The sequence below is a fragment of the Mesocryomonas lacus genome (genome assembly GCF_055730105.2).
Genome location: NZ_JBUZWF020000002.1, coordinates 953,605 through 1,009,109, shown reverse-complemented (window position 1 = coordinate 1,009,109; position 55,505 = coordinate 953,605). Strand labels below are relative to the sequence as shown.

Genomic DNA, 55,505 nt, shown 5'->3' with positions numbered 1-55,505 from the left:
AAGGTGCGGCAGCTCCTTGTCCACCGACGTCGCTGGCGCAATCGGCTTCGAGCACCGTCATGGCGCGACCGGCGATGATCATGCCCGGCACCAACGCCCGGATCCGCGGGGGAAGGAACTGGATCGTCAGCCCCATCGCATCCATGACGTCGCCGACGACGGCGGTATAGAGGCTGCTGCGGATCGACTCGAACAGATCGGGCTGCGAACCGCCCGCGTCCTGTGTTGCTTCCGAATTCATTCGGTCTCTCTCCCTGTTCTGACAGCCCGCTCGAAGCGGTTGATGGCGGAGGCGAAGTGCGCAGTCATGCCGGCCTTCGCGAGTTCAGGATCACCGCGGATGATCGCCTCGGCGGTCCTCGTGTGGACGTCGAGGATTTCATCCCACTCGGTATCGTTCCGTGCGAGGCCAAGACCGGAGCGTGTGGATTGGCTGGCGACGTTGGAGATGCCGGCAAGCATCAGCTGGAGAAGGTGATTGCCGGAAGCGGACGCGATGGCGTCGTGGAACCGGATGTCCACACGCCAGAACTCGTCGCACTGTCCGCGGGTGCTGCGCAGGTCGTCGGTCAGCCGCTCGATCGTCGCCGCCTGTTCCGACGTCCTGTTCAAGGCCGCCAGCTGTGCCGTGGTCTCCTCCAGCCCGCGCCTGGCGTACATCACGTCCAGCATGCCGACCTGCCCGATAGCCAGTCCGTGGTCGAGCAGTCCGGCGAAGAATGCCGGTGCCATCGCCGACACGGTCGGGCTTCGTCCGCTCGATACCGAAATGATCCCGCGTCCGACCAATGCGTTCGTTGCCTCCCGGACGGCCGGGCGCCCGACCTCGAAGCGACGAGCCAGCTCGGACTCGCTCGGAAGCACGTCTCCCGGAGAGAGACCTTCGTCCCTGATCAGCCTGACGATGTAGTCCGATACTTGATCAGATATCCGCACTTGCCGCACTTCGATCCCAACCCAACCGCGATCCGGAAGCTGTCATCCTGTATTACAGGTTTCGGAATGCTGGAATTTTTGGTGGTTGTCAACATTCCCTACATTGGAAGTCGAGAGCTGCAGGCCGCCCTCACCCGCGCCGGGAACCAATTCTAACACCGGTTCGAGAAACGATATTAGCGGAGGTTTTGGCCTGTAGCCTCCAGGCAACCACCTACAGGTATTTTCCCGCTCATCAGCATCCAGCTGGGCTGCGGAGCTAGACGGCGCTTCGGCTACGATATGAGATGAATGATTTGCGGGTATCATAGTTGCGACGGTGACAGGGTCCAGCAGCGAAGTTCTAGCGGCGATGGACATCTTCGACGATGTCGCGTTCGGCAACATCGCCTCGTGCCACGAGGCGATGTTCAGGCATTCGATGCATTACCAGGCGCGGCGAAGCGCAATGGCGTCGGACAACGTGTCTGGTAGCTTCCGCTTGGACTTCAGAACGCTCGTGATTCCAGCTCCACGCGTTTGACCTCGCGGATATATAGCGCATCCGCGTTCCACAGGCATTCCAAGCGTCGGTATCGCGATAGTGGTGGCTGTCGCCATGCCGGTCGGAGGAAACCGTCGCCCAGCTCACCAGCGCACCCGTGCAATAGCAAGGTCCTCTCGGCTCTTCAGATACAAACTTCAAGCGCCGATTATGTTCGGAGCATGTTTGTTCAAGACGGCCGAGTGTTCCGAGGCAATCCTCAAATACAGCGGACCGGTGCTTAATATTGACCCGGGTTGACTGAAATTGGACCGGTCGCCCAGAGAGAGGATCAAGTCGATGGCAAAAGTTCTAATTTTGTACTATTCGAGCTACGGTCATATTGAGACCATGGCAAAGGCGGTTGCCGAGGGCGCAATAAGCGCTGGCGCGACTGTCGATATCAAGCGCGTGCCCGAAACTGCACCGCCTGAAGTGGTTGCGGCGGCCCATTTCAAGACTGACTACGAGCACCCGGAAGCCCAGCCCGCGGAGCTCGCGGCCTACGATGCGATCATCGTCGGCGCACCGACCCGCTTCGGCAACATGTCCTCGCAGATGGGGTCGTTCTGGGACCGTACCGGCGGATTGTGGTTTACCGGCGCATTGATCGGGAAAGTTGGCGGTGCGTTCACCTCCAGCGCCAGCCAGCATGGCGGCAACGAGTCCACGCTCCTATCGGTGCAGAAGACCTTGCTGCACCACGGCCTCGTCATTGTTGGCCTTCCGTATTCGTTCCAGGGTCAGACCAGCAATGCCGATATTACCGGCGGATCGCCCTATGGTGCCACCACCATCGCCAACGGCGACGGTTCGCGCCAGCCGAGCGGCAACGAACTCGACGGAGCCCGTTTCCAAGGGAAGCATATTGCGGAAATCGCTGCCAGGCTTTTCGCCCAATAGGATGGGAACGATCTGCCGTTCGGATTCACGGATGAATAACATTCCTGGTACTCGTAGACAGGGTCTTTCCGACCCCCATCGGGGATACAATCGCACTCGTGGTCCCTGCGGCATCGATTCGATGAAACCGATTGGATCAACGGCGATCTCTTCGCCGTAGCCGAAGACGAGCTCGACTTTACGCTGCCGTTGTGCTCCAGACGCGGTTGGACGGCCCTTCCTCAAATAGTCGTGAAGGTAGGGATCCAGCAGCGGCGTAGAGAAATCCAGAGTGGATCAAGGCCCGCGGCGAGCCGATTTGAGCCCTAGATGCCAAGGTGGAATTCATCGACATAGGCCTCGATGACACGGACCGGGTCGACCCCGGTCTCACAGCTATCCAATGAATTCGGAATAAGCCACGACTCGTGCCGATTGTCCTTCGATGCACCGACCCATGCTCCATCAGTGGAGCCCACAGTCTGGACAGAGGTTTTCGAAGAGGCGTTGCTTCTTTTCGGAGTTTAAGTTTGGTCCGCGACTGGGTCTTGTCGGCGGAAAGCGGCTGTCCGTTTCCTTGTGCCCTCGTAGAGAGCTGCCGTTCAGAAAACGGCCTTTCATGGCCACCCTCAGCCTTGACCACAAATTCAGGATCCATGCCCCGAGGCGCTTGAGAGATACTACGTTCTCCCGACCTTATGTTCCGCGGCCATATCCGCTACCGCCGGCTTCCAGACCCGATTCCGAGACCGCGATGCACCCGACCCAGACATTCGAACTGGTTTTTATCCTTCTTCTCGCGATCCTCGCATTGCACTGGATGGCCGCCCGCGCCCGCCTCCCGCCTTCGGTCGCGCTCATCGTCGGCGGCGGCGCCCTCGCCTTCCTTCCCGGACTGCCGATGATCGAGCTCGATCCCGAACTGGTGCTCGTGCTCTTCCTGCCCCCTCTCCTGATGGACGGCGCCTTCTACACCGCGCTTGCCGCATTCCGCCGCCACAGCGCCGGCATCCTGTCGCTGGCGGTCGGCGCGGTCGTCTTCACGACCCTGGTGGTCGGTGTCGTCGTCCACTGGCTGGTGCCGGAAATGCCCTGGGCAGCATGCTTCGCCCTAGGTGCCATCGTCTCGCCTCCGGACGCCGTCTCGGCACGCGCGGTACTTCAGCGCGTGAAGCTTCCGCGACGGCTGACCACGCTGCTCGAGGGCGAGAGTCTGCTGAACGACGCCAGCGGCCTGGTCCTCTTCCGCTTCGCCGTCGCAGCCGCGCTGACGGGGAGCTTCGATGCCGTCGACGCGAGTATGGAGTTCGGATTCCTGACAATCGGCGGTGTCGTGGTCGGGGCCATCGTGGGCGGGGTCTGGACACTTCTTCTCCGCCGCCTCGGCGACGAGACCCTGATGATCCTCGCCTCCCTTATCCTGGGCTGGGCCGCCTATCTCGCCGGCGAAGCGGTCCACGTTTCCGGCGTCATATCCACGGTCACCGCGGGACTGGTGTTCGGCTGGTACCAGCATGTGGTTTTCACCGCGAGCGTTCGCATCCGCGCTGGCGCCTTCTGGCACGTCATGGTGTTCCTGCTGGAGGCGATGATCTTCATCCTCATAGGACTGTCCCTCCGGGGCGTGCTGGAGCGTGTCGGCGGCTTCGAGACCGTCCTCTCGACGATGACTGTGCCGATCATCGGAGTGATCGCCGCAATGACGGTGGCACGTTTCATATGGATCTTCGGCTGCGACGCCGTCCTCACGCTGCTTGACCGAATCGGCGTCGCCACCGACGACCCGCTGGGTCCGAGGGCCGCGACGGTGATGAGCTGGGCAGGAATGCGAGGGGTCGTGACCCTTGCCGTTGCTCTCACCGTGCCGGAAACGATGCAGGGACGCGACCTGATGCTCGTCGCCGCCTTCTCCGCCATTCTCGTGACCGTCCTCCTGCAGGGAACGACGCTCGGCCTGGTGATCCGAGCCGCAAAACTGACCGACCGGGAGATGCGCCCTCCTTTGGTTCTTGCCGAGGCGGAGGCGGCCGTCGCGGCCGCGCAGCTTTCCGCCATCCGATCGCGAGCCTATGACGACGAGGGAGCGCTGATACATCCGCGGCTGCTCGAGAGCTTCCAGCTTCGTGCCGACCAGACGTCCAAGAATGCGGAGAAGGCAGACATGTTCGTCGGGGAGATCACCACCCACTACGACATCGTCCTAGAAGCGGTGATGGCTGGTCGCGCCGAACTCGTTCGCCTTCACCGAATGCACCAGATCACCGACGAAACGCTGCATGACCTGGAGAGGGACTTGGACCTCGAGGAGTTGTCGGCGACGGCAGCGAAGGCATTCTAGGACGATGCATCAGAAGCGTCAGCCCGCCCCGTCTGCGAAGGCCCTTCCAAGTGGTAGGGTGCTGCTTCCATGCCGCCGGACGCCCGTGCGTTCCATCGCTCGCTTATGGTCGTCGACTTCGTGCGGGAGAGGATGCGTTTGGTCATCCCGGTCCGCGGCAGCTTCCAAAGGGATACCGCCTCTCGGTCGGGAGGCGACAGCATGGCTCGTTTAAGATCTGAAACGTGGGTTGCAAGAGCGGCCGCAATCCGTCTGGTCGCGACCATTCTGATGCTGACAACGTTCAGCACGGCACATGCGCAGGAGGCAGCGACCTCCCTTCCACCCATGGTCGTCGAGCTGGTTCCTGGACAGGATGCTGCTTCGGTGGAAGCCGCAGTGAGAGCTGCGTCCGCAACCGGTCGTGCGGTCACCATTCGCTGGGTCGATGCCGGCGGCCGATACTCCGTCGATCCCCCGCCTATGTCGCCCACCCCGTCGGAGGAATTACGTGCTGGACTGCCCGAGAGCATCTCCAACGGGATCGCCCTTGGCCTGTCTGGGATCGCCGAAATTCCGGGTGCCGCCCGCAAGACGCTCGACTGGTTGGCTCCAGACTATGCCGAAACGGGCAGGTCGGCGGGGAAGATCATCGTTGCCACGTTGATCGCGGCCTTTCTTGCGCTGATGGTGCGAAAGTGGCTGCCGACTTCGAGTGTGTTCGGACACTGTGCCGACCTTCGGGCACGGACCCGCTCCGCTTCGCGTTCGGCTTTGGCCCATCTGGCGGCACTCGGCATCTTCGTCCTCCTCGCGCTGGGCGCCCAACGCGGGCTCCTGTCCCTCAGCGCCCCGGCGGAAGAGGCCTCCGCGGCGCTGCTGCGCATAATTGCGGTCATCGGTCTTCATCTCGTCGCCGGCGATTGGCTCCTGTCCCCCCGCCGCAGCGAGCGGCGGCTCTTGAAGATCGAGAGACCGGCTTGGCACTTCGGAATGCTCGTCGCCTACGGAGCCGCCAGCTCAATCCTCCTGGCCATGGTCATTCTCTTCGACCGGGCGGGCGGGAGCCCCGCAGCCATACGCAGCGTGTCATTCCTCGGAGCATCGTCCGTCCTAGCGTTGAAGGTCGTCTGGTTCGGCGTCGGTCGGCACGATATCGCCAACGCGTTTGCTGGGCAGTCGCCGGGGCCAATCAGATGGGGCGCGTCGCACGCCTATCCGTGGTTCCTGATCATCTTGGCGATCCTCCTCTGGCTCTTGGGCTGCCTTGCCATTGCCGGGTCGCCGGTGGACGATTGGAACTCCACCGCCCGCACGACGCAGGTGCTGGCATTCGTGGTTCCCCTGGCAGCGATGGGCTTTCACGCCTTGGCTGCCTCATTCCTGCATCGTCATGAAGCGGACGGTCGTCCCGTCGTCGCTGCGGCCTTCGTAGCTGGTATTACGTTGGCCACCGGGATGATCTGGCTCGGCGGAATCTTCATCGTCGCTCGGCTTTGGGGCAACGCCCTCGCCGGGACCGGGGCCGAGGGCCTGTCCGTCCGGCTGGACGATGCCCTGCACCTCGGGCTCGGCGTCGTGGCAGGCTGGTCGCTCTGGACCTTCGCATCGGCGTTCTTTCGGATCCACCTGCCACCCGGCGGGGCCACGGCGCCGGGGTCCGGCGACGAGGAAGCGCAGGTTGTCCCGGCGACCCGCCTATCGACGGTTCTGCCGCTGATCAGAGACGTCGCGCTGGGACTCGTGGTCGCCGTCACCGCCCTCTTGGTTCTCTCCGCTCTCGGGCTCGACATCTCGCCGCTCCTGGCAGGCTTCGGGGTCTTCGGCCTCGCCATCTCCTTCGGCTCGCAGGCTCTGGTGAAGGACATCGTGTCAGGCATCTTCTTCATCGCGGAGGACGCCTTCCGCGTCGGCGAGTACATCGACACTGGCAGGCTGAAGGGGACCGTCGAGCATATATCGCTGCGCTCGGTGCGGTTGCGGCATCAGAACGGCCAGTTCCACACCATGCCGTTCGGCCAGATCCAGTCGATCACCAACTACAGCCGGGACTGGTCCGTGGTGAAGTTCGAGCTGAAGTTCGATCTCAGCGTCGATGTCGAGAAGCTGCGCAAGACCGTCAAGCGCGTTGGGCTGAAAATCATGGAGGATCCGGAACTTGCTGCGCAGATACTCCAACCGCTGAAGATGCAGGGAATCCAGGACGTCACGGAAACGGCGTTGGTCGTTCGGTTCAAGTTCACTGCCCGACCAGGCAATCCCTCGCTCGTGCAGCGTGAAGCGATCAAGCGACTACTTGTGGCGTTCAGAGAAGATGGCCTCGATCTAGCCTCTGCCATCGGCCCTGGGCGACCACCGCCGCAGGAGGCAGTGGCCTAGCGTCCGTTTCCGTGATGGCCACGGCGCTATCGAAAGAGTTGAAAGCTGCTTCCCGGACGCTGTCCTTCCGATCCTAGACGTGATCGCATGGAGTGGCCCGATCGGTGAAATCGACTTGCATGAAATAGTGGAGCAGAAGGGCCGTACGACAAACCCGCCAGTACGCGGCCGTATGACATTGATCACGAAGAGCCGGAGCCGCTTCTGCACCGACGGCGCGGTCGGATCGGATCCAAATTCCTGAGCGGAGACTGAACGATGAAGGAAAGCAGACACATGAATGCAGCCGAGAAGTCGGCCGAGTTCACGAGGCGAATGCTCGCGAACCAGACTCCGCAGCGGCGCTCGATGAACGAGACGATGGGAAAGGTACTCTCGACGTACCTCGATACGGCCTACGACGTGGATCTCAACAAACAGGTCGACTGGCTGATGAACAGCATCCTCCTCGAGACTGGCGGACAGCCCGGAACTCCCATCCCCGAAGGCTCCGTCCGGGGCGGCCGCGTTATCCTCGTCGTCGGCGGCGCCGGAGCGGGAAAGTCACTGCTGATCTCACATACACTCCGCAACCGTCCCGAGTTCGAAGGCTTCGGCAAACCTGGCGAGTGGTCCCCCGTTCTCTCGGTCGTCGCTCCCTCGCCCTTCACGCTGGCCGCTCTCGGCAACGAGATCGTGCGGAAGATCGGATACAACGGAAGAAGGGAGATCTCGCAGTCGAAGGTCTGGCCTTTGGTGCGTGAGCTTTTGGAAGATGCCAGCATCCGCATCCTCCACATCGACGAAGCTCAGCACGGTGACGAGATCGTCAGTAGTGCGATGAGCGAGCTGGTCGAGAACACTCTCAAGCGCCTGATGCAGGACGAGTGGAAGGTCTGGCTGATCCTGAGCGGACTTCCGACTTTGGCGCGGTTCTGCCAGGGCGACGAGTCGATGAACCGCCGTGTCCGTGTGGTGAATCTTGAGCCCCTCGCCTTTCCCGAGCACGTTCCGACCGCTCGCGACATCCTCACGAAGATCGCCTCGGCATGTCCTTCGATAGATTTCTCGTCCCTAATGTCGGACGACTTCGCGCATCGTCTGCTTCACGCGTCCATGTACCAGTTCGGCATCCTCGTGGAATACGTTCAGGACGCGCTCGGCGAATGTCTGATGGGCAAAGATCAAAGCCTCACCCTGGGACATTTCGCGGACGTCTATCAGCTCCGAACCGGCGTTCTCGACGATTCCTTGAATTGCTTCGTGGCACAGAATTGGATGAAGATCAGGGTCGAGAACGCTTTGTACGAGGAGCCGCTCGACGAAAATGGAAAACCAGTCGGGCCGCCTAAGGTGAAGTCGCGCAGAACGAAGGGGCTAAGCTGATGAAGCTCTCCTTCAGCCTGACGCCGGGTGTAAGTGAGATCCCCTCCGATTTCGCATCGCGTCTCTCGGCACGCGCATGCAGAAATGATCTGTGGGATTTCTGCGTCGATTTCGCCCTGGACACCCAGGGCATCATCGACGGAGACCCTTCGGCAGTGAAGGATCTGGCGGATCTGGCCGACGTCGACGCACGCTCCCTTCTCGACGAGGCATTCGTCCGCATCGGCCGCAATCATCACTTCGATCACAAGGGCCAGCGGCTCAAGCGGCAGAACCTGATGCGGGACCGGGTCCGGATCTGTCCGGCTTGCGTTTCGCAGGATCTGCAGCATCAGGATTTCCGTCTCGTCGCCAGACCATACAGGAGAAGTGAGTGGGTCATCGAGGCGCTCGGAACCTGTCGTCATCACGACATGGCGCTTGTCGATGTTGCCGCCGATGTCGTGCTTGGGCGATCGCACGATACCTCCCGATCGATCTCGGACATCCTGCACCGGATCCCGAAGATGCTGGAGTCCGCGACGATGCGGGCGCCTTCCGATCTCGAGAACTACGTCCGTAATCGGATCTCGGGCGCGACGGCTTCTCCATGGCTCGACACGTTCCCTCTGTACGCGGCGATCAATATGACGCGGATCGTGGGCGCCGTCGAAAGACATGGTGCCGAAGTGACACTCGAAGAGCTGGATAATGTCGAGATTTGGAGATGCCACTCGACCGGATTCCATGTTCTGGACCAGGGCGAGGCGGGCATCCGTCGCATGCTGGACCAGCAGCAGCGGACCTACTTCGACAAGCGCAGCGACTGCGGGCCGAAGGCGCTCTTCGGGCGGCTGTACGAATGGCTCGCGCATGAGACGGGCGACATAGCGTACGAGCCGATGCGGCTGGTGATGATGGACAGCATGGCGCAGGGGCTGCCCGTGGGACCCACCGACGAAATGTTCAACAGGAAGTACGATCGTCGCCGCGTGCATTCCGTATACTCCGCTTCTTCGGAGTACCGCTTCCATCCGAAACGCCTGCGCAAAGTCTTGCTCGAAAAGGGACTGATCGCCGCCGCTTCGAACGGTACCAGCGATGATCGCGTCCTTTTCGATGCCGAGCGGGGAGCGCAGTTCCTAGACAAGCTCGATCGGACGCTCTCGTTGAAGGACGCTGCCGCTTATCTCAACATTCCGCGACCGCTCGAACAGAAGCTGCTCCAGCATGGATTTCTCGAACCGATGATCCGCGGCGGTACGGAAATGTTCAAGGACCATGCCTTTCTGAAAGCCGACCTCGACGCCTTCCTAGAAGTCATCAGCCGGAAAGCGTCGAGCTCCCTTCCTCACGAGATGGCACTCGCAGACATTCCCGGCGCTGCGACTCGCGCGTGTTGCGACTCCATCCGGATCGTGCAGCTGCTGGTCGACGGCACGCTGGATCGCGTGGGACTCGATCCGAACGAGAGGGGCCTTCTGGCGATCCTGGTCGACGTAGCCGAAGTCCGATCCCACGTGAACGGCGCGGAACACCACGGCCTCACGCTTCGGGAGGTGGAAAGGCAACTGCAGACAAGCTCGCGGGTCGTCACGGCTCTCATATCGGAAGGCCATCTGACGGTGGAAATGGTGCCGAACCCGGTGATGAAGAGGATTCAGTCGGTAGTGCGGCACGAAGTCCTGGCAGACTTTCTTCGAAAGTACGTGATGCTCGGCACCCTCGCCACCGAACGAGGTCTCCATTTCCGCACTGCCAAGAAGCAACTTGTCGCCGCTGGGGTGAGACCGGTTGACGATCCCGCCAAGCTTTTCGTCACGTTGTATCGACGATCTGAAATCCCTTGAACCAGCTGATCTAGGATTGGGCGCCCTCGTCTTATGACGGGGGCTTTTTTTTGCCCGCTGGCCATCGGAGAAGCACGTTATCCAATGCTAATTGTGAGCGAACTTACTGCGCACAATCGGTGAGCGGCTGTGACGCGTATTTCATAAGTATATGATTTCATTATCGATTTTTTCATTTGTGAGCGAGATACCGTGACGCGTCAGGATGGATGCCCCTGAGTTATGTTCTTAACAGCCTGAGTTCCGAACCAGGGTCCTCAACGACAGCAACTTAGCAAGAGCGAGGCGGACAGCCGTTTTGGCCATCCGCCTCTTTTTGTTTACTCTCCTGTATGCCCTCACCGAAGTCCTGGCGCCTCACAGTCATCCATCTCGGCATCGGCTCCCTCCTCCAGATGTCGGATCAGCTCCTCGGCATCGGCCATCCTTTGCGCGAGCAAAGGACCCAGCGCCGTCGATCTTTCTCGGTTCGCTTCCAAGTCGGCATCAGTGACTCGCACCAGATGTCGAGCGTCCAAAGGGAAGGAGTACATCGCGTCCTTCTCAAACGCGGATCCCTCTGGCGCCCAACCGAGCTTCAGCGACGTCGTCACGAAGTCGCCTGTCCGCTTATGCGATATTGCTCCAGAGTCACGTAGATGGACCTCTGCGAAACCGAAAGGCGAAGCCCGTGCGTGCGATCGCTCGGTCGCACCAGTTCTTTCGCGACCCGACGAGCTCTTGCTAGATCACCCGTTACCTGGACCGAGTACCAGTGACTTCCAGTCATGGCTGCTAGTTCGTAAAGTGCCCAGCCATGCGTCGATTTGCTGAACTCGGTCGGGCGACAGAGCACGACTTCAAACCGATCCCGGCGAACTGTCTCCTCAGCCCACTCGAGATTCGGCGGGGTCCGCGAGACCATGGGTCGCGGCCACGTTCGTGCCGGTTCGGTCTCAACAAAGATTTCGTCCAAGCCAGTCGAATGCTTTGCCATCTTCGATCTCCCTCCGATGGAGGGTGGCTTGGCGACCTGAAAGGCACCAAGTCGGCGGGCATCCGTTCAGCCTCACGCTTCCATGCTGACGTACTTCATGCCGGCCGCTGCCTTAGCAACAGGGCGAGCCACTAGCCTAGGTTCAGCCCGCCACCCGTCGGTCAATTTCAACCGTTCTAGAGCCGTGGTGCCGAGCGCTCAGTGCGGCAAACCGCGAAGTCGGGTGAAGTCGTCGTCCGAGTTCGCCGCAGAGCTCGAAGCCTCCTGGTTTGAGGCACTTTCTCTTGGGTACCGGGTCGAGTGGCGTTTGCGAACGATGTCGTCCGCCTGGCGACGAGCACTGCGAACGACGGCGCTCAGAGGATCCAGATCAGAAGCTGGATAACACCGACGGGTACACCCACAACAGCGGCGACAGACGCAGTGACTCTTGCCTTCCTGGAGTCGAGCAGCTACTGACGAAACCTGCCATTCAAGAGGTCGGGCGGGTACGGCAGGTTTTAGGATCGCGCGGGATCGATCTGCACGGCTAAGATGGGCGCTTAGCGGGAATCATTTCCGGCGTCGGATACGGGCCGAAGGCGGTCCTTCCGCTTCCGAGGCCATCTCGCGAATAGCTGCCATTCCGCGTTCAACCCTTTAAAGACGTTGCCAGGGTCGAAGCCCGTTGAGTCTTCCGCTTACGCCCCCTCTCGGGAAGCCGAACGGCTCGACGCGCAACGAGAAGCAGACGTTCTCGAAGGCGCTTGGGGTTGCACCCTACCGAAGGTCGTGCAGATCCGTCCCAAGATGGTTCGTCAGCGTCCAGTCTGAGAAGTGGACCGCCAAACCCGCTCGCTCCGGCGTGCAGCACATCGGACCGACCCGGTAGCTGACGCCTTCCGGGAACGGACAGAGCCGCACCAAAGGCCAGATTCTCCCGTCGCTCGAGGCCTGCACGCGCAGGACACCGTCGGCCAGGGACACGCGCATCCAGAAATCCATTGGGTCGCCGTCAAAACGTCCCGTTGCCCAGTCGGACCGCTCCTGCGTCAGGACGCTGCCAAGGAGGGCATGTCCATCCGAAAACTCGAGCCCGGCCTTGATCCAGTGCCGCTCGTCGATCCGGACCATGATGCCGGCCTGATCGTAGAGGCTCTCGAACTTCGCCCGGATGCGCAACTGCGCGGTGAAGCCGTCTCCGGTCTCCAATCCCAGAAAGTGGCCGCTGTCGCGCGTGAAGCCGTAATGCGTCTCACGCCAGAAGTCGGTCCGCTCGTCGGTCATCATCTGGAGGCTGTCGGGGCCAAGCTCAGCCTGCCTTGGTTCGTTCAGCCAGACACCTGTCCTGAGATCCGTCATCGACCCTCGTCCTTCGATTGTCTCACAGCGCTGGCGCACCAACCCGGCGGCCTCTGGCTCAGTCTTGATGGCTGAACCGGGTCGACGTACCGGAGCACGGTCCATCGGGTGCTGCAACGCAGGCCCGGCAGTTCACGCTAGCTTTACCCCCAAAAGTTGACCGACCGCTTTCCACCCGTAAAGTCTTTGGGGGCAGGAACTCGGGTGATCGGATGCGGCCAAGCAAGCTTCGAAGGGATTATTGCACTTGCTGCGTCGATTTCCGACAGGAACTTTGCTTCGCGTCGATGAGAAGGGTGCGCGCCTGCAGCAGACGGATTTGCTTCTGGAACTGAAGTGGGCTCGTCGCGGTAGCCGACGTGACAAGCCGGACAGCGTGGTCCGGCATGGCGAATTTCGCACCAGGCCGCCATGCTGCCCTTGCAGTAAGCCAGGAAGTCCGTACCAAGCAGTATCTTTCCACCACGGTGAGCTACGTCACCCGAAAGCAGAAGCCTTCACATAATCTCGCGACTTTCGGCCCGGTAATGGCTTCACACCGTTGATCCGCCATGCCGCTAAGCCGAAATAGCCCACGCCTTGGCGCTAGCCCGAACGGCCACAGCTTCGTCCGCAGCGGATGCCTGTGACGGCGGCAGCGATGCCGATGGCGAGGACCGGGAGCACGACGTGCAGGACAGCTGCACTGAGGGCATCGCCGTCGATGCTGCCTCGGTCGCTGGCCAGTCCGATCAGCAACGGTCCGAAGCCGAGGCCGCAAAGTGTGGTCGCCGCGAGCATCAAGCCCGAGACGGTGCCCTTCGCTGGGGTAGCGGTGACGCTCTGGAGGAGGGTCAAGCCGGTCGGGGTCGCCGCGCCCATGGCACCGGCGAAGAGAGATAGGCCTGCGAGCGACAGCGTGAGGTCGGCCGCCTGCGCAAACAGGAGGAGGCCGGGGCACGCCAGGAGAAGCGCGATGGCGGCGATGCTAAAACCGCCCCGCAGTCGAAAAACGCGCATTGCCCGATCGGTCACCCATCCGCCGACGGCGTGTCCGGCAACGCCCGCGAGGACCGTCACTGTGCCGGCGGCCAGCGCCGCCATGGCGGGCTCGAGCGCGAAGCGGCGGTAGAGAAGCGTCGGCGTCCAGGCCGCCACCCCCTGGATCGCCAGAACCGTCGCCGACATCACGAGCAGAAGCGGCAGATAGGTCTGCCAACCCGCCGACAGCCAGGCGAGAGCCTGGCCGAGCATGGCCGTCCGAGACGGCTGCGGCGTGCTCTCTTTCGCGGCCCCACCATCGCGGACGGTGAAGAGGGCCAGGAGCGCTGCGAGGTTCAGAACGAGAGAGGCAAGGACGACGGCGCGCCAAGGCTCCGCGGGCAGGTCGGCAAGGCCAGTCAGGCGACCGAGCAGCCAGCCGCCGCCGATCAGCGCGGCCGCCCGGCCAGCGAGGCCGGCGGACGTGAAGACGGCGGTGGCCCGGGCGCGCCGGGGTGCGCTGACCCGCTCCGCGATCAGCGACAGCACGCAAGGCAAAAGCACCGACTGACCAAGGCCAACCATGAGAGAGGCCGCGAACAGCCACGGAAAGCTCGGTGCGATCGCGTAGCCGAGGATGCCGCCGCTCGAGACGGTCAGGCCGCACAGGAGCAGGCGTCGCCGGTTGGTCCGATCAGCCAGCAGGCCTGCCGGAATGATGGCGAGCGCGTAGAGGAGCGCAAAGCCTGTCCCTTGGAGAAGGCCAAGCTGCGTGTCGGTGAGGCCGAGGCTCGTCTTGATGGGCGTCAGCAGCACGGCCAGGAGACCTCGGTCCATCAACGCCGTGAACTGCACAAGCGCCAGCGCCGCCACGAGGCCGGAGGCGGAGCGGCGGACGGGACGGCGGGCATCAGGATCGGCGGCGATGCTGTCAGTCGGCGGGCTCAACTCAGCGCCCGCAGCCAGTCGTCGAAGAGCGGGCGACCGTTCGCCTCGTCCACCACTGCCTCGCCGTTGCTGTTGCCGTTCACTGCGCGGAAGCGTCCGGGTGTCGTGCCATAAGCCTCTGCAAAGGATCGGTTGGCGTGGCTGTCGGACAAGAAACCGGCCTGAAGCGCGAGCTGTCCCACGCTGACCGACACGAGGTCGGGGCGCTGCATCAGCGAGTGCAGGCGCATGACACGCCGCTTGACGATATAGCGTGAGATCCCGCCGAAAGGCTTGAAGAGCTCGTAGAGAACGGTGCGCGAAACCCCGGCCAGCGTCGAGATCATGATCGGCGACAGGTCACGGCGCGACAGGTTCGCCTCTACGACGAGGCGGATCCGGTCGAGAACCGCCGCGGCACAGCGGTCGCGCAGGAGCGCGGTATCCTCGGAGCGCAGCGCCAGCGCCAGCGCGCTCTCCAGGATGCCCACCACCGGCGCTGACTCGGTGTTCGCCGCGCTAAGCTGCCGCGTGACGATTGAGGTCATGACGTCAGCCAGAAGCCCCGACTGCGGGTTGGACAGGATGCGCGCGTGCAGTCCCGCCACCTGGACGCTCGACCTCTCCACCAGGTCACGCGGAACCGAAAAGGTCAGAAGGCGCACGTCGAAAGCCGTGGTGCGCTGCGGGCGGGTCAGGTCGAAGAGGGCGATGCTGCCGGGCCCCGCTTCCTCGGCCTGGTTGTCGTGCTCGACCACCATGCGGCCGGAAACGACGAGCTGGAGCGTGAAGTGCGAGAAGCCGTCGCCGCGCACGCGGGCGGCGGTGCGCTCGTGCGCGACGTCGTTGAGCTGTCTGTCGAACAGGACAAGGGGTCCCAGGCGGCAAGCCTCGAGGCGCGCGTGGAAGCCGGGCCCGGTCTGGTGAACATCCGTGCCCCCGGCATAGAGCGCGCGGTATCGCCCGAAGGCATCGCCGTCCTCGACCGCGACGCTGTCGAACTCGTAGTACACCGGCGGCGATCGGGTCATGCGGGGCAAAGCATCCTGGCGGCGTGCGGGTCGGTGAGGCAGCCCTTCCAGCTGGATCGAAGAAAGGCCGGGCTGCGGTCTCTTTCCGCACGGCCTGACTATGGCGCGCGAGACACAGTTCGCATGTCGAACGATCCTATAGGGACTTCCGGACGCTCAGGCAACGAATGGCGGACGCTGGTGCAACGCCGCTCCGCCCCGTTCCGTAGCTCACCGCGAAGCCGGCCCCTAACTATCAGTCATCGCAGGAGGCGGCGCCAGGCCGGGCCGTCTCGCGCAGCGGCACGGCAAGCAGGGCGCGCAGCCGCCTGTCCCGCGTCGCAGTTCCGGCCCCTGAGCAGAGACCCGTTCATGCCGATCCGACGCCGCTCCGCCCCTGCGCTTCTGCTCCAAACCGCCCGTCCGATCTGCGGCGTCCGTGGCGAGGCCATGGCGTGAGCGCCGCTTCGATGATCGCCCCGGCCAGCCCCGGCGGCAGCGAGGACCTCGTCGTCACCTCCTCGCGGGGCTTCCCCGACTGGCTGGCCGCGCTAGGGGCCAGCCTCCTCTTCACCACAGACCAGGCGGACAGGCTTTTCCGGATCGGCACGCACGGCGGACGTCTCTCGGTCGTAGAGCGCAGCTTCCCCCGCCCGATGGGCCTCGACGTGTCGTCGGATGGGCGATCGGTGCTGATGGCCACGCGCAACCAGATCATCCGCTTCGACAACGTCGTGCCGGCCGGTGAGAAGGCGGGGGCCAGCGGCGACAAGGGCTATGACGCACTGTTATCGCCGCAGGCTACCTGGAACACCGGCGACCTCGACGTCCACGACGTCGCTTTCGGGCCCGATGGTCGGCTGGTCTTTGCCAACACCTTGTTCTCGTGCCTCGCCACGGTCTCGGACGGCGGTTCTTTCCGCCCGCTCTGGCGGCCCCCGTTTATCTCGAAGCTGGCCCCCGAAGACCGCTGCCACCTCAACGGCATGGCGACTGACGAGACCGGAACCCCGCAATTCGTCACCGCCGCGTCGCGCTCGGATGTCGCGGACGGCTGGCGCGACTGGCGCGCGGACGGCGGGCTCTTGATCGACGTCACGTCCGGCGAGACCGTCGCTTCCGGCCTGTCCATGCCGCACTCGCCGCGCCTTCAGGACGGCTGGCTGTGGATCCTGAATTCCGGCACCGGAGAACTCGGTCTCGTCGACGCCGGCTCGGGGCGCTTCGAGCCGGTGGCGTTCTGCCCTGGCTATGCGCGGGGCCTCGCCTTCGTCGGCCGCTTCGCAATCGTTGGGCTCTCCCTGCCGCGCGGCGGAAGGAGATTTTCCGGGCTGCCGCTCGATGCGGCGCTGGCAGTGCGGGATGCCGATGCGCGCTGCGGGCTGCTCGTCATCGACACGCACACGGGCGACACGGTGGAGTGGCTGCGCCTGGAGGGCGCCGTGCGCGAACTGTTCGACGTGGCCGTCCTGCCGGGTGCGCGCCGCTTGGCCTCGATCGGCTTCCATTCCAAATAGATCGACCGCGTCCGGTCGGTCGGGGGCGTGAACCGGGCTGCTGACCCCCACACGCAAATAGCTAATTTTCGGCTCGGCGCTGTCTCCGCCGTCCCGCTCCCTTGCGCCGACCCGCGCTCCCTTACCCTGCCAAGCTCCTGACGATCGAAGAGGTAGCCTTCGTGTAGGGCACAAACGATGTGTTTGGCTGAAAGCTTGAACGTCTGGCAGAGCCGCGTGAGCGTTGCTCCTTATCATCTCGGACAGCCTCCTCTTAGGTGGCTGCCGGAACTCGCGAACGACCGTCAGTGGTCTGCCGCATGCTCTTCGGCGTCGGCGCCCCGCGAGGAGCGCCCACGCCAGACCGCCGTTCGGCGCCCGTCGCATCGAACGATCAGTACATCGGCAGGCCGCCGGTGACCGGGATGACGGCGCCGGACATGTAGCTGCCCTCGCGCGAGGCCAGGAGAACGTAGGCGGGGGCAAGTTCCGCCGGCTGGCCGGCGCGGGCGAGCGGCGTGTTATGGCCAAGTTTCTCCAGCTCGTCGGGCTCCTTGGCGATGACCTGGATGGGCGTCCAGACCGGGCCGGGCGCGACAGCGTTGACGCGAATGCCCTTCGGCGCAAGGAGGTTGGACAGACCGATGGTGAGGCTCGAAATCGCGCCCTTCGTCGCGGCATAGACGATCATGTTTTCGGTGGCGACCTTGGCCTGGATGCTCGTCGAGTTGACGATCGCCGAGCCCGGCTTCATGTGCGGCGCCGCGGCCTTCGCCAGGCGCAGCATCGCAAAGACGTTGACGGCGAAGGCATCCTGCATCTCGTCGTCATCGATGCTGGCGAGATCCTCGTTTGTCGTCTGCGCGGCGGCGTTGTTCACGAGAATGTCGAGACCGCCGAGCTCCGAAACCGTCCGTGCCACGAGGTCGGCGCAGAGATCGCGGTCGCGGAGGTCGCCCGGCACGAGGACGCAGCGGCGTCCGGACTTCTCGACCCAGGCCTTGGTGTCCTCGGCATCGGCCTGCTCGGTCGGGAGATAGGAGATCGCGACGTCCGCGCCCTCGCGGGCATAGGCGATCGCAACCGCCTTGCCGATGCCCGAATCGCCGCCGGTGATCAGCGCGACGCGGCCCTCCAGGAGGCCCTTGCCGACATAGCTCTCCTCGCCATGGTCGGGCCGCGTGTGCATCTTCTCCTCAAAGCCGGGAAGCTGCTGCATCGTCTCTCCGGGAAACTGTGTGGGCTGGCTGGTGCGGGGATCGTCGGTCATCTCTGTTCCTGTCGTTTGAAGGTCAGGGCAGCAACGATCCGTCACGGATATCGCTCCCGCACCAAGGCCGATCCCCGTGCCGGAATGCGTTCGAAGGCCGACAGCTCCCCGCTCGACCCTTCGCCGCGCGAGCGCCTGCCGCCCTCAATCTTGATGCGGCAGGGCCAAAATCCCTCTCGAAACCTTATGCGCGAAGACCGATCGTCGCAGCGGAGCGCATCGGCCTATCCCCGGATGGTGCCATGGCGCCGTGTCGAACGGGCTCTCGGGCCGGGAAGAGTTCATGCTGCCTCACCTTCGCAATGCCGTCGTCCTCACCGGACTGCTCGCAGCCGCCACGCTCCTCGCTCAGCCGGTCGCGACGCTCGGTCTCGCCCATGCCATGCTGTCCGCCCCTACCCTCGCTTTGGCAGCGGCCGCCGAACCGGAGCGATCCTGAATGCGCGTCCGGCTGATAGCGTCGGACGTCGGCGGGCCGGGCCGCCGTCCCGCGTCGCCTCCGCCAGCCTGTCGCGGGCGACGCCGCGTGCTGGCGGTCGCCGCCGCGGTCGCGATCATGGCAGCGATGGTTGGCCATCCGGATCCGGCCTCGTCCGAGCGGCGGCACACGACTTCGCCGGACGAGCGCGAGACGGTTGGCTCGGCGGCCACCGCTGCCGACACCTGGCGGATCCGGGTGTCGAGGCTCGTTGGTTCGGTGGTTTGCGGGCCGCATGGACAGCGCGTTGGCACCGTCGATGACGTGCTGGTCGACGCCAGCGGCCGCGTGGTGGCGGTGACGCTCGATGTCGGGGCGTTTCTCGGGGTGGCGACGCGAACCGTTGCGGTGCCGATGGCTTTGCTACGCCTCGTGCCGGCGGCAGAAGCGGCCCGGCGAGCGCCGCCGCCAGAGCCGACCGTCCCGGCCAGCGAGAGCGCCGCAGGCCTTCTCGAGGACCTGATGACGCGCACGCCGACCCGCTGGCAGGCGAGTCCCGCCGACCACGTCGAGGTCAGCCTCAGCCGGCAGGACCTCGCTGGCATGCCGGCCTATGCCGGCGACTGAAAGGACGCCGGACGAAGCCTGTCCTTGCCGAAACACTACGGAGACGGCCCCTCTTCCGTATCGAAAACTTACGCGGAAAGGCGGATTCAAGGGGTATCTGCAACAGCGAAGGTCTTCCTCGCATGCCCACCATGAACCCCTCGTCGATCGCCCGGCATCCCTTTCCCGGGACGCCGATGTCCGGCTTCGCGCTGAAACAGGACGGCGGCGGCCGCTGGGTCGTCAGCGGAACCGGCGACCAATGGGGCGGCATCTTGGTCAGCCGCGACGCCGCCTTGCGGTTCGCCTGGACGGAACTCGACCAAGCGGCCCCGGTATCGGCCCGTTCGGCCGTGGAGCGCCTGGCTTGAGCGCGCAGGCCGCCGTCGCGGCGCTGCTTCTCGTCACCGTCTCCGCTGCCATGATGGCGATGGGCGGCCTCTACGCCCTGACCCTCAGCTGATGTCAGGACGGCATCGGTCCGTCGCAGCCCCTCACCCTCTCCGTGAATATCGAGGCCATCCCATGAACACGCCCGGTGTCGTCACCTCGCTCGTGACGCCCTTCTCCTCGCCTGCCGATGGCGCCAGCGGAACCAGTCCTTTCATCGACGAGACGTCCTGGCGGCGCAGCATCGCGTTCCAGCGCGACAGTGGGATTCCCGCCGTCGCTGTCGCGGGATGGATCGGCGAAGGCGCCACTTTGTCGCGAAAGGAGCGGCAGCGGCTGGTGTCGCTGGCTGCGGAGGTCGCCGGCCCGATGCGGGTCTACGCCGACGTCAGCAGCAACGACACGGCAAGGGCCGAGACCTACGCCGCGGATGCCGATGCGGCCGGCGCCGACGCGGTCATCGTCGTCACGCCGTCCTACAGCCGGCCGAACGTCGCGGGTGTCCGGCGACACGTCGAGCGGATCACGATGGCGGTGGATCTGCCTGTCTACATCGAGTTCGACGAGGCCCGGACGCGGTGCAGCCTCGGCGCGCGCGACATCGCCAAGCTGGTGCGGATCGACGGCGTTGCCGGGCGGATCGACCACACCGCGGTTCTTTCTGCAGGTGAGAATTCCGGGCAAGCACCCGGGGCCACTCAAATGTTGGCGGCGAACGAGGCCAGTTGTCTCGCCTCCTGCCTCAGTGGTGCCGATGGCCTGTTCAGCGCCATCGCCAATCTCGCGCCCTTGGAGGTGCTGGCGCTCCGAGAAGCGTGCCGGGACGGAAACGTCCGTCGCGCCCGCCTGCTGCACGCCCGGCTGATGCCGCTGATCGCGGCAGTCGAGACGCACGGCGTCGCCGCGCTGAAATACGCGCTGCTGCTTCGCCGAGGGCTCGAGCGCAGCTTGCGCCTTCCGCTCGTGCCGCTCGATCGCAGTGCCGAGATCGAGGTGGAGACGGCACTGTTCATGATGACCACGGCGGAACTGGAGGAGACGATGCCAAACGCCCATTCCGCCCTTCTCGGAGCGCCGCACCGGGCTCACCGGGAGCGCCGCATCAGCGGGAGTAGCGGGCGATGACGCCACCGGACAAAGAGCCCGCCGATGGCACGAAGCTCTGCGGCGGCAGATCTGCGCCGACGGAGCCAGTCGACGCCGCGGCCGTCCTCGGCTGGATGAGGCAAGCCGTGGAGCGCGGCGAGGACCTCCAGCGCCAGCTGAAGCACGCAACCCCGGACTTCGCGCAGGAAGCCCTCTTGGCATCGACCCGGAGACTGCTGGAGAAATGCCGAGAGGAGGTGTGCGTGCTGGAGGCCGGCGGGCACGCCGCTCGGACCGGCGGTGGACCCGCCTGAACCTTTGGACGCGTAGCCGGGCGAATTGCGACAGGCACTTTCGGGTGTATGGCGCGTATGCCGTGCGCCGGATAGGGCGCACGGCATCGAGGCTCTACGGCTCGTCCACGACCGGGTGCGTCGCCCGATCGCCGATCCCTAGGCCGCGAGGTGCTTGAGGAGGACCTTGGCGGCGAGCGCCGACGAACCGGGGTTCTGCCCGGTGGTCAGCAGCCCGTCGGTGACGACGTACTCGGCCCAGTCGGCGCCCTTTTCATACTGTCCGCCCTTGGCGACGAGTTCGTCCTCGACGAGGAAGGGCACGATGTCGGTGAGGCCGACGGCGGCTTCCTCGCTGTTGGTGAACCCGGTCACGCGCTTGCCTTCGACCAGCGGACGGCCCGCCTGCGTTTTGACATGGCGCAGGACGCCCGGCGCGTGGCACACCAGCGCCACCGGCTTGCCGGCGGCGATGAAGGCTTCGATCAGCTTCACCGAGTTCGGGTCCTCGGCGAGATCCCAGAGCGGGCCGTGGCCGCCGGGATAGAAGACGGTGTCGAAGTCTTCCTGGGCAAGCGTGTCGAGCCGGAGCGTGCTGGCGAGCTGGGCCTTCGCCTCGGCATCCGCCTCGAAACGGTGGGTCGCGTCAGACTGGGCGTCGGGCTCGTTGCTCTTCGGATCAAGCGGCGGCTGGCCGCCGGCGGGCGAGGCCAGGGTGATCTCAGCGCCTGCATCCTTGAAGACGTAGTAGGGCGCGGCCAGCTCTTCGAGCCAGAAACCGGTCTTGCGGCCGGTATTGCCGAGCTGGTCGTGCGAGGTGAGGACCATGAGGATCTTCATCGGTCGTTCCTGTCTGGAAGAGGGATCGGATAGGCGAAGCCCTCTTGTGAGCCTCTATCGATCATAAATCCAATTTATCTGTTGAATTCCAGACATTCACCCTGCAGCATGACTGCATGCGTTACGACCTCAACCTCCTGCCGGTGTTCGTGACCCTCATGGAGGAGCGCAGCGTCACCCGCGCCGCCGAGCGGTTGGGGATCACCCAGCCCGCTCTGTCGAACGCCCTCGGCCGTCTGCGCACCATGCTCGGCGACCCGCTTTTTGTGCGCGAGCGCTATGGCATGAAGCCGACGCCGGTGGCGCTGGAACTCTTGCCGGTGATCGCGGCGTCGCTGTCGGCGATCGAGGAGGCGGTCCGCAGTCAGCAGGAATTCGATCCGGCGAAGGCGGAGCGGCTGATCACCATCGCGCCGAACAGCTATGTCGAATTTGTCCTGATGCCCCGGGTTGTTGCCCGCCTGCAGGCCGAGGCGCCGGGCATCCGGCTCCGTCTCGTCCCCTTCGGCAATGATCTGGCCGAGACCGGCGCGATGTCGGGGGAAACCGCCATGGTGCTCGGCCGGATCGTCGAGCCGCCGGACAGCCTGGTGGTTCAGCACCTGATGGACGACGGGCTGGCCTGCGTCGTCAGGGCCGGCCACCCGGAGGTGGGGGCAAGCCTTTCGCAGTCGGTCTATGAGAGCCTCCAGCACGTCAACGTGCTGCCCCCCGGCCGCCTGCGCGCCGGGCTTTTCCAGGCGCTGGAGCGGCGGGGCGTGCGGCGCGAGGTCGCCGTGTCCGTCACGCATTTCCTCGCCGTTCCGGAAATCGTCGCGGTCACCGACTATTGCGCCACCTTGCCATGGCTGATCTGCCGCCACATCGCCCGCGACCCCCGGCTGAAGGTCGTGCCGGCGCCTGTCGACCTCGGCACCTTTCCGGTCGATCTCGGCTGGCACGTCCGCTACCGCAACGATCCCGCCCATCGCTGGGCTCGCTCGCTGGTCATCGCACTGGCGAGGGAGTTGTCGGCCGAGGAACCGCCGGACTAGCAGGACGCGATCGGGTGGGAGGCACGCGGATGACGCTATGGGCGAGGCTTGGAGCGCCGCCCTTCGACGGCCACGCCCCCCACAGGATGTGTGGGATTGGTGATCTGCAGCCGGCGCTCTATGTGAAGGCTTGCGAACCACCCCCCGAAAGCCCGCCATGATCGTGTTTGAAACCATCCTCGCGATGCTGGCTGTCGGGGTGCTGATGCTCGGTCTCGCGCGTCGCTGGCACCTGCCCTATCCCGTTCTGCTGGCGCTCGTCGGCGTCTCGCTGGCGATCGCGCCGATCGAAATCGACTTTCACCTGGACCCGTCGCTGGTGCTGGCTCTTTTCGTCGCGCCGGTGCTGTTGGACGCGGCCTACGATACCTCCCTGCGCGACCTCCGGCGCAATTGGGGCGCAGCGCTGAGCCTTGCCCTCGTCGCCGTCGGCCTGACGACCGCAGCGGTCGCCGTGGTCGTTCACCTCCTGGTGCCGACCATCCCCTGGGCGGCCGCCATCGCCATTGGCGCCATCGTCGCCCCGCCCGACGCGGTGGCTGCGACGACGGTACTGCGTGACGTCAAACTGCCGCACCGCATCGCCGTGATCCTGCGCAACGAGGCGCTCCTCAACGACGCCTCGACCTTGCTGATCTACCGGCTGGCGCTCGCGGCGGTCGCTTCGGGCGGCGGCATCGGTGCCGAGGTGATCGCCCCGGCCTTCCTCCTGTCGCTGGTCGGCAGCCTGGTGGCAGGCCTGGCGCTGGCCTGGCTCGTCGGCCTCGTCACCGGCCGGATCGAGGATGCGCCGACGTCGATCATCGTGCAGTTCGTGTCGACCTTCGGCGTCTGGGTTCTGGCAGAGCGGCTGGCGCTGTCGCCGATCCTGACGATCGTCATCTACGGGATGACGCTGGCGCGGCTGCCCTCCGCCTACCCCACCGCCCGGCTGCGCCTTCCCTCCTTCGCCGTCTGGGAAACGGCGGTCGTCGTCCTCAACGTCCTCGCCTTCCTCATCATCGGCCTGGAACTCGGTCCGGTCATCGCATCGGCCTCCCCGGACGAACTCCGGCACTGGATGGTCGTCGGGGCGGCCGTGCTGGCAACCGTGATCGGCGTGCGGCTGGTCTGGACCATCGCCGCAGCCTTCTGGAGCCGGTGGCAGATCGCCCGGACAGACGGCGCTACGGTCGAGGGCGGCCTTCTGCCGGACTGGCGGACGGGCGTGATCGTCGGCTGGGCCGGCACGCGGGGCATCGTCACCGTCGCTACCGCCCTCGCTTTGCCGACCGATTTCCCCGAACGCGGCATGCTGCTGTTCTCGGCCTTTGCCGTGACCCTCGGGACGCTGGTGATCCAAGGTCTGACGCTGCGCCCGCTGGTGATGGCTTTCGGGCTAGAGGAGGACGACCCCGTCGCCCGCGAAGTGCGCGAGGCGCGGATGGTGACATCCGATGCCGGGATTGAAGCCGTGCGGGACGACGCCTCGCCCGGGGCTGCCGCGCTGCGCGCAGAGCTGGAAGCCGAGAAACGGGTAGCGGAAGCCGCCGAGGAAGGATTTGGACGGCCGACCCCGCCGGAGAAGGCGCTGCGGGCAAAGGCTCTCGTGGCCAGGCGCAACCGTCTTCTCGCCCTCCGGCGCGAGGGCACCATCGGCGACGAAGCCTTCCATCTCATCGAAGAGGAACTGGACCTTGCCGATCTCGCGGTCGCCACCCGCACCTAAGTCGGACACACGCCTGAGTGCCTTGGTCGCGGACCCGCTGTACCCGGCCAGCGTGCTCTCCTCCTTAAACCGCCGACCCGCCGCAGTGCCTGTCCCTGATCGCGCCCGCTCAGCTGGGCCGAGGCGACCAGCGCGACAGATCCTCGCGATCCACTCCGTCCAGTGGAACGTAGCGGACAAAGCTCGCACGCTTGCGGCACCAAGTGCAGCGCCAGACCCGTGCCTCGATGTCCTCGCCCGGCGCGATGACGTCCATGAAGTCAGAGGCCCGGAAGATCGCCCGCTTGCCGCATTCGCACCGCACGAGGATGCCAAGCCCTTTCCGCAACCCGTCCGAAAAGCTCTTGATCGCCTGAACCATGTCCTGCCCTACTGCCCGCCCGGAACATATCAGGAACATCTGTATACGGCGAGGGTTCCGCGGCCGAGGCCATAGGTCAGTCCCCGAAACGGGCATCGGCCAGTTCAACCGGCGAAGGCGAACTCTCCCGCGGCCTCCCAGGGCCCGCCGCGATAGTGCCAGAGCAACAGGCCGGTGGCGGTGACCTCGAAAGGCTCGAAATCATCTGAAAGCGCGTCAAACGTCTTTCGTGCCGCCGCCGCAGAAGTCTTGTTCTGGATGGTCACGTGCGGCCGGAACCCTTGCGCGTCCTGCCGTGTCAGCGCGTCCGCGAAGTGGGTGGCAAGGCCTGCGCGCAGTGCCGAGAGGGCTGCGCTCTCGATGGCATAGGCCGTGCCTTGCCCGAGAAAGCGAAGGCCGCTGACCGCCATGGTGAAGGCTGCGGCGTCGGATGCCTTCTCCGCCACAGCGGCCGATACCTCGGCATAGCGGTCGCCGGGCAGATGGTGGAACAGTGTGAGGTGCGCAGGGATGAAATTGCGGGCCGGCGGAAAATACTGCCGGCGCATCCGATCGAAATGCGCAAAACTGTCGGCGTCGAACTGCAGTGTCAGGATCAGGGGTGCGTCTTCCACGGGGCATTCTCCGGCTGGCCTGGCCCTACCCGTCTGCGGGAAGCGAGGCCGGGAGGTTTCCCATCTGGCGCCTAGGCGGCACTCCGCCACCACAAACCCGCGTGATACTGGCGCGGTGAAGCCCTGCCGGCGCCACGACGCACGGCGATGACGGCGATTCAGGCCTTCTGGAGGGCGGTTGGTGCCGCCAAGGCAGCACGCCGCGGCAGATTGGACGCCAGACCCGCGGTCTCGGCGATCAACGGCGGAAACACGACGCGCATGATCAGCCCCGGTGCGTTGTCGGCGGCCTTGATCCGCGCATCGTGAAGGTCCACGATCGCCGCCACGAGGGCGAGGCCGAGGCCGTTGCCGGGCGTCGTGCGGCTGCGGTCCAGCCGGTAGAGCCGCCGGAAGATGCGCTCGCGCTCCTCGACCGGGACACCGGGCCCGTCATCGCTGACCCCTGCGACGACCGCGCCGCCCTCAGCCCTTGCCCACAGCCTGATCAAGGCCGGTGCCGGAGCATGGGTGATCGCGTTCTCGATGAGGTTGGCGAAGAGCTGCTGGAGGAGATCGCGGTCGCCGAAGATCTGGAGGTCGCCGGAGACGTCGAGCTCCATGCGGTGTCCGCTCGCATCCGCGACGGTATCGAACACGTCCTGCAGCTGCGTCAGAAGGACGGAGAGGTCGATGGAGCGGAATTTCGCCTTGCGCGCGCCGGCCTCGATCTGGGCGATCCGCAGCAGCGCGTTGAAGGTCTCGATGATCGAATCGACTTCGGCGACCGCCCCGTCGAGCGTGCTCTTGCGCAGCGTCCCCGCGGCGTCTCCGTCCTGTGCCGCCTCCAGCGTCTGCCGCAGCCGGGCCAGCGGCGTGCGCAGATCGTGGGCGATGTCGGTGGAGACCTGGCGCAGGCTGCTCATCAGCACGTCGATGCGCGCCAGCATGGCGTTGATGTCACTCGACAGCCGGTCGAGCTCGTCCCGCTTGCCGGCGATCGGCAGCCGAAGGTCGAAACGCCCGGCGGCGATCGCCCGCATCGCGGAGGCGATCGCATCGACGCGGCGCGTCGGGCCGATGCTGACGACCAATCCGCCGCCGAGCGCCAGCAGCACCGAGACGACGCAGCCCCAGAGCAGCGCCGCGAGGATGATCTCCTGCGTCTCGTCGAGAATATGCGAGTTGCGTGCGGCCATCACCCTGTAGCCGCCGATCACCGCCCCCACGCCGAACAGCCGCACCTCGTGATCGCTGTTCAGGCTGGCGGCATTCAGGAGAGCGGGGCTTTGCTTGATCACCGAGCGCTTCAGCTTGCGCTCGCTCCAGCCGTCCAGCCACACTTCCGCCGGTAGATTACCGGCGATCTTGCTGCCGTCTTCGCGGGTAAGAAGGTAGAAATGGTCGTCGGAAACACTGTTGGAACGCCGCGCAATGTCGGCGCTGAGGCCTTCGAGCCCCCCCGTCGTCCAGGCATCGTTCAGCGCCCCCATATCCTCGTCGATCGACCGGCGAACGATGCCGTCGACCTCCGAGGTCGCCTTGAAATAGGTCACGCCGAGAATGAGCACGACGGAGACCAGCAGCAGCACGGTGTAGCCGAGGCCGAGGCGGAAGGAGGTCGAGCGAAACTGTTCAGGCAGGTGCATTGAGGGAATATCCCGCGCCTCGTACGGTGCGGATCATCTCCTTCTCGAACGGCTTGTCCACCTTTGATCTGAGGCGACTGACATGGGTCTCCACCACATTGGTCTTCGGATCGAAGTGGAAGTCCCAGACACGCTCCAGCAGCATGGTCCGCGTCAGCACCCGGCCACGGTTGCGCATCAGATATTCCAGCAACCGGAACTCCCGCGGCTGCAGCTCGATGGCAACCCCATCGCGCACCACCGTGCGGGCGATCAGGTTCATCTCGAGCGCGCCGACCTTCAGCACCGTCTCCTCCTTGCGGCTCGGGGCCCTCCGGCCGAGCGCGTTGATCCGCGCCATCATCTCCGAGAAGGCGAAAGGCTTCAGCAGATAGTCGTCGCCGCCGGCCTCAAGGCCCTCGACGCGGTCGTCGACGCCGCCGACCGCCGTCAGGAACAGCACCGGCGTATCCCGGCCGGACGATCGCAAAGCGCGCACGATCGACAGTCCGTCGAGGCCGGGCAGCATGCGGTCGACGATCATCACGTCGTAGTCACGGGTGCAGGCGAGCTCGAGCCCGTTCGGCCCATTCGCGGAATGGTCGAGATCATGACCCTCCTGGGCGAGGCCGCCGACGATGTAGTCAGCGGTCTGTCTATCGTCTTCAATCAGCAGGATTTTCATTTGGCAGCCAACATCTCCCTGTCGCCGAAGGCTACAGCACGTCGCCCCGACGCGTCCCAGTATTCCGCAAATTTTGCAAAGGCCCGGTCCATTGCCGCCGTGCGCGAGCCGAACCAGGGAAAATGCCCGTAAAACGGCGAGAGCTGGCTGGCGGCCGCCTCCTTGCTGCTGCCGGCGACCACCAGTTCGTAGATCGCCGCGGCGAGCCCGGTGCGGTCGGCGCCGCTGCGGCAGTGGACGAGCAGCGGGCCCGGCGCATTGCGCTCGGCGTTGGCGAGTGCCAGCATGGTCGTCATGTCCGGCTCTTCGGCCGAGGACAGCGGGATCGGTATGTAACGCACGCCGTACCCGTCGGCGACGGAGGTCTCTGCCGCATACCAGTTGGTGTCCGGATGCGCTCCGCGCAGGTTGATGATCGTGCGGATGTTCTTGTCGAGGACGAGCTTGATCAGCGCCGGCCCGTCCAGCTGCCCCGAGCGGTAGAGCATGCCGTCCTCCAGCACATGCAGATTGCCGGTGACATGCTGGTAGGCGGCATAGCCGAGCGCTGGCGAAAGGAGGACGAGGATCGTCACAAGGACCAGGCGCAGGCGGAATTGCAAACGGGACATCGGCACCTCGTTACGAGAACTGTCCCCGTGATAGAGGCGTCTCCCCTATGAACCGATGGCCGGAACTATACCGATCGCCAATGCCTGGGTCCGACTTCCTCGCTTCGGCAGCCCTGCTTTTGCGGCTGCGGCGGACGCCGGAATATCGTAGTCGAGGCAAGGCCGGCACCGATGCCGCCGGCCTGTTCGCGCCTCGGAGTTCCACACGATGCTGACCGCCGGATTTTATGACGTCCCGCAAGGGATGCTCGCCACCATCGTCACCTATCTCGAGATGACCGGCCGTCCCGAGCTGCGGCCGGAAACGGTCGAGGACGGCTGGCAGCTGGAGCGGATGGACGCCGATCCCGTGGCCTACCGGGAGCTCTACCGCGCTGTCGGGATCGACTGGCTCTGGTTCAGCCGTCTGGCGATGAACGATGCGGCGCTGGCCGCCGAGATCGCGCCTTCAGGGGTGGAAATCTACCGGTTCAGCGACGGAAAGGGCGGGCTCGGCCTGCTCGAGCTCGACTTCCGGCAGGAGGGCGAATGCGAGCTCCTGTTCTTCGGGCTCTCGCAATCGCTGATCGGCGGGCCGGCCGGGCGTTTCCTGATGAACCGCGCTATCGAGAAGGCGTTTGCGCATACGATCCGGCGGTTCTGGCTGCACACCTGCACGCTCGACCATCCAAGGGCCATCGCCTTCTACACCCGCTCCGGCTTCACCGCCTACAAGCGCGAGGTCGAGATCGCCCCCGACCCGCGCCTCGATGGCTTGGCGCCGCCGGATGTCGCACCCCACATCCCGCTATTGGCCGGCTGAGGGCCGCGACACGCGCCCCGCCCGGAGGCTCACGCCGTCTCCAACCGCTCCAGTAGCGCGTTCATCTCGGCCGAAATGGCAATGCCGTCTTGCGCCGACCGCGCCCGCGCCGAGAGGCGGCGGTCTCCGGGCAGGCGGTCCTGCCCGGCGTCGTGCAGCAGATGGAGGAGCTGCTCGACCCGGACGGCGAAGTCCGGCAGCGCGCTGCGCCCGGCCTGGGGATCGATGAGGATCAGCGACTGGCCGGTGTGCGGGGTATGCGCGCCGGGGTGGGAGGAGAGATCCACCTCGGCCGAAAACTTTCCGCCGACCAGTGCCGCGCAGAGGATTTCGACCATCACCGAGAGCGCTGCACCCTTGTGGCCGCCGAAGGGGCGGAGCGCACCGCCCTCCAGCACGGCGGCGGGGTCCGTCGTCGGCTCGCCCTTGCGGTCGACGCCGACACCTTCGTCCAGCGCGCGGCCCTCACGCCGGGCGACCTGAACATCGCCGTTCGCCATCGCCGAGGTCGCCATGTCGAACACCAGTGGCGGTCCGTCGGCGCGTGGGCTGGCGAAGGCGATCGGATTGGTGCCGAGCACCGCCCTCTGCCCGCCTTGCGGCACCACGCTCTTCATCGAGTTGATGAAGGCAAGGGCTACCAGCCCCTCCTCCGCGAACGGCTCGACGTCGAGCGACAAGGCGCCGAGATGGTGCGAATTGCGGATGGCGATGACGGCGACGCCGTTCGCCCTTGCCCGCGCGACCGCTTCCGACCGCCCGGCGGCAAGCGCCGGCACGGTGAAGCCGTTGCGGCCGTCGATGCGTAGAAAGCCGGATGCGGCGTCCTCGACGACCGGAATGGCGCGGCCGTCGACCCAGCCGTTTGCGTTGAGGCTGTCGACATAACCCTTCATGCGGAACAGGCCGTGGCTGGCGGCGCCGTCCCGCTCCGCCGCGGCACAGTTTTCCGCAAGCAGCCGGGCGACCTCGGGCGAGCAGCCATGCCGTTCGAAGATCAGCTGCAGCCGCTGCACCAGTGCCTCGAACGTCACGCGTTCGCCAGCCATCACATCCATATCATGCCCTCCGAGATCGCCTCCCCGCCACCGGCAGGCGATCCTGCCGCGGAGGTGGGCTTGTCGCGGGACGGTGTCACTGGCTGGGCCGGTCTGTCCAGCGGCCCGACGAAGAGATCATCCGGCCCGCCCCGCTGCGCACTTCGGCGCGCTTCAACAAACGCACTGCATGAGGAAGGCTGATGAGACAATTGCGCTTTCTCATTTCAAAGCCGCGGTCGCTCTCTCCTAGTCTCCAGCGGATGGCGGTTCTCATGCCGCGTGCGCCGACCCGAAGAGGCCCCCATGAACCAGCATGTCGCGGTGACCAACGATCTCCTGCGCGTCCAGCGCATGCACAATGGCGAGAAGGCGGTGCCGACCTTCTCGGTCGCCGAAATGCAACGGCGTCAGGACGGCCTGCGCGGCATCCTCGCCGACCTCGATCTCGATGCGGCTCTGCTGACATCCTATCACAACATCAACTACTTCGCGGACTTCCTCTACTGCTCCTTCGGCCGGCGATACGCCTTCGTGGTCACCCCGGCACGGGCGGTCTCGGTGTCGGCGGGAATCGATGCGGGCCAGCCGTTCCGGCGCACCTTCGGCGACAACATCACCTATACCGACTGGCGAAAGGACAATTTCTTCCAAGCGCTGCAAAGCGAGCTGAAGGACTGCCGCCGCATCGGCATCGAGTTCGAGCACATGACCCTCGAACTGCACCGCCAGCTGCAGGACGCGTTTCCGGGCTGCGAGCTGGTCGACCTCGGCCAGCCGGTGATGTGGATGCGCACGATCAAGTCGGCCGAGGAGATCGCGCTGATCCGTCTCGGCGCCGAAACCGCCGATATCGGCGGCGTGGCGGTGCGGGCTGCCATCCGGAACGGCGCCGCCGAGCACGAGATCGCGCTTGCCGGGACGCAGGCGATGGTTCGGCACATCGCCACCGTCCTGCCGCATGCCGAGCTGATGGACACATGGACCTGGTTCCAGTCCGGCATTAACACCGACGGCGCGCACAACCCGGTGACGTCGCGCCGGCTGCGGCGGGGCGACATCCTCTCGCTCAACTGCTTCCCGATGATCGCCGGCTACTACACCGCGCTCGAGCGGACGCTGTTCCTTGACCATTGCGACGCTGCGAGCCTGGCCATCTGGGAGGCGAATGTCCGGGTGCACCGCCGCGGACTGGAGATCTTGAGGCCGGGCGCCCGCTGCGGCGACATCGCAGCAGAGCTGAACGACCTCTACCGGGCGGAGGGCCTGCTCGGATACCGCTCCTTCGGCTACGGACATTCCTTCGGCGTGCTCTCGCACTATTACGGCCGGGAGGCCGGCGTCGAGCTGCGCGAGGACGTCAACACGGTCCTGAAGCCCGGCATGGTCGTCTCGATGGAGCCGATGCTGAGCTTGCCGGAGGGCATGCCCGGCGCCGGTGGCTACCGCGAGCACGACATCCTCGTCCTCGGCGAGAACGGCGCCGAGAATATCACGCATTTCCCGTTCGGACCGGAGCACAACATCGTGCGGGGATGAAATCTGCGCTAGGATCGGCTTTCCGACGAGGGAGGGTGAAACTTGCGCAGCATCCCGACCGATCTCCTGCGGGCCTTCGTCGCCATCATCGACCTTAAGGGTTTCACCCGCGCCGGCGAACGGCTCGGGCGGACCCAGCCCGCCATCAGCCTGCAGATGAAGAAGCTGCAGGACCTTGTCGGCGCACCGCTGTTGCACAAGGGCGGCACGGAGCTGACGGAGGCGGGCGAGATCGTCGCCGGCTTCGCCCGGCAGATCCTCGCCCTCAACGACGACATGATGCTGCGCCTCGCCCGGCGCAACGCCCGCGGCAGCCTGCGCCTCGGCCTTGCCAACGACTATGCCGACCATTTCCTGCCGCACCTTCTCGGCGGGCTCGGGGCCGATGGTGCGGGGATGACCTTCGATGTCACCTACGACCTGTCGGCGGCCCTGTTGCGGGACCTGCATGATGGCGCCTACGACATCGTCGTCGCGATGACCGCCGACGGCCCGGCCGAAGGCGCCTTCATGACCTGGCGGGAGAGCCTCGTCTGGGCAGGTGGCCCGGTGCCCCTGCCCCGCGGCGCCGGAGAACCGGTGCGCCTCGTCGGCTATCCCGAAGGATGCCTCTACCGCCGCGGCATGCTGACGGCCTTGCAGCGCGCCGGCCGCGCCTTCGACTTCGTCTACGCCTCGCCCAGCCAGTCCGGGATCGCCGCCGCCGTCGCCTCGGGGCTCGGCATCACGGCAATGGCCCGTCGGGTCCTGCCGCCGGGGCTCCGGGAGCTCGGACCGGCCAACGACCTGCCGCCGCTCGCCGATGTCGTGATCGGGATCTATCTCGCCGAAAACTCGAAGCAGTCGGCGGTCGCGCAGAGCCTTGCCGCCAGGCTCGCCGACCTCTTCGCCGAAATGACCATCTGAGGAGGGCGGGACGCCACACGGGCGCGCTCTTCCCTGCGCCCGCAACTAAAGCGGTCTCGCCGGCTAGAAATGCAGGTGCACCTTGATCGCCCGGCGGCGGTCGGCGGCGAGTTCGAAGGCTTCGCTGAGGCGCTCCATCGGCAGCTCGGCCGACATCACCGGCGCGACGTCGACGAGGTCGCGCGCCAGCCAGTCGACGGCGGTGTGGAACTCCTCGGCGAAGCGGAAGGCGCCGACGAAATCGATCTCGCGCGCCATCAGGAGGTTCGCCGGCAGCGGGATCTCGCCCGGCGGCATCATGCCGAGCTGCACCACGCGCCCGCCGGGCCGCACGACCCGGAACAGCGAGGACAGCGCCAGCGGCGAGCCCGTCGCCTCCAGCGCCACGTCGAAGAAGCCCTTGTCGGCCTCATAGGCGGCCAGCTGCTCGGGGCGCGTGCCGACGTTGATCGTCTCGTCGACACCGGCGCTGAGCGCCAGCGCGAGGGGCTGGTCGACGAGGTCGGTGATGGCGATGAAGCTCGCGCCGGCGCGCCGCACCGCCAGCGCCACCAGCATGCCGATCGGACCAGCACCGGCGATGACCACGCGCTTGCCGAGCAGCTCGCCGGCGCGGCGGACGCCGTGCAGCGCGACCGCCAGCGGCTCGGCGAGCGCCGCCTTGGCGAAGGACATGGTCGCCGGCACCGGCACCGCCTGGTCGGCGCGGCAGACGAAGGTCTCGGAGAAGGCGCCCTGGACGTGCGGGAAGATCGCCGCCGAGCCGAAGAAGCGCATGTTGCGGCAGAGATTGCCGCGCCCGGCCCGGCAGTAGTCGCAGTGGAGGCAGGGACGGCTCGGATTGACCGCGACCCGCTGGTCGAGCGCGAGGCTGGAGACGCCGTCCCCCAGCGCGATCACCTCGCCGGAAATCTCGTGGCCGAGCACCAGCGGCTCGCGCAGCGCGAAGTCGCCGACCCGGCCCTTGCCCCAGTAGGACAGGTCGGACCCGCAGATGCCGCCGGCGCCGAAACGGACCAGCACTTCGCCCGGCCCGGCCGTCGCCGCCTCCCGCTCGTCGATGCGAAGGTCCTTGGCGGCATGGATGACGGCAGCGCGCATAACGGCATGTTTCCCAGATCTTGCCGGGCGTTCCGCCGGCTTGCGATGCTAGGGATAACATGGAATAGCACGCGGAAAAGCGGAAAGACGGCCCGGCGCATGGCGCCCGCGGCCGCGAGGGGAACGCCGGGATGTCGTTGAAACTGTTCGATCTCACCGGCCGCACCGCCCTCGTCACCGGCTCCGGCCAGGGCATCGGCTTCGCGCTCGCAGAAGGTCTCGGCAGAGCGGGCGCGCACGTCGTCCTCAACGGCCGCGACGAGGCCAAGCTCGAAGCCGCCGCCGAGCGCCTCGAGGCCGACGGCATCCAGACCTCGATCGCCAGCTTCGACGTCACCGAGGTCGACGCCGTCCGCGCCGGGGTCGACGGCATCGAGGCGGCGGTTGGTCCGATCGACATCCTCGTCAACAATGCCGGCATCCAGCGCCGGGCGCCGCTGGAGGATTATCCGACCGAGACCTGGCACGAGATCATACGCGCCAATGTCGACTCGGTCTTCTATGTCGGCCAGGCGGTCGCGCGGCACATGATCGGCCGCGGTCGCGGCAAGATCATCAACATCGCCAGCCTCCAGAGCGCCGCCGCCCGCTACTCCATCGCGCCGTACACCGCCACCAAGGGCGCGGTGAACAACCTGACCAAAGGCATGTGCACGGACTGGGCGCGGCACGGGCTGCAGGTCAACGCCATTGGCCCCGGCTATTTCGAGACGCCGCTGAACCAGGCGCTGATGGCGGACGCCGACTTCGACAAATGGCTGAAGACCCGGACCCCCGCCGGCCGCTGGGGCAAGGTCGAGGAGTTGCAGGGCGCCGCGATCTTCCTTGCCTCCGACGCCTCGAACTTCGTCAACGGGCAGATCCTCTACGTCGATGGCGGCGTACTGGCGACCCTCTGAGACGGCGCGCCGCCGACGTCCCTCCGGAGGAACAATGCGTATGACAAGCGAACTGCCCACCGCCATGGCGTTAGCGCGAGGGGCCATTCGATGAGCACCGCTTCGAAGCCGGTCAGGCCGCTGCCCGTGGTCGTGGTGATGGGCGTGTCGGGCACCGGCAAGTCTACACTCGGCCTTGCGATCAAGGACCGCTACGGCTTCACCTTTCTCGATGCCGACGATTTCCACCCGCCGGAGAACGTCGCCAAGATGCGCGCGGGCATTCCCTTGACCGATGCGGAGCGGTGGCCTTGGCTCGACCGCCTGGCCGAGCGCCTCGCCCAATCCGCGGCAACAGGCGAGGCAACGGTGCTGGCCTGCTCGGCGCTGAAGGAAAGCTACCGCCGGAAGCTCGCCGACGCGTGTCCGGGCCTGCTCTTCGCCTTCCTCGACGGGAGCCGCGAGGTCATCGCGGAGCGCCTCGCGCAGCGCAAGGGCCACTACATGCCGCCGACGCTCCTCGACAGCCAGCTGGCGACGCTCGAAGTCCCCTCGCCCGAAAGCGAGAACGTCATCACGCTCGACTGCCGCGAGCCGCCTGAGGTGCTCGCGGAAATGGTCGGGCAGCGGCTGGGACTGCCGGCGCGGGACTAACGCCGCGGAGGGACAGCGGCTTTCAGGCAGTACGTCCGACAAAATGCGCGGCGCGCTTCCCGCCAAGGCTATAGCATCTCCAGCGGCACCGCCTTGCGCGGCGGCGGAAAGGCGGCGTCGAGCCGATCGAGGTCGTCCGGTGACAACACGAGGTCGCGGGCGCGGGCATTGTCCTCGACATGCGCGGGCGTGCTGGCCTTCGGGATTGCGATGAGGTTTTCCCGCAGCAGCAGCCAGGCGAGCGCCACCTGCGCCGGGGTCGCCTTTAGCCGTTCGGTCACCTCTGTCAGGCCCTTGTGCCGGATCAGCCGACCTTGCTCGACGGGGCTGTAGGCCATGACCGGGATCGACCGGCTGTCGAGCCAAGGCAGCAGGTCGAACTCCGGCCCGCGGCGGGTGAGATTGTAGAGGATCTGGTCGGTGGCGCAGTCGCCGCCGCCTGCGTCCACGAGCTCAGCCATGTCGTCGCCGTCGAGATTGCTGACACCCCAGTGGCGGATCTTGCCGGCCACCTGCAGCGCCTTCATCGCCGCCACCGTCTCGTCCAGCGGCACGCCGCCGCGCCAGTGCAGGAGGTAGAGGTCGATGCGATCGGTGCCGAGGCGCTTCAGGCTGCGGTCGCAGGCCTCCGGCAACCGCGCGCGCGAGGCGTTCTGCGGGTAGGCCTTGGTGACGAGAAAGATCTCGTCGCGCCGTGGCCCGACCGCTTCGCGCACCAGCTCCTCCGAGGCGCCGTCGCCGTACATCTCGGCCGTGTCGATCAGCGTCATGCCGAGGTCGATACCACGGCGAAGGGCAGCGATCTCGTCGGCCCGGCGGGCGGCGTTCTCGCCCATCATCCAGGTCCCTTGCCCCAGGGCCGGGACCGTCTCGCCGCCGGGCAGCGTCACCTGTTGCATGTCCGTCTCTCCTCGTGCACGGCTGACCGTTCGGGAGTGGAGGTAGGCGCAATCTTCGGTTTCGGAAGGGCGGCGCTGCCGGCGCGAGCCGAGGCGTGAGGCCGAACGGCGCGTCAGCGCTTCTTGACGTAGCCCGCGCCCTTGTTGCCGCGCGGACCGGTCTGCACCTTGGTGTTGCCGCGGTTCTCGTCCTGCAGCTTGCGCCAGCGCGCGAGGCGATCCGGGTCCAGCGTGCCCGCCTCGACCGCCGCCCGCACGGCGCAGCCGGGCTCATGCGCATGGGTGCAGTCGCGGAAGCGGCAGAGCGGCGCGAGCTCGGTGATCTCGGCGAACAGCGTGTCGATGCCCTCTGCGGCGTCGCTGACATGCAGCGTGCGCATGCCCGGCGTATCGATGACCCAGCCGCCGCCGGCGATGGCATGCAACGAGCGCGACGTCGTGGTGTGACGCCCCTTGGCGTCGCTTTCGCGCACGCCGCCGGTCAGCTGCGCCTCGGCCGGCGCGAGACCCGCGAGCGAATTGACCAGCGTCGACTTGCCGACGCCGGAGGAGCCGACCAGCGCGACGGTTCGCCCCGGACCGCACCAGGGCGCGAGCGCCGCGCCGGCGTCGTCGGCGCGCGGGTTGACGATCAGCACCGGCAAGTCGCGCTGGAGCGCCGCCGCCTGGTCGAGATAGGATTGCGGATCCTCGGCCATGTCCGCTTTGGTCAGAAGGATCACCGGATCCGTACCGGCCTGGTTGGCGAGCGCCAGATAGCGCTCGAGCCGCGCCGCGTTGAAGTCGGCATTGCAGGACGTCACGATGAACAGCGTGTCGACGTTGGCGGCGGCGAGCTGTGGGCTGGCGACGCCCTCGATGCGGCGCGACAGGACGCTCAGCCGGTCGAGGCGGCGGTGCAGCTGGTCGGTCTTTGGGTCGGCGAGCACCCAGTCGCCGACGGCAAAGTCGCCGGTCTGGGTGTTGGCGGGCAGAACCAGCCGTGTAGGGCCAGACTGCGAGACCGCTGTCAGGCGGGAGCGGTGGACGGTGGCGATCCGGCGGGGCTGAAAACCGGCCTCCTCCACCGTCACCTGCTCGGCGTAGAAGTCCGACCAGCCGAGCGCCAGCAGCGTCATCGTCGGGGCGCCATCGCCGGAAGGGTTCAAGAGAGGCTCAAGGGCATGTTGCCTTCAGGAGAGGGAGTGGCGGAAGGACCAGGGTCGTGCCTCCCTCGGTGCGGAGGGTCGCGGCCTTCCGCGGCTGCCGCGGTCTATAGGGTGGTCAACCCGCGCTTGGCAACAGCCGGACATGCACCTGTCCGAAGGGCACGGAAGAGCCCGGCGGAATAACGCTCAGCCGCCGCGCGCGGGCGGACCGGCAGCGTCCAGCTCGGCATTCTCGGCGTCGGTGAACAGCCGCGAGCGCGTGAGGAAGCGCACGCCCTCCGGCGCCTCCAGCGAAAAGCCCGAGCCGCGGCCGGGCACGATGTCGATGATGAGGGCGGTATGCTTCCAGTAGTCGAACTGCGCCGCTCCCATGAAGAAGTCGCAGCCGTCGATCTCGCCGAGCAGCACATCCTGCCCGCCGGTCCGGAAATCGCCTTTCGGGTAGCACATCGGCGCCGAGCCGTCGCAGCAGCCGCCGGACTGATGGAAGATCAGCGGCCCGTGCGCGGCCTGCAGCTGGCGGACCATGGCGCTCGCCGCCTCGGTGATGGTGACACGCTCGACCATTCTCGTCTCCTTTCAAACCGGCATCGGCGGCGGGATCGCTCCCGCCGCCGATGTTTCACGCGTTACGCAGGGCGGCTTCAGAAGAAGCCGAGCGCCTTCGGCGAGTAGCTGACCAGCATGTTCTTGGTCTGCTGATAGTGGTCGAGCATCATCTTGTGGTTCTCGCGGCCGATGCCGGACTGCTTGTAGCCGCCGAAGGCCGCGTGGGCGGGATAGGCGTGGTAGCAGTTGGTCCAGACGCGGCCGGCCTGGATGCCGCGGCCGAAGCGGTAGGCGCGCGTGCCGTTGCGGGTCCAGACGCCGGCGCCGAGGCCGTAGAGCGTGTCGTTGGCGATCGCCATCGCGTCCGCATCGTCCTTGAACTTCGTCACGGATACCACCGGGCCGAAGATCTCTTCCTGGAAGACGCGCATCTTGTTGTGGCCGGCGAAGATCGTCGGCTCGACATAATAGCCGCCCGACAACTCGCCCTCGAGATTGGCGCGCTGGCCACCGGTGAGCACCTCGGCTCCTTCCTGGCGGCCGATGTCGAAGTAGGAGAGGATCTTCTCCAGCTGGTCGTTCGAGGCCTGGGCGCCGATCATGGTCGAGGGATCCAGCGGGTGGCCCTGTTTGATCGCCTTCACCCGGGCGACCGCCCGCTCCATGAACTTGTCGTAGATCGACTCGTGCACCAGCGCGCGGCTCGGGCAGGTGCAGACCTCGCCCTGGTTCAGCGCGAACATCGCAAAGCCTTCGAGCGCCTTATCGAAGAAGTCGTCGTCCTCATCCATCACGTCGGCGAAGAAGATGTTCGGCGACTTGCCGCCGAGCTCCAGCGTCATCGGGATGAGGTTTTCCGAGGCGTACTGCATGATCAGGCGGCCCGTCGTCGTCTCGCCGGTGAAGGCGATCTTGGCGATGCGGGTCGACTGCGCCAGCGGCTTGCCGGCCTCGACGCCGAAACCGTTGACGACGTTGACGACGCCCTCGGGAATGATGTCGCCGAGGATTTCCATCAGCACGAGGATGGCGAGCGGGGTCTGCTCGGCTGGCTTCAGGACGATGCAGTTGCCGGCGGCGAGCGCCGGGGCAAGCTTCCAGATCGCCATCAGCAGCGGGAAGTTCCACGGGATGATCTGGCCGACGACGCCGAGCGGCTCGTGGAAGTGATAGGCGACGGTATCCTTGTCGATCTCGGAAATGCCGCCCTCCTGCGCCCGGATCGCGCCGGCGAAGTAGCGGAAATGGTCGACCGCCAGCGGCAGGTCGGCATGCGTCGTTTCGCGGATCGGCTTGCCGTTGTCGAGCGTCTCGACCATGGCAAGGAGGTCGAGGTTCTCTTCGATCCGGTCGGCGATGCGGTTCAGCATGCGCGAACGCTCGGCGGCCGAGGTCGACCCCCAGGCGTCCTTCGCCTTGTGCGCCGCGTCGAGCGCGAGATCGATGTCGGCGGCGCTGGAGCGCGCGACCTTGCAGAGAAGCTTGCCGGTGACCGGGCTCGGATTGTCGAAGTAGCGCCCGTCGGAGGGCGCGACCCACTTGCCGCCGATGAAGTTGTCGTACTGCTCGCGGATCAGGACCTTCTTCGAGACCTGGTCGAGTGCCTGCTGGAACATTTTATCCTCCCGGGATCGTTGCGCCTTGCGCACTCCGCCGTCTTTCGGCGGGTGTTCAGGCCGTTGCCCCTCGCCCTTCACGGGTCATATGGCGCCTACGGCGAAGGTGGAGGAGGCAGCACGAAACGCTCGCTGCTAACTGCAGTTCGGCGCCCGGAACGGCCTCCCCCGATGGCCGGAGATTGCGCGGATTGCCGTCGATCGTCAACGGCCTATTGATGGCCTGCTTCGTCGCGGCGCGGGCCGCCCTGTCGCGCCAACGGCTGGCTTTGGCGGCGCGACCATTTCGGAGTCACAGCGCTTGTTCGGGTCAGCGCGCATCCCCATCTCGCCGAGGACCCTGTCCGGGCCCCTCTGGCGAGCCTCCGCTCGTGATGTCGGACATTTTCCCGGATGGAACCTATGGAAGCCTTCTTCATCGCCCTGATCTCGTTCTTCCTCATCGATCCGCTCAAGGCGGAGATGGGTGAGCGCTTTGGCAATCTGTCGCCTGCGACGGTCTCCGGCATCTCCCGCTGCGTGACCGGCGCGACCCCGGTGCTGATCCGCCAGGCCGGCCAGGATCCGTGGTGGGCGGCGACCAACGTCGTCGGCATCTGGAGCGGCATGACCCCGCCCGAGGAAATCCTCACCCGCGCTACCCCGGAATGCGCCACCGCCATCGCCGCCGCGCGCGATGGTTCAAGCGAGCCGCAAAGCTGAGACGCCCATACGGCGCCGGCTCGCATTTCTGAAAAAAATTGGCTGCGTTCCCGCGCTGAGGAGTCGAGGCGGGTCGAGGTTAGGCCCCGTCTTGCGGCCTCGGTTCAGACGACCGGCGGCATCTTGATGACGCGCACCCGGCCCGGCCGGCGGGTGTTGAGGCGGCGGGTGCCGAAATAGGTGCCGACGGCGGTCGCCAGCAGGATGAGGCCGATCAGGCCGATGATGTGCATCTCGGTCAGGCCGTCGAACTCCATCATGCCACGGCCCGCAAGCCAGCCCGGCGCGAGCATTACCGGCGCCCAGACGCAGGCAGACAGAACATTGGCGATCTGGAAGCGTTTTTGCTCCATCGCCATCATGCCCGCGACCAGTGGGACGGTCGAGCGGATCGGGCCGAGGAAGCGGCCGATGAAGACCGAGGCGAAGCCGTATTTTCGGAAGAACAGCCGGGTCTTGGCAACGGAATGGCGGTAGCGGTTAAGCGGCCATTTGTGGACGATGCTGGGTCCAAGCCAGCGGCCAAGGAAGTAGGAAACGATGTCGCCCAGGACAGCGCCGACGACGGCGCCGATGAGCACGGGAACGGGGGTGACGACGCCGGCCCCCAGCAATCCGCCGATGACGACCATGACCGCCGTCGCCGGAATCAGCAGCCCGACAATCACCAGGGATTCCCCGAAAGAAATCAGCCCAACGATGGGTCCCGCCCACATCTGGTTGTCTTTCAGGAGCTGCGTCAGATCGGCGAAAAATGCTTCCATCATCAGGCCTTAGCATCCGCCATTTGAAAAATCTCTAAACTTGTCGCGAGAGCAATCGGCCCGGCGGCTGCAGCGCCGGATTTCCTTCGGCCCCGTTACCATGGCGCAACGTTATCCCGGCTCTGTAGAGGGCGTGTGACGGCTGGCCCCCGCAGCGCTCCGCGCTTGCATCGCTCCGCTCCCGCGGTAACGCGGAGGCGCGGGCCTACGGTCCGACCCGCCCGTTCACGCCGATGACGCACCGGGTGCCGATGACCGTCCCATCGTCGGCCTCTCCCGGCCTAGATGCGCCCAGGCCGGCCGTTCGAACAGGAAGGTCCAGCCGAGCCGACGGCTGGCTTGCCAGATCAGCAGCGGCACGAGCACCGATGCGACAGTGGTGATCAGCGAGACGAGGCCGATGTCGGGAATGATGCCGGTCTTCAGCAGTGCCGTGCGGACCACCGCCATCGGCAGGAAGAAGGCGAGATAGACGACGATCGAATGCTCGCCGAGAAAGCGCAGTGCCGGCCCGGCATACGGCACCCCGACGAGCAGCGTCGCAAACACGATCACCGCCAGCGCCCCGGCGACGCCGAGCGCCAGCGAGATGCCCGGCGCCGCGCTCCAGCCGGACAGAACGGCTGCCAGTTCGACCCCGGCCCAGGCTAACAGCGCGATCAGGGAAGCCTTCTTGTGCGTCCCGGTCCACTGCGCCACCGCAAAGACCTGGCTGGCCAGGGCGTAGCCGGCATAGAAGTAGACGAACCGCTCGCAGAACTCGTCGATCGCGACATATCCCGTGCTGATCGGCGTAATTTCCAGGACTGCGCCGGCGAGCAGCATCAGCGGCACCGGCACGTTCCGCGCCAGTCTGACGACAACGGCAAAGACCGGCAACATCCAGATGAACCAGAGGGTGCCGAAAGGCTCGACGAAGATCGCCAGAAGATAGGCCTGGAGCATGGCGCCGACGCCCTCTTCCATGGTCATGCCCGGCCCCTTGAAGGCGAACTGGATGCTCAGCCACAGCAGGTAGAAATAGAGGAAATGCACGACGCGTCGGTCAAGGAAGCTGCGCCAGTCGCGATCGATCACCCGGGACAGGAAAAGGCCGGAGATCAGGAAGAAGTCGGGCATGCGGAAAGGCCGGGCGAACTCGACAATCGCGCCCATCCAGCTCGTCTCGCCCACCGCCTTCTCGACGCCGAGCGTCGAGTGCATCATCACCACCATGATGATGCAGAAGCCCTTGGCGACGTCGACCCAGTCGAAGCGCCTTCCCAGCGGGGATGCCGTGGCGTCGTCAGCCGCTATGGCAGGAGCGGGTTTCAGCGGCGTGGCGTACGAGATCTGTTCCATGCCGTCTCCCTTCGTGCCGTTCCCCGGTGCGACACTGCACTGGAGAGCCGCCGCGATCGGGGCGCGGCACGCTCCAGCCGCCACCCTAGCGTCAACGCGCGCGGCGCGGCGAGAATTGTCGCGGGATGGCTAAGGACGCAAGCGGCGTCGGCGGCGCCCCTCATTGCCGATGGACACCAGCGGTGCCATCTGCCGCTGGTGGCTGACGAACAGCACGAACAGGAGGACCCGGCATGGCGGACGAGAGCGAGAGCCCAGAGACCAAGCTGACCCGCAGCAAGAAGCGCTGGGCCGAGGAGGGCCGCTTCCTCACCGGCCGGCACGCCCGGCCCGAGACCGAGCGCTTGCCGCCCGGCCAGCACCTCGTCACCAACTGGCCGGTGCTCGATCTCGGCATCCAGCCGGAGATCGCGACCGAGGAGTGGTCGCTGACCATCGACGGCGCCGTCGAGCGGCCGCTGCGCTGGAACTGGGCCGACTTCACCGACCAGAATCAAAGCGAGAGCGTTTCTGACATCCACTGCGTGACGACCTGGTCGCGCTACGACAACCACTGGCGCGGCGTGACGACGCAGGACCTTCTGGCCGCCGTGGAACCGACGCCCGAGGCCGCCTTCGTCACGCTGAAGTCGGATGACGGCTACACCACCAATCTGACGCTGGCCGACTTCGCCGCCGAGGGCGCATTGCTGGCGCACGCCTGGGAAGGACAGGCGCTGACCGCGGCGCATGGCGGTCCGGCGCGCCTCATCGTGCCGCACCTCTATCTCTGGAAGAGCGCCAAATGGCTGAAACGCATCACGTTCCAGACCGAGGAGCATCTCGGCTACTGGGAGGTTCGCGGGTATCACCGCCGCGGCGATCCGTGGAACGAGGAACGCTATTCGGACTGAGGCGCGGCCCGACCGCGCGGCATGCCAAGACGCGGGAATGCGACCGCATCCGGCATTAAGGCACCAATTCCACGGTGCGAGAAATCGAATCCGCTTTCGCCTGTAAGGCTTTGAAAGAGAACATGTCGATCGGCAGCGCCGTGGCGCCGTTCTCAGCCAGATCGGCGAGGATCTCGCCGATGACGCTGGCGAACTTGAAGCCGTGGCCTGAGCAAGGCGAGGCGACGATGATGCGGTCATCGCCCGGCGCTGTATCGATGAGAAAGTCCTCGCCCGGCAGCATGGTGTAGCGGCAGACGACGGCATCGAGCCGGCGGCCTGCAGCCTGCGGCAGGCGGCTCGCGATGAAGCCGTCGGTCACGGCAAGGTCGGCGTCCCGAACCGGCGGGTTCGGCTGATCGGGATTGATCGGCTCGAACATGTGCGCGTGCTTGCCGACCTTGACGCCGGCGTCGCCGAGCGCCGGAAAGCCGAAGAACGAGCCGCCCTCGCCCTCGTCCCGGATGAAGCACGGCATCGCCGCCAGCGGTCCCCCCATCGCCGCGTCGCGTGGGCCATACCAGGCCACCACCTGGCGGATGGGGGTGGCATAGGACTTGAGTGCTGGCACGAGTTCGGCGATCCACGGCCCGGTAGCGACGACGACCTTGCCCACCCGCACCCGCGAATGCCCGGAGACCACCGTCACGCCGCCGTCGTCCGGCTCGATCGCGGTCACCCGCTCGCCGAGCCGCAGCAGCACGCCGCGTGCCGCCGCAAGCTTCAGGTGCGCCATGACGGCGAGCTCGGGTCGGAGGTAGCCGCCTTGCGGGTCAAGCACCGCGATGTCGCCCTCGTCGAGCGCGAACATCGGGTAGCGCGCCGCCATCGCCGCCTTATCTAGCACCTCGTGCGGCAGTTCGTGCAGCGCGCAGGCCTTCAGCGTGCCGGTCACGATCTGGCTGTCCGGCTGGCCCATCTGCAGCACGCCGTTGATCTCGAGCACCGGCGCCCCGGTCTCGGCGGCGAGGCGCCGCCAGTTGGCGTAGGCGCGTTTCAGCAGGGGCACATAGGCCTCGCCCTCGAAGTAGCCGAGGCGGATGATGCGGCTGTCGCCGTGCGAGGAGCCTTGCGCATGCGCCGGAAAATTCGCCTCGAAGCCCACGGCGCGAAGGCCGCGCGTCGCAAGATGGGCGACCGCCGCGCTGCCCATGGCGCCGAGGCCGATCACCGCGACGTCGAAATCCAGCGGCGCGGTCATCGGCGGCACGGCGCAAAACGGGGGATGGCGATCGGGGACATGATGGCTCCGTCTTAAAGCGCAGCAGTGTTCGGCTCGGTACGCACGGCCGCCGGAAGGCGGCCGGCGGTTGCGCTGCGACCGGCGTAGCCGGAGACGCGCGGGCGGACAAGGCATCGACCGACGCGGGCGCAGCGCGTGTTCCGGCTCTGGGGGATGCGACGCCAGGCGAACCGGTGACGGTGCGTCGCGGCTTGGCGGCCAATCGAAGCGATCACATCTCGGCGCGATGGGCTATCACTCCGCCTGAAGCTCGAAAGGATGCAGTATGGAACTCGGTCTCAGCTCGTTCGCCGAAACCACCCCGGACCCCGTGACGGGCGTTGTCGCCAGCCACGGACAGCGACTGCGCGAAGCGGTGGAGGAGATCGTCCTTGCCGACCGGGTCGGTCTCGACGTCTACGGCCTCGGCGAGCACCACCGGCCGGACTATGCCTCGTCGGCGCCGGAACTCGTGCTGGCTGCTGCCGCGACGCGGACGACGCGCATCCGGCTGACCAGCGCCGTGACAGTGCTTTCCTCGGCCGATCCTGTCCGGGTGTTCCAGAACTTTGCGACGCTCGACGGGCTGTCCAACGGGCGCGCGGAGATTATGGCCGGGCGCGGCTCGTTCATCGAATCCTTCCCGCTGTTCGGGCAGAACCTCGACGATTACGACGATCTCTACTCGGAAAACCTCGAACTCCTGCTCGCCATCCGCGAGCGTGAGGTGGTGTCCTGGCGGGGCGGCCACCGTCCGGCCATCGACCAGCGCGGCGTCTATCCCCGCCCCGTGCAGCATCTCTTGCCCGTCTGGATCGCCAGTGGCGGCAACGCGCCCTCTGCCGCCCGCGCCGGCGCGCTCGGCCTGCCGCTGGCGCTCGCCATCATCGGCGGCAGCCCGGCGCAGTTCGCGCCCCTCGTGCGGCTCTACCGCGAGGCCGGGGCCCGTGCCGGGCACGATCCGCAAAGCCTGAAGGTCGCCGTCCACTCGCACGGCTTCGTCGCTGACACCTCGGCGCGGGCCGCGGAACTTTTCTTCCCCTCGACTGCGATCGCGATGAACAAGATCGGCCGCGAGCGCGGCTGGGCGCCCTACTCCCGCGCCGGCTTCGACAATGCCCGCAGCCCCAACGGCGCGCTGTTTGCCGGCAGCCCGGCGGAGGTCATCGCCAAGATCCTCCTCCTGCGGGAGAACCTCGGTATCGACCGCTTCCTCCTGCACACGCCGGTCGGCAGCATGCCGCATGCCGAGGTGCTGGAGACCATCCGGCTCTACGGCACCGAGGTCGCCCCAGCGGTGCGCGCAGCGATCAAGGCGTCGTAGGCTTCGCCGAAGCGTCGACGGCCGAGGAAGAGCCTTCGACCATCTCCTGACGCTTCGCCCAGCAGGGGTCCCAGGTCGGCACCGGACCAAAATGGGCGGCGAGAAAGTCGACCAGCGCCCGGACCCGGGCCGTCATCGAGCGCCCGGGCGGCATCACCGCGTAGACGCCGACTTCCTCGGGCGCCCAGTCGGTGATCAGCGGGACCAGGCTGCCGTCGGCGATCGCGGGGGCGACGATGAAGGTCGGCAGCAAGGCGATGCCGAGCCCGGCGCGTGCCATCTCGCGCAGCGCCTCGCCGTTGTTCGCCCGGATCCGCCCAGTGACGCGGGCGTTCTCGGCGGCGGCGCCGCGTCGAAACTGCCACTCTGTCGACCGTGCCGTGTTGGTATAGACCATCAGATCGTGATCGCTGAGATCGCGCGGGCGCTGCGGCGTGCCGCGGGCGGCGAGATAGGCGGGACTGGCCACCGGCACGGCCGCGACCGGCGCAAGCTTGCGGGCGATCAGGCTGGAGTCCGGCAGCTTGCCGATCCGCACCGCCATGTCGAAAGGCTCGGTCAGGAGGTCGACGCGCCGGTCGTCGAGCGCCAGCTCGAGGTCGACGCGCGGATGCCGCTCCAGAAAGATCGCCAGCGCCGGCGCCAAATGCTCGACGCCGAAGCTGATGGAGGCGGCGACGCGGATGGTGCCGGCGATCTCGGCGGTCGCCGCCGCCACCGCCTCGTGCGCGGCTTCGAGGTCGCCGAAGATCACCGAGACCCGGCGGTAATAGTCGCTGCCGATATCGGTCGGCGTCGCCCCTTTGGCGCCGCGCACCAGCAGCCGCGCGCCGAGCCGCCGCTCGAGATTGGCCACCCGCCGCGACACGATCGATTTCGAAACCCCGAGCCGCTCGCCCGCGCGCGCAAACCCGCCGGTATCGACCACGGCGGCGAAAGCCTGGACTTCGACGAAATCGACCGAGGAGCGTTCCATGTTCTGCAACACCGAGGCGGGAAAATGACGACTGCCGGAAACAGCGCCGGAGCGATATCTATTCGCCATCCTTACAGCATCCGGAAGGCATGAGCATGAGCATTCTCGTTATCAAGAGCAGCGCCAGCGGCAAGAACTCCCTGTCCGGAAAGCTGGTCGACCAGCTGGTCGCGCGTCTCGTCGCGGCGGATCCGAGCCTTGCCGTCGTCGAGCGCGACCTCGACGCGTCGCCGGTGCCGCATGTTCAGTCCACCACCCTCGGCAGCATCGGCCGCGCTGCGCCGACCGAGGGCGCCGACGCGATCCGCGACCTCGCCAATGCGATGATCGCCGAAGTCCACGCCGCCGACATCATCGTGATGGGCGTGCCGATGTACAATTTCGGCATTCCGTCGACGCTGAAGGCTTGGTTCGACCATGTGCTGCGGGCCGGCGAGACCTTCGCCTACGGTGCCGAGGGGCCAAAGGGCCTCGTTGCGCCGAAGCCAGTCGTGGTCATCGAGACTCGCGGTGGCGCCTACAGCGAAGGGCCGACGACCGTGCTCGACCAGCAGGAGCCGCATCTGCGCAGCATGCTCGGCTTCATGGGCCTTCGCGATGTCGACTTCGTCCGGGTCGAGAAGCAGGCGATGGGTCCCGAGAACGCGGAAGCACAGATCGCCAAGGCCGCCGCCTGGATCGAAGGCTTCGATCTCGCCAAGGCGGCCTAACCCGCAGCGTCCGCCGGCCTGTCCCGACCGCGGGACGGGCCACCCAGGCGCGAAGAGGCGAGCCAACTCGCGGGTCGTCGCCGCGACAGAGCGACAGAATGCGCCTTCGCGCCCGCCATCATTGTGCTTGGCGCGGCGCCGGCGCGTGCTAGACTCGGCTCAGCGGAAGCCAATTGCAGCACGCCCGGTCCGCCGGAAACCCTGTCGTTCCCGACCGCCGCCATCACAGCGGGCCCGGGCTGATCGCCCGGCCCCAGACCTTACGGAGAGCGGACGATGAAAGAGAGCAAGGGCAAGACCAAGAAGCCCGCACCACCCAAGCAGAATGCTGCGGCCCCCAGCCAGAAGATGGCCGGCGCCGCCCCGCCAAAGCCGAAGAAGTAAAACGCGCCGCGCCTCCGGGTGCCGGGTTCCCGAAAGCGGACCCGGCACCCGGCGGTGCCGGCCGGCTTCGGAAAAGCCGAGGCTAGGCCTCGTATTGTCCTGCTTTCCCGCGACGGGGATTTTGGCAAGACTCTCTTCTGATGCAGTCTGCCCGCACGGCCGTCTTGTACCGTCATCGGCGCAACCTGGCGCCCATCTGCAGGAAAGTCCGCCATGATCCTCTTCGAAGATCAGACTGTCTGCTTCCGACAAGATGGTGTCCACACCGTCGAGATCGCCGTGACGCCAGCCGGACTAGCCGGACTAGCCGCCCTCCACTCCGACGCAGCAGGCCGGCAGGCGCTTGCCGCGACGGGAAGAACCGCATGACCTTTTCCATCGTCGCGCGCTGCGCCGAGACCGGCATGTTCGGCGTCGCGGTCGCCTCCTCCTCGCCGGCCGTCGCGGCGCGCTGCGCCTATGCCGCGGCCGGCATCGGTGCCGTCGCCAGCCAGAACGTCACCGATCCCCGCCTCGGCCAGCAGGCGCTGGACCTGATGGCGCGCGGCGCCTCGGCTGCCGAGACGGTCGCCATCCTCGAACGCGCAGCGCACCATCCGGAATACCGGCAGGTGCTGGCCGTCGACGCTGCGGGAAAGGCCGCGATCTTTTCCGGCGCCAAGGCGCTCGGCATCTTCGCCGAGGCGACCGGCCCGAACGTCGCCTGCGCCGGCAACCTCCTCGCCGATGCCGGCGTCCCCGCCGCGATGGTCGCTAATTTCCTCGCCTCATCCGGTCCGCTCGGCGACAGGCTGGTGCTCGCGCTGCATGCCGCCCTTGCCGCTGGGGGCGAGGCCGGTCCGGTCCGCTCGGCCGGGATCAAGCTGGTGCGCGACGTCGCCTGGCCGGTGGCGGACCTGAGATGCGACTGGAGCGAGTACTGCCCGATCGCCGAACTGGACAGCCTTTGGCGCCGTTACGCCCCGCAGCTCGACGCCTACGTCACCCGCGCGCTCGATCCGCGCGAGGCCCCGAGCTACGGCGTGCCGGGCGACCGATAGGGCACCTGGTAGCAACCGCCTGCTACTTTGCGGGAGCAGCCGAGGCGACCTCCAGCCGCTGCTTCAGCAGCCAGTCCCACAGCGACTGATCGTTCAGCGCCTCGGCCTCGACCGCCTCGTGGCTGACGTCCTCGAACACCGTCAGGCGCGCATCGCGCTTCAAGTCCTTTAGCCGCTCGTAGAGGATGACCGAGTCTGACAGCGGAATGATCTCGTCTTCCGATCCGTGGAACACCCAGAACGCCGCCTTCTCATTGGTCCGGTTGAGATAGTGGCGGTTGCCGCCGCCGGCGATCGGGACGACGGCCGCGAAGGTCTCGGGATACTGCTCGGCCATCGCCCAGGCGCCGAAGCCGCCCCGGCTGTAGCCGACGACGTAGATCCGGCTGCGGTCGACGCGGTACTTCGAGATCACCTCGTCCAGCGCGGCCTTCACCTTCTCGATCGGGTAGAGAAGTTCTTCGCTCGGATTCTGTGGCGAGAAGACAATGAACGGCAACGCCTTGCCGCCGTCGATCATTTTCGGCAGGCCGCTGGCCCTCACCTTCTCGATATCGCTGCCGCCCTGGTCGCCGCCATGAAGCCAGACCACCAGTGGATAGCTCTCGCCGGAGGTCTCGTAGTCTTGAGGCGTGGACAGAAGGTATTTCAGGTCGTTGACGATGGGCGCTTCGGCAGTATGCGGCTTTTGATCGGCCAGGGCCGAGACCGGATTCGAGATGGCGACCGCGCCGAGCGCGGCCAGCGAAAACAAGTATCGCAGCATGATTGGTCCTCCCTTTGACGAAACGAAGGATTGGACGACAAGCGGCAATACCGCCGGCATCATCCAGCGCCGCCGAGCCTTCGTCCGCTGCTTGGTAACCCGGCGAAAAGGTTCGTAGCAAGAAATATCAGGTGGACTGCGCATTCCGCCATGCGCCGGATCTTTCCTAAACCCCCGCTGCCAGCCGCTCGATCAGCCCGTCCATCATCGCGTCGCAACGGGCGAGTTGCTCCTCCGTCACAAATTCGTCGGGCCGGTGCCCTTGCGCCATCGAGCCAGGGCCGCAGACGACGATGGGAATGCCGGCGGTCTCCGAGAACAGACCGCCCTCGGTGCCGAAAGCCACCTTGATGGTGCGGTTGGTGCCGGTCAGCGACTGGACGAACTCGACGACGGCGGCATTGCGCGCGGTGTCGAGGCCGGGGTAGCCGCCGGTGGTGGCGATGTCGATGCGGGCGTCGGGATCGGCGGTGGTCGCGACGATGCGGCTTGCCTCCTCCTCTAGCTGCCGGATCATCGTCTTCGGGTCGTCGCTCGCGAGGTGGCGGATCTCGAAATCGACCTCGGCATAGTTCGGCACGATGTTGGGGCTGGTGCCGCCGCTGATCCGGGCGACATGCAGCGTGGTGTAGGCGACATCGTAGTCGTCGTCCTTCGTGCCATGGGCGGCGACCTCGGCCTGCAAGGCCCGCACCGCGCCGACGAAATCCGTCGCCAGGTGCAGCGCGTTCAGCGCCATCGGCGCCAGCGCCGAATGGCCTTCGCGGCCGTGGCAGCAGGCGCGGTAGAAGCCCTTTCCCTTGTGGCCGGTGGCGACGACCATGTTGGTCGGCTCCCCGACGATGCCCATCAGCGGCTTCACCGGCGCGCCGGCGAGCATCTCGATGAGATCGCCGACGCCGATGCAGCCGATCTCCTCGTCGTAGGAGAGAGCGAGGTGCAAGGGCGTGACGAGATCGCGTTCTGCGGCGCGGAGCGCGGCGGCGACGGCGGAGGCGACAAAACCCTTCATGTCGGCGCTTCCGCGGCCGAACAACCGCCCGTCGCGGCGCGTCAACTGGAACGGATCGACGCTCCAGTCCTGGCCCTCGACCGGTACGACGTCGGTGTGACCCGACAGCATGACGCCCGGAACGCCCTGCGGGCCGATGGTGGCGAACAGATTGGCGCGGGTGCCGCTCTCATGCGGAATGATGTCGATCTCGGCACCGGCTGCCGAGAGCAGGCCGCCGACATAGTCCATCAGCGGCATGTTGGGGGTGCGCGACAGTGTTGGGAAGGCGATGAGCCTTTCCAGGATGTCCAGGGTCGTCGGGGGGCGCTGCATGCGGAAGTGTGTCCTCTGCTGTCTATTATCCGGAATACGACATTTCCGACTGGTCTTGCGTCGCTCCAGCGCTGCCCTTCGTGAAGGACGGCGTGGCAGGCGTGGGTCACCCTTCGCGACGGACTTATCTAACGCTCAGTAAAGCTTGCCAAATTTCCGATGCCAAGCCCATCAAATCAGCAAGCCTGCATTAGAATTAAGCATCAAATTTTCTGATGACGAACTGTGCGAAAAACGAATGAATCCGGTTGACCGCAACGCAATGAGGTCGTTGACTGCGGCATCAGCGGCTGCCGATACCCTCGGCGGCCGACCGGAACAAGAGGCCAGATCACCGCATGAATGGCTCGGCATCAGCATTGGAAACCTCCTCGGGGCAAGGTGATCGGGCCTCGTCGGTCCGCTTCCAGAACGTCCAGAAAAGCTATGACGGCGAGGTCCTTGTCGTGAAGAACCTCAACCTCGACATCGCGTCGGGCGAGTTCCTCACCATGCTCGGCCCGTCGGGCTCGGGCAAGACGACGGCCCTGATGATGCTGGCTGGCTTCGAGCCTGCGACACACGGCGAGATTTACCTCAACGGCCAGCCGATCAACCACGTCCCGCCGCACAAGCGGGGCATCGGCATGGTGTTCCAGAACTACGCGCTGTTCCCGCACATGTCGGTCGCCGAAAACCTCGCCTTCCCGCTCAATGTCCGCAAGATGCCGCGAGCCGAGGTCGAGAGCCGGGTGCGCAAGGTGCTCGCCATGGTCAAGATGGAGCAGTTCGGCAACCGCCGGCCGGCCCAGCTCTCCGGCGGCCAGCAGCAGCGCATTGCGGTGGCCCGCGCGCTGGTGTTCGAGCCCGAGCTGGTGCTGATGGACGAGCCGCTCGGCGCGCTCGACAAGCAGCTGCGCGAGCAGATGCAGTACGAGATCAAGCACATTCACGAGAACCTCGGCGTCACCGTCGTCTACGTCACGCACGACCAGACCGAGGCGCTGACGATGTCGGACCGGATCGCCGTGTTCAACGACGGCGTCATCCAGCAGCTCTCGACGCCGAACGCGCTCTACGAGGCGCCGCAGAATTCCTTCGTCGCCCAGTTCATCGGCGAGAACAACCGGCTGCACGGCACTGTCAGCCGCGTCAGCGGCGACACCGCCGAGGTCCGTCTCGACAGCGGCGAGACGGTGCGGGCACGCGACGTGAACTCGGGCGGCATGAAGTCGGCGACGACGATTTCGCTCCGGCCCGAGCGCATCGCCTTCGATCCGGCCGAGGGCAGCGTCGACAACATCCTCGAGGGACGGATCGAGGAGCTGATCTACCTCGGCGACCACATCCGCGTGCGCATGACCATCGCCGGCAATTCCGACTTCGTCGTCAAGCTGCGCAACGAGTCGGGCGGGCCCGCCATCGGTGCCGGCCGCACCGCGCGCGTCGGCTGGAAGTCGGCCGACTGTCACGCGCTCGACCGCATGGCCGGCTGAGCCACAGGCTTTCTGTCGGCGTCCTGCGGGGCGCCCGTCATCCTTTCGAGACCAACGGCCTTGCGGTGATCGCGGGCTTCAAATGGGGAAGTGCATCATGCGTTTCATGACTTGGATGGCGTCGACAAGCATCGCTGTCGGGCTTCTCACCACGGCCGCGACCGCGGGCGAGATCACCGTTGTGTCCTGGGGCGGCGACTACGCCAAGAGCCAGGACGAGGCCTATTTCAAACCGTGGACGGCGGCCACCGGCAACAAGGTGAAATCGGTCGATGTGGACAATCCGAAGACCCCGATCAAGGCCCAGGTCGAGGCGAAGAATGTCAGCATCGACGTCGCCGACGTCGAGTTCTCCGATGCCGTGCGCTACTGCGACGAGGGCCTGCTGGAGCCGCTCGATACCAAGACGCTGCCCGCCGGCATCGACGGCACCGCGGCCGACAAGGACTTCATCGAGGGCGCGCTCGGCGACTGCTCGGTCGCCAACATCGTCTTCTCCACCGTTTTCGCCTACGACACCTCGAAATTCTCCGGCGCGAAGCCGACGACCATGGCCGACTTCTTCGACATCCAGAAGTTCCCCGGCAAGCGCGGCCTGCGCAAGGACCCGAAAGCCAATCTCGAAATGGCGCTGATGGCCGACGGCGTGCCGGCCGCCGAGGTCTACGAGATGCTTGACACCAAGGAAGGCGTCGACCGCGCCTTCAAGAAGCTCGACCAGATCAAGGGCAACGTCGTCTGGTGGGACGCCGGCAGCCAGGCTCCGCAGTTGCTCGCGGACGGCGAGGTGGTGATGACCACCGCCTATAACGGCCGGATCTTCGGCGCCCAGATCAAGGAGAACAAGCCGTTCGCCATCGTCTGGGACGGGCAGATCCTCGACATGGACTTCTTCGTCATCCCGAAGGGCGCGCCGAACAAGGATCTCGCCTGGGACTTCATCAAGTTCGCCACCGGCTCCAAGCCGCTGGCCGACCAGGCCGCCTGGATCTCCTATGGCCCGGCCCGCAAGTCTTCCGGCCCGCTGGTCGGCAAGTTCAACGACGGCAAGACCGACATGGCCCCGCATATGCCGACGGCCGAGGCGAACATGGGCAACGCCCTCGTCAACAGCTTTGAGTTCTGGGCCGACCACAACGACGACATGCAGGCCCGCTTCGCCACCTGGCTCGCCAGCTGAGCTGAACCCAGAAGCGGCGGGGCCCTCCCCCGCCGTTTTCGCATCACCCGGACTGCCGCCTGCAGAAGGCACGTCCAGCGAACAAGGCGGAAAGCCCATGAGCGACATGCTCCTCGACGCCCGCAGCGCTTCGGCCAGACCCAGCGCCCGGCCGGCCATCGTCGCCGCCGACGGAACGCCGCTGAAGCAGGCGCTGATGCGCGCCACCCGCCGCGCCCGCTGGCGCGCCTTCTCCTTCGTCGCGCCGCTCGGGCTGTTTATCCTCCTGACCTTCGCCTTTCCCATCGGGCAAATGCTCTGGCTCAGCATTTGGAACCCGACTTTCGGCGATGCCATGCCGCGGACGACGGCCTATTTCAGCGCCAATGCCGGCCTCGGGGTTCCCGGCGAACCCGGCTTCGAGGCGCTGGCGCTCGACATCAAGGATGCCCAGGCGGACCGGACGCTCGGCCAGGTCGGCACCCGCATCAACTACACCATGCCCGGCGCCAACTCGCTGTTCAAGAAGACCGCCCGCGGCGTCGCCAAGCTGGACGCCGGCCCCTACAAGGAGGCCCTCGTCGGCATCGACAAGGACTGGGCCGATCCCGCGATGTGGGATGCGATGCGCCGCGCCTCTTCCTCGATCACCGGCGACTTCTACCTCGCCGCCGTCGACCTCACCCGCGACGCGTCCGGCAGCATCGTCGCCATGCCGCCCGAGCAGAGCATCTACGTCATGCTGTTCATCCGCACGCTCTGGTTGTCGGCGGTGATCGCCGCGATCTGCCTGGTGCTCGGCTTTCCCGTCGCCTATCTCCTCGCCACGCTGCCGATGCGCACCTCGAACCTCCTGATGGTGCTGGTGCTGCTGCCGTTCTGGACGGCGCTCCTGGTGCGGACCACCGCCTGGCTGGTGCTGCTGCAGGGACAGGGCGTCCTTAACAACATCATGGTGGCGCTCGGCATACTGTCCGAAGATGGCCGGATCGAAATGATCTACAACCGCACCGGCACGATCATCGCCATGGTGCACATCCTCCTGCCCTTCATGATCCTGCCGCTTTACTCCGTCATGAAGACGATCAAGCCGCACTACATGCGCGCCGCGATCTCGATGGGGGCAACGCCGGCTCTGGCCTTCCGCAAGGTCTACATCCCACAGACGGTCCCCGGCATCGGCGCCGGCACGCTGCTCGTCTTCATCCTGGCCATCGGCTACTACATCACGCCCGCCCTTGTCGGCGGCGCATCGGGCCAGCTGATCTCCAACACCATCGCCTTCCACATGCTGTCGTCGCTGAATTGGTCGCTGGCGGCCGCGCTCGGCGCGATCCTGCTGGCCGGCGTGATGCTGCTCTACTGGCTCTACGACCGCCTCGTCGGCATCGACAACATGAAGCTCGGCTGAGGAGACGGACCATGGCGCTGCCGATCTACGCGACCCCGCTCGACCGCTTGACCTATTACGGCTTCCGCATCTTCTGCGGACTGGTCTTCCTGTTCCTGATCGCCCCGATCCTGATTATCATCCCGCTCTCGTTCAACGCCGAGCCCTACTTCACCTACACCAAGGCGATGCTGACGCTCGATCCGGCGGCGTTCTCGATGCGCTGGTACGACCGGCTGCTGACCTTCGGCATGGCCAACCCAGATGCCCCCCGCGACATGGCCTGGTGGTGGGACGTCTGGGACAATGCGCAATGGGTGCACGCGGCGAAGAACTCGATCATCATCGGCGTGTCCTCGACGATCCTCGCCACCGTCCTCGGCACCATCGCCGCGCTCGG

The 55,505-nt window shown here is 66.1% G+C and carries 52 protein-coding genes and 1 pseudogene (2 of these 53 only partly in view); 28 read left to right on the top strand and 25 right to left on the bottom strand.

The features are described 5' to 3' along the window. The 3 genes and pseudogenes from ACZLZQ_RS09790 to ACZLZQ_RS09780 form a co-directional block, all read right to left on the bottom strand. Positions 1-241: the start of an RraA family protein gene (locus ACZLZQ_RS09790; RefSeq protein WP_472949179.1), read on the bottom strand. It extends 461 nt beyond the left edge of the window; 241 of the gene's 702 nt are visible here — the first part of the coding sequence; it begins with the start codon at positions 239-241; its stop codon lies beyond the left edge, outside the window. Beyond that, a complete protein-coding gene (locus tag ACZLZQ_RS09785) occupies positions 238-732 on the bottom strand; it encodes a FadR/GntR family transcriptional regulator (protein ID WP_472949236.1) in 495 nt (164 codons plus the stop codon). Before ACZLZQ_RS09785 ends, ACZLZQ_RS09790 begins: the two co-directional genes overlap by 4 nt. Before the next feature lie 27 nt (positions 733-759). After that, positions 760-936: pseudogene (locus tag ACZLZQ_RS09780) on the bottom strand (FadR/GntR family transcriptional regulator); the annotation flags it as partial. A 352-nt stretch (positions 937-1,288) separates the two neighbouring features. On the opposite strand from ACZLZQ_RS09780, the gene ACZLZQ_RS09775 reads away from it, so the two are divergent. From ACZLZQ_RS09775 to ACZLZQ_RS09750, 6 genes are all read left to right on the top strand, one after another. Beyond that, positions 1,289-1,459: a hypothetical protein gene (locus ACZLZQ_RS09775; protein WP_472949178.1), complete on the top strand. Its 171-nt coding sequence runs from the start codon at positions 1,289-1,291 to the stop codon at positions 1,457-1,459. Between the two features lie 300 nt (positions 1,460-1,759). Continuing rightward, positions 1,760-2,362 carry an NAD(P)H:quinone oxidoreductase gene (wrbA, locus tag ACZLZQ_RS09770; protein ID WP_472949177.1) on the top strand — a complete coding sequence of 201 codons (603 nt, stop codon included), beginning with the start codon at positions 1,760-1,762 and terminating at the stop codon, positions 2,360-2,362. A 733-nt stretch (positions 2,363-3,095) separates the two neighbouring features. Further along, complete coding sequence (locus tag ACZLZQ_RS09765; protein ID WP_472949176.1) at positions 3,096-4,679, top strand: Na+/H+ antiporter; 1,584 nt, start codon at positions 3,096-3,098, stop codon at positions 4,677-4,679. Positions 4,680-4,748: 69 nt separating this feature from the next. Next, entirely contained in the window at positions 4,749-7,037 is a 2,289-nt protein-coding gene (locus ACZLZQ_RS09760) for a mechanosensitive ion channel family protein (protein WP_472949175.1), read from the top strand. A gap of 276 nt (positions 7,038-7,313) precedes the next feature. Then, a complete protein-coding gene (locus ACZLZQ_RS09755) occupies positions 7,314-8,402 on the top strand; it encodes an ATP-binding protein (RefSeq protein ID WP_472949174.1) in 1,089 nt (362 codons plus the stop codon). Beyond that, positions 8,402-10,231 carry a TniQ family protein gene (locus tag ACZLZQ_RS09750; protein ID WP_472949173.1) on the top strand — a complete coding sequence of 610 codons (1,830 nt, stop codon included), beginning with the start codon at positions 8,402-8,404 and terminating at the stop codon, positions 10,229-10,231. The genes ACZLZQ_RS09755 and ACZLZQ_RS09750 overlap by 1 nt, the downstream gene beginning before the upstream one ends. Positions 10,232-11,966: 1,735 nt before the next feature. Here ACZLZQ_RS09750 and ACZLZQ_RS09745 read toward each other — a convergent pair. The 3 genes from ACZLZQ_RS09745 to ACZLZQ_RS09735 form a co-directional block, all read right to left on the bottom strand. Beyond that, positions 11,967-12,548, bottom strand: coding sequence for a DUF1349 domain-containing protein (locus ACZLZQ_RS09745; RefSeq protein WP_472949172.1), 582 nt, complete (start codon positions 12,546-12,548; stop codon positions 11,967-11,969). Between the two features lie 585 nt (positions 12,549-13,133). Continuing rightward, a complete protein-coding gene (locus ACZLZQ_RS09740; RefSeq protein WP_472949171.1) occupies positions 13,134-14,456 on the bottom strand; it encodes an MFS transporter in 1,323 nt (440 codons plus the stop codon). Beyond that, on the bottom strand, positions 14,453-15,466 hold the full coding sequence (locus ACZLZQ_RS09735; RefSeq protein ID WP_472949170.1) for an AraC-like ligand-binding domain-containing protein: 1,014 nt from the start codon (positions 15,464-15,466) through the stop codon (positions 14,453-14,455). Before ACZLZQ_RS09735 ends, ACZLZQ_RS09740 begins: the two co-directional genes overlap by 4 nt. 434 nt (positions 15,467-15,900) lie before the next feature. Here ACZLZQ_RS09735 and ACZLZQ_RS09730 point away from each other — a divergent pair, with 434 nt between their 5' ends. Beyond that, positions 15,901-16,962, top strand: a complete 1,062-nt coding sequence (locus tag ACZLZQ_RS09730) for a TIGR03032 family protein (RefSeq protein WP_472949169.1) — start codon at positions 15,901-15,903, stop codon at positions 16,960-16,962. A 373-nt stretch (positions 16,963-17,335) separates the two neighbouring features. Here ACZLZQ_RS09730 and ACZLZQ_RS09725 read toward each other — a convergent pair whose 3' ends face one another. Beyond that, positions 17,336-18,211, bottom strand: coding sequence for an SDR family oxidoreductase (locus tag ACZLZQ_RS09725; protein WP_472949168.1), 876 nt, complete (start codon positions 18,209-18,211; stop codon positions 17,336-17,338). Between the two features lie 283 nt (positions 18,212-18,494). On the opposite strand from ACZLZQ_RS09725, the gene ACZLZQ_RS09720 reads away from it, so the two are divergent. The 5 genes from ACZLZQ_RS09720 to ACZLZQ_RS09700 all read left to right on the top strand — a co-directional run bounded on the left by ACZLZQ_RS09720 (position 18,495) and on the right by ACZLZQ_RS09700 (position 21,025). Then, positions 18,495-18,650: a hypothetical protein gene (locus ACZLZQ_RS09720; protein ID WP_472949167.1), complete on the top strand. Its 156-nt coding sequence runs from the start codon at positions 18,495-18,497 to the stop codon at positions 18,648-18,650. An 87-nt stretch (positions 18,651-18,737) separates the two neighbouring features. Next, positions 18,738-19,256 (top strand): PRC-barrel domain-containing protein, encoded by a 519-nt coding sequence (locus tag ACZLZQ_RS09715; RefSeq protein WP_472949166.1) that lies wholly within the window; start codon positions 18,738-18,740, stop codon positions 19,254-19,256. A gap of 122 nt (positions 19,257-19,378) precedes the next feature. Continuing rightward, complete coding sequence (locus ACZLZQ_RS09710) at positions 19,379-19,606, top strand: hypothetical protein (RefSeq protein WP_472949165.1); 228 nt, start codon at positions 19,379-19,381, stop codon at positions 19,604-19,606. Positions 19,607-19,760: 154 nt separating this feature from the next. Continuing rightward, positions 19,761-20,750: a dihydrodipicolinate synthase family protein gene (locus ACZLZQ_RS09705; protein WP_472949164.1), complete on the top strand. Its 990-nt coding sequence runs from the start codon at positions 19,761-19,763 to the stop codon at positions 20,748-20,750. Beyond that, positions 20,747-21,025, top strand: coding sequence for a hypothetical protein (locus ACZLZQ_RS09700; RefSeq protein WP_472949163.1), 279 nt, complete (start codon positions 20,747-20,749; stop codon positions 21,023-21,025). Before ACZLZQ_RS09705 ends, ACZLZQ_RS09700 begins: the two co-directional genes overlap by 4 nt. Positions 21,026-21,163: 138 nt before the next feature. On the opposite strand, the gene ACZLZQ_RS09695 is transcribed toward ACZLZQ_RS09700, so the two are convergent. After that, complete coding sequence (locus ACZLZQ_RS09695; RefSeq protein WP_472949162.1) at positions 21,164-21,844, bottom strand: type 1 glutamine amidotransferase domain-containing protein; 681 nt, start codon at positions 21,842-21,844, stop codon at positions 21,164-21,166. Between the two features lie 116 nt (positions 21,845-21,960). Here ACZLZQ_RS09695 and ACZLZQ_RS09690 point away from each other — a divergent pair, with 116 nt between their 5' ends. Together ACZLZQ_RS09690 and ACZLZQ_RS09685 are read left to right on the top strand one after the other, a co-directional pair. Continuing rightward, entirely contained in the window at positions 21,961-22,878 is a 918-nt protein-coding gene (locus ACZLZQ_RS09690) for a LysR family transcriptional regulator (RefSeq protein ID WP_472949161.1), read from the top strand. A 157-nt stretch (positions 22,879-23,035) separates the two neighbouring features. Continuing rightward, on the top strand, positions 23,036-24,586 hold the full coding sequence (locus ACZLZQ_RS09685) for a cation:proton antiporter (protein ID WP_472949160.1): 1,551 nt from the start codon (positions 23,036-23,038) through the stop codon (positions 24,584-24,586). A 109-nt stretch (positions 24,587-24,695) separates the two neighbouring features. Here the strand turns inward: ACZLZQ_RS09685 and ACZLZQ_RS09680 are convergent, their stop codons facing one another. From ACZLZQ_RS09680 to ACZLZQ_RS09660, 5 genes are all read right to left on the bottom strand, one after another. Then, the gene (locus ACZLZQ_RS09680) at positions 24,696-24,947 is read right to left on the bottom strand and encodes a hypothetical protein (protein ID WP_472949159.1); all 252 of its coding nucleotides are present in this window, start codon (positions 24,945-24,947) and stop codon (positions 24,696-24,698) included. A 104-nt stretch (positions 24,948-25,051) separates the two neighbouring features. Then, positions 25,052-25,561 carry a 2'-5' RNA ligase family protein gene (locus ACZLZQ_RS09675; protein ID WP_472949158.1) on the bottom strand — a complete coding sequence of 170 codons (510 nt, stop codon included), beginning with the start codon at positions 25,559-25,561 and terminating at the stop codon, positions 25,052-25,054. Between the two features lie 158 nt (positions 25,562-25,719). Beyond that, complete coding sequence (locus ACZLZQ_RS09670; RefSeq protein ID WP_472949157.1) at positions 25,720-27,189, bottom strand: sensor histidine kinase; 1,470 nt, start codon at positions 27,187-27,189, stop codon at positions 25,720-25,722. Then, complete coding sequence (locus ACZLZQ_RS09665) at positions 27,176-27,853, bottom strand: winged helix-turn-helix domain-containing protein (RefSeq protein ID WP_472931761.1); 678 nt, start codon at positions 27,851-27,853, stop codon at positions 27,176-27,178. Before ACZLZQ_RS09665 ends, ACZLZQ_RS09670 begins: the two co-directional genes overlap by 14 nt. Further along, complete coding sequence (locus tag ACZLZQ_RS09660; protein ID WP_472949156.1) at positions 27,850-28,464, bottom strand: dual specificity protein phosphatase family protein; 615 nt, start codon at positions 28,462-28,464, stop codon at positions 27,850-27,852. Before ACZLZQ_RS09660 ends, ACZLZQ_RS09665 begins: the two co-directional genes overlap by 4 nt. 208 nt (positions 28,465-28,672) lie before the next feature. On the opposite strand from ACZLZQ_RS09660, the gene ACZLZQ_RS09655 reads away from it, so the two are divergent. Next, positions 28,673-29,266, top strand: a complete 594-nt coding sequence (locus ACZLZQ_RS09655) for a GNAT family N-acetyltransferase (protein ID WP_472949155.1) — start codon at positions 28,673-28,675, stop codon at positions 29,264-29,266. 29 nt (positions 29,267-29,295) lie between these two features. On the opposite strand, the gene ACZLZQ_RS09650 is transcribed toward ACZLZQ_RS09655, so the two are convergent. Further along, a complete protein-coding gene (locus tag ACZLZQ_RS09650) occupies positions 29,296-30,324 on the bottom strand; it encodes an Ldh family oxidoreductase (protein WP_472949154.1) in 1,029 nt (342 codons plus the stop codon). Positions 30,325-30,609: 285 nt separating this feature from the next. Between ACZLZQ_RS09650 and ACZLZQ_RS09645 the strand changes: the two genes are divergently transcribed. Together ACZLZQ_RS09645 and ACZLZQ_RS09640 are read left to right on the top strand one after the other, a co-directional pair. Beyond that, positions 30,610-31,842, top strand: a complete 1,233-nt coding sequence (locus tag ACZLZQ_RS09645; protein WP_472949153.1) for an aminopeptidase P family protein — start codon at positions 30,610-30,612, stop codon at positions 31,840-31,842. A 42-nt stretch (positions 31,843-31,884) separates the two neighbouring features. Next, positions 31,885-32,748 (top strand): LysR substrate-binding domain-containing protein, encoded by an 864-nt coding sequence (locus ACZLZQ_RS09640; protein WP_472949152.1) that lies wholly within the window; start codon positions 31,885-31,887, stop codon positions 32,746-32,748. A gap of 63 nt (positions 32,749-32,811) precedes the next feature. Here the strand turns inward: ACZLZQ_RS09640 and ACZLZQ_RS09635 are convergent, their stop codons facing one another. Then, positions 32,812-33,849, bottom strand: coding sequence for an L-idonate 5-dehydrogenase (locus ACZLZQ_RS09635; protein ID WP_472949151.1), 1,038 nt, complete (start codon positions 33,847-33,849; stop codon positions 32,812-32,814). Positions 33,850-33,980: 131 nt separating this feature from the next. Here ACZLZQ_RS09635 and ACZLZQ_RS09630 point away from each other — a divergent pair, with 131 nt between their 5' ends. Both ACZLZQ_RS09630 and ACZLZQ_RS09625 read left to right on the top strand, forming a co-directional pair. Next, positions 33,981-34,748 carry an SDR family oxidoreductase gene (locus ACZLZQ_RS09630; RefSeq protein ID WP_472949150.1) on the top strand — a complete coding sequence of 256 codons (768 nt, stop codon included), beginning with the start codon at positions 33,981-33,983 and terminating at the stop codon, positions 34,746-34,748. A 90-nt stretch (positions 34,749-34,838) separates the two neighbouring features. Further along, positions 34,839-35,381, top strand: coding sequence for a gluconokinase (locus ACZLZQ_RS09625; RefSeq protein ID WP_472949149.1), 543 nt, complete (start codon positions 34,839-34,841; stop codon positions 35,379-35,381). 68 nt (positions 35,382-35,449) lie between these two features. Here the strand turns inward: ACZLZQ_RS09625 and ACZLZQ_RS09620 are convergent, their stop codons facing one another. From ACZLZQ_RS09620 to adh, 4 genes are all read right to left on the bottom strand, one after another. Next, complete coding sequence (locus ACZLZQ_RS09620) at positions 35,450-36,280, bottom strand: aldo/keto reductase (RefSeq protein WP_472949148.1); 831 nt, start codon at positions 36,278-36,280, stop codon at positions 35,450-35,452. 113 nt (positions 36,281-36,393) lie between these two features. Then, positions 36,394-37,398, bottom strand: a complete 1,005-nt coding sequence (gene rsgA / locus ACZLZQ_RS09615; RefSeq protein ID WP_472949235.1) for a ribosome small subunit-dependent GTPase A — start codon at positions 37,396-37,398, stop codon at positions 36,394-36,396. A 216-nt stretch (positions 37,399-37,614) separates the two neighbouring features. After that, the gene (locus ACZLZQ_RS09610) at positions 37,615-37,995 is read right to left on the bottom strand and encodes a DUF779 domain-containing protein (protein WP_472931749.1); all 381 of its coding nucleotides are present in this window, start codon (positions 37,993-37,995) and stop codon (positions 37,615-37,617) included. Positions 37,996-38,072: 77 nt separating this feature from the next. Next, a complete protein-coding gene (gene adh / locus ACZLZQ_RS09605) occupies positions 38,073-39,593 on the bottom strand; it encodes an aldehyde dehydrogenase (RefSeq protein ID WP_472949147.1) in 1,521 nt (506 codons plus the stop codon). A gap of 402 nt (positions 39,594-39,995) precedes the next feature. On the opposite strand from adh, the gene ACZLZQ_RS09600 reads away from it, so the two are divergent. Continuing rightward, positions 39,996-40,295, top strand: a complete 300-nt coding sequence (locus ACZLZQ_RS09600; protein ID WP_472949146.1) for a hypothetical protein — start codon at positions 39,996-39,998, stop codon at positions 40,293-40,295. Positions 40,296-40,399: 104 nt separating this feature from the next. Here ACZLZQ_RS09600 and ACZLZQ_RS09595 read toward each other — a convergent pair whose 3' ends face one another. Continuing rightward, positions 40,400-41,059: a DedA family protein gene (locus ACZLZQ_RS09595; RefSeq protein WP_472931949.1), complete on the bottom strand. Its 660-nt coding sequence runs from the start codon at positions 41,057-41,059 to the stop codon at positions 40,400-40,402. 225 nt (positions 41,060-41,284) lie between these two features. After that, complete coding sequence (locus ACZLZQ_RS09590) at positions 41,285-42,400, bottom strand: acyltransferase family protein (protein WP_472949145.1); 1,116 nt, start codon at positions 42,398-42,400, stop codon at positions 41,285-41,287. 233 nt (positions 42,401-42,633) lie between these two features. On the opposite strand from ACZLZQ_RS09590, the gene ACZLZQ_RS09585 reads away from it, so the two are divergent. After that, positions 42,634-43,293, top strand: a complete 660-nt coding sequence (locus ACZLZQ_RS09585; protein ID WP_472949144.1) for a sulfite oxidase-like oxidoreductase — start codon at positions 42,634-42,636, stop codon at positions 43,291-43,293. 55 nt (positions 43,294-43,348) lie between these two features. Here the strand turns inward: ACZLZQ_RS09585 and solA are convergent, their stop codons facing one another. Continuing rightward, entirely contained in the window at positions 43,349-44,533 is a 1,185-nt protein-coding gene (solA, locus tag ACZLZQ_RS09580) for an N-methyl-L-tryptophan oxidase (RefSeq protein ID WP_472949143.1), read from the bottom strand. Positions 44,534-44,840: 307 nt separating this feature from the next. On the opposite strand from solA, the gene ACZLZQ_RS09575 reads away from it, so the two are divergent. Next, positions 44,841-45,878 carry an LLM class flavin-dependent oxidoreductase gene (locus tag ACZLZQ_RS09575; protein WP_472949142.1) on the top strand — a complete coding sequence of 346 codons (1,038 nt, stop codon included), beginning with the start codon at positions 44,841-44,843 and terminating at the stop codon, positions 45,876-45,878. Here ACZLZQ_RS09575 and ACZLZQ_RS09570 read toward each other — a convergent pair. Continuing rightward, complete coding sequence (locus ACZLZQ_RS09570) at positions 45,865-46,923, bottom strand: LysR family transcriptional regulator (protein ID WP_472949141.1); 1,059 nt, start codon at positions 46,921-46,923, stop codon at positions 45,865-45,867. The genes ACZLZQ_RS09575 and ACZLZQ_RS09570 overlap by 14 nt on opposite strands. Before the next feature lie 26 nt (positions 46,924-46,949). Between ACZLZQ_RS09570 and ACZLZQ_RS09565 the strand changes: the two genes are divergently transcribed. Together ACZLZQ_RS09565 and ACZLZQ_RS09560 are read left to right on the top strand one after the other, a co-directional pair. Next, positions 46,950-47,564, top strand: coding sequence for an FMN-dependent NADH-azoreductase (locus ACZLZQ_RS09565; RefSeq protein ID WP_472949140.1), 615 nt, complete (start codon positions 46,950-46,952; stop codon positions 47,562-47,564). Positions 47,565-48,313: 749 nt separating this feature from the next. Further along, the gene (locus tag ACZLZQ_RS09560; protein WP_472949139.1) at positions 48,314-48,988 is read left to right on the top strand and encodes a DUF1028 domain-containing protein; all 675 of its coding nucleotides are present in this window, start codon (positions 48,314-48,316) and stop codon (positions 48,986-48,988) included. Between the two features lie 22 nt (positions 48,989-49,010). Here the strand turns inward: ACZLZQ_RS09560 and ACZLZQ_RS09555 are convergent, their stop codons facing one another. Next, positions 49,011-49,754, bottom strand: coding sequence for a carboxylesterase family protein (locus ACZLZQ_RS09555; RefSeq protein ID WP_472949138.1), 744 nt, complete (start codon positions 49,752-49,754; stop codon positions 49,011-49,013). Between the two features lie 166 nt (positions 49,755-49,920). Continuing rightward, complete coding sequence (gene argE / locus ACZLZQ_RS09550) at positions 49,921-51,081, bottom strand: acetylornithine deacetylase (RefSeq protein ID WP_472949137.1); 1,161 nt, start codon at positions 51,079-51,081, stop codon at positions 49,921-49,923. A 338-nt stretch (positions 51,082-51,419) separates the two neighbouring features. Between argE and ACZLZQ_RS09545 the strand changes: the two genes are divergently transcribed. From ACZLZQ_RS09545 to ACZLZQ_RS09530, 4 genes are all read left to right on the top strand, one after another. Then, entirely contained in the window at positions 51,420-52,556 is a 1,137-nt protein-coding gene (locus tag ACZLZQ_RS09545) for an ABC transporter ATP-binding protein (protein ID WP_472949136.1), read from the top strand. A 97-nt stretch (positions 52,557-52,653) separates the two neighbouring features. After that, positions 52,654-53,736, top strand: a complete 1,083-nt coding sequence (locus ACZLZQ_RS09540; RefSeq protein ID WP_472949135.1) for an ABC transporter substrate-binding protein — start codon at positions 52,654-52,656, stop codon at positions 53,734-53,736. A gap of 97 nt (positions 53,737-53,833) precedes the next feature. Continuing rightward, positions 53,834-55,126: an ABC transporter permease gene (locus ACZLZQ_RS09535; RefSeq protein WP_472949134.1), complete on the top strand. Its 1,293-nt coding sequence runs from the start codon at positions 53,834-53,836 to the stop codon at positions 55,124-55,126. 11 nt (positions 55,127-55,137) lie between these two features. Then, positions 55,138-55,505: the start of an ABC transporter permease gene (locus ACZLZQ_RS09530; RefSeq protein ID WP_472949133.1), read on the top strand. The gene runs 544 nt beyond the window's last position; only the first 368 of its 912 coding nucleotides appear in the window; its start codon is at positions 55,138-55,140; its stop codon lies beyond the right edge, outside the window.

Coding starts and splice junctions, on each gene's coding strand:
- rsgA (WP_472949235.1), bottom strand. CDS start 37,398: ATGACGCTGCTGGCGCTCGGCTGGTCGGACTTCTACGCCGAGCAGGTG.
- ACZLZQ_RS09660 (WP_472949156.1), bottom strand. CDS start 28,464: ATGTCCCGTTTGCAATTCCGCCTGCGCCTGGTCCTTGTGACGATCCTC.
- ACZLZQ_RS09560 (WP_472949139.1), top strand. CDS start 48,314: ATGACCTTTTCCATCGTCGCGCGCTGCGCCGAGACCGGCATGTTCGGC.
- argE (WP_472949137.1), bottom strand. CDS start 51,081: ATGCAGCGCCCCCCGACGACCCTGGACATCCTGGAAAGGCTCATCGCC.
- ACZLZQ_RS09610 (WP_472931749.1), bottom strand. CDS start 37,995: ATGGTCGAGCGTGTCACCATCACCGAGGCGGCGAGCGCCATGGTCCGC.
- ACZLZQ_RS09585 (WP_472949144.1), top strand. CDS start 42,634: ATGGCGGACGAGAGCGAGAGCCCAGAGACCAAGCTGACCCGCAGCAAG.
- ACZLZQ_RS09750 (WP_472949173.1), top strand. CDS start 8,402: ATGAAGCTCTCCTTCAGCCTGACGCCGGGTGTAAGTGAGATCCCCTCC.
- adh (WP_472949147.1), bottom strand. CDS start 39,593: ATGTTCCAGCAGGCACTCGACCAGGTCTCGAAGAAGGTCCTGATCCGC.
- ACZLZQ_RS09690 (WP_472949161.1), top strand. CDS start 21,961: ATGCGTTACGACCTCAACCTCCTGCCGGTGTTCGTGACCCTCATGGAG.
- ACZLZQ_RS09575 (WP_472949142.1), top strand. CDS start 44,841: ATGGAACTCGGTCTCAGCTCGTTCGCCGAAACCACCCCGGACCCCGTG.
- ACZLZQ_RS09700 (WP_472949163.1), top strand. CDS start 20,747: ATGACGCCACCGGACAAAGAGCCCGCCGATGGCACGAAGCTCTGCGGC.
- ACZLZQ_RS09755 (WP_472949174.1), top strand. CDS start 7,314: ATGAATGCAGCCGAGAAGTCGGCCGAGTTCACGAGGCGAATGCTCGCG.
- ACZLZQ_RS09745 (WP_472949172.1), bottom strand. CDS start 12,548: ATGACGGATCTCAGGACAGGTGTCTGGCTGAACGAACCAAGGCAGGCT.
- ACZLZQ_RS09590 (WP_472949145.1), bottom strand. CDS start 42,400: ATGGAACAGATCTCGTACGCCACGCCGCTGAAACCCGCTCCTGCCATA.
- ACZLZQ_RS09760 (WP_472949175.1), top strand. CDS start 4,749: ATGCCGCCGGACGCCCGTGCGTTCCATCGCTCGCTTATGGTCGTCGAC.
- ACZLZQ_RS09555 (WP_472949138.1), bottom strand. CDS start 49,754: ATGCTGCGATACTTGTTTTCGCTGGCCGCGCTCGGCGCGGTCGCCATC.
- ACZLZQ_RS09620 (WP_472949148.1), bottom strand. CDS start 36,280: ATGCAACAGGTGACGCTGCCCGGCGGCGAGACGGTCCCGGCCCTGGGG.
- ACZLZQ_RS09645 (WP_472949153.1), top strand. CDS start 30,610: ATGAACCAGCATGTCGCGGTGACCAACGATCTCCTGCGCGTCCAGCGC.
- ACZLZQ_RS09545 (WP_472949136.1), top strand. CDS start 51,420: ATGAATGGCTCGGCATCAGCATTGGAAACCTCCTCGGGGCAAGGTGAT.
- ACZLZQ_RS09655 (WP_472949155.1), top strand. CDS start 28,673: ATGCTGACCGCCGGATTTTATGACGTCCCGCAAGGGATGCTCGCCACC.
- ACZLZQ_RS09725 (WP_472949168.1), bottom strand. CDS start 18,211: ATGACCGACGATCCCCGCACCAGCCAGCCCACACAGTTTCCCGGAGAG.
- ACZLZQ_RS09695 (WP_472949162.1), bottom strand. CDS start 21,844: ATGAAGATCCTCATGGTCCTCACCTCGCACGACCAGCTCGGCAATACC.
- ACZLZQ_RS09765 (WP_472949176.1), top strand. CDS start 3,096: ATGCACCCGACCCAGACATTCGAACTGGTTTTTATCCTTCTTCTCGCG.
- ACZLZQ_RS09650 (WP_472949154.1), bottom strand. CDS start 30,324: ATGGATGTGATGGCTGGCGAACGCGTGACGTTCGAGGCACTGGTGCAG.
- ACZLZQ_RS09570 (WP_472949141.1), bottom strand. CDS start 46,923: ATGGCGAATAGATATCGCTCCGGCGCTGTTTCCGGCAGTCGTCATTTT.
- ACZLZQ_RS09720 (WP_472949167.1), top strand. CDS start 18,495: ATGCTGCCTCACCTTCGCAATGCCGTCGTCCTCACCGGACTGCTCGCA.
- ACZLZQ_RS09625 (WP_472949149.1), top strand. CDS start 34,839: ATGAGCACCGCTTCGAAGCCGGTCAGGCCGCTGCCCGTGGTCGTGGTG.
- ACZLZQ_RS09535 (WP_472949134.1), top strand. CDS start 53,834: ATGAGCGACATGCTCCTCGACGCCCGCAGCGCTTCGGCCAGACCCAGC.
- ACZLZQ_RS09670 (WP_472949157.1), bottom strand. CDS start 27,189: ATGCACCTGCCTGAACAGTTTCGCTCGACCTCCTTCCGCCTCGGCCTC.
- ACZLZQ_RS09540 (WP_472949135.1), top strand. CDS start 52,654: ATGCGTTTCATGACTTGGATGGCGTCGACAAGCATCGCTGTCGGGCTT.
- ACZLZQ_RS09735 (WP_472949170.1), bottom strand. CDS start 15,466: ATGACCCGATCGCCGCCGGTGTACTACGAGTTCGACAGCGTCGCGGTC.
- ACZLZQ_RS09705 (WP_472949164.1), top strand. CDS start 19,761: ATGAACACGCCCGGTGTCGTCACCTCGCTCGTGACGCCCTTCTCCTCG.
- solA (WP_472949143.1), bottom strand. CDS start 44,533: ATGACCGCGCCGCTGGATTTCGACGTCGCGGTGATCGGCCTCGGCGCC.
- ACZLZQ_RS09680 (WP_472949159.1), bottom strand. CDS start 24,947: ATGGTTCAGGCGATCAAGAGCTTTTCGGACGGGTTGCGGAAAGGGCTT.
- ACZLZQ_RS09665 (WP_472931761.1), bottom strand. CDS start 27,853: ATGAAAATCCTGCTGATTGAAGACGATAGACAGACCGCTGACTACATC.
- wrbA (WP_472949177.1), top strand. CDS start 1,760: ATGGCAAAAGTTCTAATTTTGTACTATTCGAGCTACGGTCATATTGAG.
- ACZLZQ_RS09565 (WP_472949140.1), top strand. CDS start 46,950: ATGAGCATTCTCGTTATCAAGAGCAGCGCCAGCGGCAAGAACTCCCTG.
- ACZLZQ_RS09630 (WP_472949150.1), top strand. CDS start 33,981: ATGTCGTTGAAACTGTTCGATCTCACCGGCCGCACCGCCCTCGTCACC.
- ACZLZQ_RS09775 (WP_472949178.1), top strand. CDS start 1,289: ATGGACATCTTCGACGATGTCGCGTTCGGCAACATCGCCTCGTGCCAC.
- ACZLZQ_RS09635 (WP_472949151.1), bottom strand. CDS start 33,849: ATGCGCGCTGCCGTCATCCATGCCGCCAAGGACCTTCGCATCGACGAG.
- ACZLZQ_RS09785 (WP_472949236.1), bottom strand. CDS start 732: ATGGCACCGGCATTCTTCGCCGGACTGCTCGACCACGGACTGGCTATC.
- ACZLZQ_RS09600 (WP_472949146.1), top strand. CDS start 39,996: ATGGAAGCCTTCTTCATCGCCCTGATCTCGTTCTTCCTCATCGATCCG.
- ACZLZQ_RS09710 (WP_472949165.1), top strand. CDS start 19,379: ATGCCCACCATGAACCCCTCGTCGATCGCCCGGCATCCCTTTCCCGGG.
- ACZLZQ_RS09685 (WP_472949160.1), top strand. CDS start 23,036: ATGATCGTGTTTGAAACCATCCTCGCGATGCTGGCTGTCGGGGTGCTG.
- ACZLZQ_RS09595 (WP_472931949.1), bottom strand. CDS start 41,059: ATGGAAGCATTTTTCGCCGATCTGACGCAGCTCCTGAAAGACAACCAG.